Genomic DNA, 56,603 nt, shown 5'->3' with positions numbered 1-56,603 from the left:
ACAACATGGCCGGGTGGCGCATTGGCTTCATGGTCGGCAACCCGGAACTGGTCAATGCCCTGGGGCGAATCAAGAGTTACCACGACTACGGCACCTTCACTCCGCTGCAAGTGGCAGCGATTGCGGCGCTGGAAGGTGACCAGCAGTGCGTGAAGGATATTGCCGAGCAATATCGCCAACGGCGCAATGTGCTGGTAAAAGGCCTGCATGAGCTGGGCTGGATGGTGGAAAATCCCAAGGCGTCGATGTACGTCTGGGCGAAGATTCCCCAGGCTTATGCGGCGATGGGCTCGCTGGAGTTTGCCAAGAAGCTGTTGCTGGAGGCCAAGGTGTGTGTGTCACCCGGCATCGGCTTTGGCGAGTATGGCGATGATCATGTGCGTTTTGCGCTGATCGAAAACCAGGACCGGATTCGCCAGGCAGTGCGGGGGATTCGCGGGATGTTTCGGGCAGATGGGCTGGTCACTAAAGTCTGATCCAATCCACCAGCCGTAACACAATCAATGTAGGCGCTGGCTTGCCTGCGATAGCATCACCTCGGTATGTCTGAAACACCGAGGCGTCTGCATCGCAGGCTAGCCAGCGCCTACAGGTTTACACCACCAATGACAGCAACATGATGAAGCCCAGCGCCACGATGGACAGAATGGTTTCCATCGCCGTCCAGGTTTTGAAGGTTTCGGCGACGGTCATGTTGAAGTACTGCTTCACCAGCCAGAAGCCCGCATCGTTGACGTGAGACAGAATCAACGAGCCCGCCCCTGTCGCTAGCACCAGCAACTCCAGATTCACCCCCGGTACCATGCCGACCACAGGCACCACGATGCCTGCGCCGGTAATGGTCGCCACGGTCGCCGAACCGGTCGCCACACGAATCACCGCCGCCACCAGCCAGGCCAGCAGAATCGGATTGATCTGCGCGGTCACCGCCATATGGCCGATCACGTCACCCACGCCGCTGGTCACCAGCATCTGCTTGAAGCCACCGCCCGCGCCGATGATCAGAATGATTGCCGCCGTCGGCGCCAGGCTGGCATCGAGCAGTTTAAGGATCTGCTTGGAACCGATGCCCTGACGATGGCCAAAGGTGTACAGCGACAGCAGCAACGCCAGCAGCAAGGCGCTGATCGGGTGACCGATCATGTCCATCCAGTTACGCGCCATATGGCCTTCTGGCAGAGCAATGTCGGCGAAGGTTTTGAGCAACATCAGGAACACCGGCAACAGCACGGTGATCAAGGTGATGCTGAAGCTGGGCAACGTGCTTGAGTCCGACTCACGGGCCAGTTGGTCGACCAGTTCCTGGGAGGGATTGCCGGGAATGTACTTGGCGATGAACGTACCGAAGATCGGTCCGGCGATGATGGCAGTCGGCAAGGCGACGATCAGGCCGTAAAGAATGGTCTTGCCGATATCGGCACCAAACACCCCGATCGCCAACAGTGGACCCGGATGCGGCGGCACCAGGCCGTGGACCGCCGACAGACCGGCGAGCAGCGGGATGCCGATTTTAATCAGCGATACGCCAGTACGCCGCGCCACGATGAACACCAACGGGATCAGCAGCACAAAGCCGATCTCGAAGAACAGCGGAATGCCTACCAGGAACGCAGCGAACATCATCGCCCACTGCACCTTGTCCTTGCCGAAGGCACGGATCAGCGTCTGGGCGATCTGATCGGCCCCGCCGGATTCGGCCATCATTTTGCCAAGCATCGTCCCCAGCGCCAGGATAATCCCGACAAAACCGAGCACTCCGCCAAAGCCGTCCTGGAACGCCTTGATGATCTTATCTACGGGCATGCCCGAGGTCAGGCCGAGAAAGCCCGCCGCGATGATCAACGCAATGAACGGGTGGACCTTGAACCGGGTAATCAATACGATCAGCCCGATGATGGTGACCACTGCATCAAGCAGCAGGTAGGATTCGTGTGACATGCCAAACATGGGGGTCTCTCCTGTTTGTTGTTGTTATTAAAGCCAGTGTTGAAATTTATGCTTACAGACAGCGCTATCCTGTCCGGCAAAAAATTATTTGGTTGGTTCAAAACCTTGCTGACGCCACCAGGCATCGGTTTGCCGCGCCAGCTCCAGGACGCTGTCTTCACTGGCATTCAGCGCCAGGGTCAACGGCTCGCCTACCGGCGATTCAAGCGTGGCGAACTGGCTGTCGATCAGGCTGGCCGGCATGAAATGCCCGGGACGATGGGACACCCGATCAGCCGCCACCTCGCGCGTCAATTCCAAAAAGACAAAACCCAGGCCCGGCGCGGCTTCGCGCAGGTGGTCACGGTATTTTTTCTTCAGCGCCGAACAGGTGAGGACCGGATGCTCGCCAGCCTTGAGCGAGCGGCGCAGTTCATCGCACAGGACGTCGAGCCAACCGGCACGGTCGTCGTCGTTCAGGGGATGGCCCGCGCTCATCTTTTCGATATTGGCGGCTGGGTGAAAGCTATCGCCTTCAATGGCGGTGGCACCGTTCAGTTGGCACAGGGCCTCACTGACGCTGGTCTTGCCGCAGCCGGCAACACCCATGATGACCAGGGCGGTAACAGGTTGACTCATGAAACACCTCAGGACGCAGATAGCGCTACCTTTGCCAGCCTGGAGACTGGTGCAAAGACAGGCTTTTCCCGCGCCTTGTTGTCATTTTTATGGAGTGACGCGTGCATCCTTTTCCACCGTCCAAGCAAGGATCAGGCAACCCGTTGCTCAAGTATTTGCAGGCTTGTAGGGACAGCGCTACCTTAGTGCCTCGAATTTTGTTTGGCAAGCCGCCTGATGACCTCCAAGAACGATAAAAATACCCGCACGACGGGCCGCCCTACCCTCAATGAAGTCGCACGCCTAGCCGGCGTCAGCCCGATTACCGCGTCCAGGGCCTTGCGCGGCGTCAGTACCGTCGCCCCCGAACTGGTGGAAAAAGTCCAGAAGGCCGCCGCCGAGCTGAGCTATGTGGTCAACCCGGCGGCCCGTGCGCTGGCCTCGGCCCAGAGCCATTCGGTGGTGGTATTAGTGCCGTCGCTGTCCAACTTGTTGTTCATTGAAACCCTGGAAGCCATTCACCAGATTTTGCGGCCCAAGGGCTTCGAGGTGCTGATTGGCAACACTCACTACTCCCGGGAAGAAGAAGAAAACCTGCTGCGCAATTACATGGCTTATCAACCTCGAGGCTTGCTGCTGACCGGGTTTGATCGCACTGAAAGCGCACGCCGGATGCTCGAGTCCAGCAATGTGCCCTGCGTGTACATGATGGACCTGGACCCCGGCGCCGGTCTCAATTGCGTCGGCTTCTCACAAACCAGCGCAGGCGAAACCGCCGCCGCCCACTTGATCTCGCGGGGTCGCAAACGCCTGGCTTACATAGGTGCGCAACTGGACCAGCGCACGTTGTTGCGCGGCGAGGGCTTCCGCCGGGCCCTGCAGCGGGCGCAGTTGTATGACCCGGCCCTGGAACTGCTGACGCCCCGCCCCTCGTCGGTGGGTCTGGGCGGCGAGTTGTTTTTACAACTGCTGGCCAGCCACCCGGATGTGGACGCCATTTTCTTTGGCAACGATGACTTGGCCCATGGAGCTCTGCTCGAAGCCCTGCGCCACGGGATCAAGGTGCCGGAGCAAGTAGCTATTCTGGGCTTCAACGATTTACCCGCGTCATCGTTCATGGTGCCGCGCCTGAGCAGCATCAGCACCCCGCGCGAGGCCATTGGCCGGCGCGCCGCAGAACACCTGTTGACGTTGATGGCCGGCAACAAGATCGCCAAGCCGGTGGTGGATATGGGATTTGAGCTGAAAATCCGCGAAAGTAGCTAGGCCAGCAAGCCCCTGCTAAATTGCTGCCTGCCAACTCACCATCGCCAGGGAAGCACCATGGGACACTCGCTGAAGATCTTGGGTCGTACTTCGTCTATCAACGTACGAAAAGTCCTGTGGACCTGCCTGGAATTGGGCATCGACTACGAACGTGAAGATTGGGGGATCGGGTTTGCCCCGACCCAGTCCCCCGAGTTCCTGGCCCTCAACCCGAATGCCCAGGTGCCGGTGATCCTCGATGAGCACGGCGTGCTGTGGGAATCCAACACCATCTGCCGCTATCTGGTGGGTTTGCGCCAGCGCCATGACTTGCTGCCGGCCGAGCCTGCGGCGCGGGCCAGGGTCGAGCAATGGATGGACTGGCAAGCCACCGAACTCAACCGCTCCTGGGGCGACGCTTTCCACGCGCTGGTACGTAACAATACCGACCGCCTGGATCCCGAGCGCATTGCCGCCGGTGTGCGGGCCTGGAATGACAAAATGGGACTGTTGGATCAACAGCTGAGCAAAACCGGCGCGTATGTGACGGGTGACACCTTCACCCTCGCGGACATTCTGATCGGCCTGTCAGTGCACCGCTGGCGGGTGACACCCATGGAACACCCTGCCTACGCCGCAGTCGACGCCTACTACGCAAGGCTCGGACAACACCAAGGTTTTCAAACCTTCGCCCTCGACGGGCATAACTGAGTAAACGTTGCCTGGCACCGGCAACGTTTGACCGCCCCCCGGACAACCGTTGCCTCCCCGGCTAGCTCAGGCCCTGCAAACGTGGATGTTTGCCTCTCGGCACGCTAATTGCTGCCTCTGAATCATCGCCCACATTCACAGGTGCCCGAGCATGTTGGTCAATAGCCAAGTCTCCTCAGTGATCCAACAATCCAAGCGTTCCGACATGGACCCCGCCAATGCCGCAGCCAGCGCGCTGTACAGCGGTGTCATGCAAAACGTGCAGAACGCCGCGACCGCGACCCAGGCGCAAGCCACACAAAAAGCCACGGACGCTACCGCGAGCAATGTGGATGCGGCCTTCGCCAAGACCCGCATACAGTTGCAAGCCACACCGCCGACGACCGCCACGCCGAAAACCGAGGCCAACACCCAGGCTCGGGCAGAGTTCAATGAGTACATGAGCAAGACGCCGGCCGAGCATATGCGCGATCAGATCCTCAAGGAAAAGGGTCTGACCGAAGAGGATGTAAAGTCGATGCCACTCGTGCAACAGAACGCCATCGCCCAGGAAGTGGCGGACCGTTTGAAGGCACAAGCCGCTGAACAATACGCGCAGAAAACCGCCGACCCACAAATCAAGGCTGTGAAAGAAGCGCTGGCGGCCATCTGACCCCTTCCCGCTGTAGGAGCGCGTTTACTCGCGAAAAACTCAAGGTCACCGTGCACCATCCAGGATGCACGCATCATCGTTGACGATCTTCGCGAGCAAGCTCGCTCCTACAGATAATCGGGGTTTGCGGCGTCGAGTTGAACTGGCTGATGGTGGCCGCCTCATAGCACGACCTCATTGGCACCCGGCAAGGCGATCGCCGCCGGCGACGGAGACCTTACAGGTTAACCGGCCAAGGCAAACTCACGAGGGATCGGCACACTCAACGGCATGATACGCAAGCCCTGACGCGGGGCCGGCAGGGTCATCTCGGGCACCAGGCCCACCTACACCGTCACGCACCAGGTTGAAGGCGCGGGTGGGTGTGCGTCCGGCGGTAATGGCTGCGTTGGCGGCCGAGAGCGGATGATCAAAGAGCGTGATGGGCAGGGTTCATATCCGTTGCTGTGGTTTCGGCGGCAACGGATATGACGTCGTCTCAATGACCAAACAGACCCGTTTCGGATTTCTTGGCTTTTTTGTCCGCGCGTTTTTCATCGGCGGTCTTTGCCGGTTTCTTCTTCGCGGCTTTCTTTGAATCCATGCCTTTAGCCATGATGCGTGCTCCACTTAAGGGAAATGTAACAAGGGGTATAGCACCTATTCCCCAGCAGAAGTTGCTTTGCCCGATTTATAATCCTCGGCCCTGAATCACAGCCGTCGAACGACCATGACCGAGTTGCATATCGATCTGCTGGCAGAGCCCCTGTGGCCGCTGCTGAACAAGTTTTACCGCCGTCATGAGTCGCCCATGAAAGCTCTCAAGGGCGGTCAATTGTGGGTGGCTCGGCACAGCGAGATTGTCGCCGGCCTGTGTTTGAGCACGGTGGTGGGCGGGCAATGGCTGACCGGGGTATTTGTCGATCCGGCGTTTCGTGGCCATGGGCTGGCGGCGCGACTGATTCGTGAAGCGGTGGCACCAGTGGAAGGCACGGTGTGGCTGTTGTGCCACCCGGATCTGGAAAGGTTTTATGCAGGTATCGGGTTCAGCCAGCAGACTGTGTTACCCCAGTCGCTGGCCGAACGCCTGGTGCGCTACAAACGCAACAAGCCAATGATTGCCATGGGCTTGTGTCGCCAGGTTTAATCGCCAGCCGCAGGCTCCAAATCCGGGAACATCACCTCGATAAACCCGAATTTTCCGAAGTCGGTAATCCGCGACGGATACAGCCGCCCGATCAGGTGATCGCACTCATGCTGCACCACCCGCGCATGAAAGCCACCGGCAACGCGCACAATCGGTTCGCCCTTGGGATCGAAACCTTCGTAGCGAATCTGTTGATAGCGATCCACCGCCCCGCGCATGCCCGGTACTGACAGGCAGCCTTCATAGCCCTCTTCCACCAGCGGACTCAGCGGCGTGATCAACGGGTTGATAAGGATCGTCTGGGGCACGGCCGGGGCGTCCGGGTAGCGTTCACTGCTCTCGAAGCCGAAGATCACCAGTTGCAGGTCAACGCCAATCTGCGGTGCGGCCAGGCCGACACCACCCACGTGCTCCATGGTCTGAAACATGTCATCGACCAACTGCCACAACTCGGGTGTATCAAACATCTCCGGCGGCACTGGCTGAGCAATACGCAGCAGGCGCTCGTCGCCCATTTTCAGGATTTCACGGATCATCGGTCAGGTTTCGTCAGTAGTGGGCTTGGGAATCGAATGGTCCCGACCGAGGCCGGAGACCTGCGGTTTTTCGTCAGGCTCGCCAAAATCTTTTTCGCCGGGGTCCTTGCCCTCGGCGGACATATGCTCGATGACCGCATTCATCTCTGCCCCGAGCAACAACACGGCGGCCGAGATGTAGAAGTACAGGAGCAGGACAATGATCGCGCCGATACTGCCATACATGGCGTTGTAATCCGCGAATGTTTTCACGTAATAACCAAAGCCCAGCGAGGCCACGATCCACACCACCACTGCGAGCACCGAGCCCGGGGTGATAAAACGAAACTTCTGCTCCACGTCCGGCATCACGTAGTACATCAAAGCCACCGCAAACATCAGCAGGATCACGATCAACGGCCAACGCACGATGGTCCAGAGCGTGACCACGAACTCCTGCATGCCAATCTGCCCGGCTAGCCACTCCATCACTTGCGGTCCGAGGACCATCAGCGCGGCGGCGGCCAGCAACATGCCGGCGATGCCCACGGTGTAGAAAATCGACAGCGGGAAGCGCTTCCAGATCGGCCGCCCCTCGACCACGTCATAGGCCGCGTTCATTGCGCTCATCATCAGGCGCACGCCCGCCGAAGCAGTCCATAGCGCAATGACAATACCCACCGACACCAAACTGCCCTTGGATTGCTGCAACTGATCAATCACCGGGTTGACCTGCTCCAGCGCCTGGGGTGGCAATACCAATTCCGATTGCAGGCGCAACCAACTGAAGAAATCGGGCAAATGCAGGAAGCCGATCAGGGCAATCAAGAACAACAGAAAGGGGAACAGCGAGAACAGCATCTGATAAGCCAGCGCCGAGGCGTAGGTGGGCATCTCGTCATCCAGGAACTCGGTGACGGTGCGCATCAGCACCTTGTGTAGTTTGAGACCGTCAAGTACCGGAAAAATCATAGCGTCTCCTTTCGCCGCAAAGGTTGAGTTCGTAGGCGACTCAGGGGCCGTTTTTTACATCAAGGTAGCCTATTTGGCGACCTTGAAACAATTTCGAAACTTTAATCACAGGGTATGAGACAAAAACGGCCATCCGTGGATGGCCGTTGTACCGCGCGCTGAAACCAGACGACTCGGCCTTATTCAGTGGCTTTTTTCACCGCATCCTTGGTTTTGCCAACGGCTTGCTGTGCTTCACCTTTCTTTTCCTGAATCACACCTTCCGCGCGCAGCTTATCGTTGTCAGTGGCTTTGCCGACGCCCTGCTTGACGTTGCCAACCGCTTCGTTCGCCAAGCCTTTTGCCTTATCCGCTGTACTGCCCATGGTATTTCTCCGTAAGAACAATCAAGGGTTTTTGCGCATCACGTAGAATTGACCCTGGGCTTTAAAGCAGAGTTTCAATTATTTTTGACCAGGCTTTTCATCATCCGGTACAGGTTTGGCTTTATGTTTTGCCGCCAACCCACGAGAATGCCCGGCACATCCAGACGCAAGCGCTGGGTAACAGATCCCGTAGGAAGGTTATGAAACTCAACAAAGCACAGGCCATCGCCCGCAGAAACCAGGAACTGGGCGGTGCCGTACTCGGCGTCAACAACTGCCACTTCACCGACCTCGACCGCAAACGCAACATCTGGTGGTTCGACCTGCCGGTGGTGCGCATTGGCGTCGGTCAATACGAGTGGATTCACTTGTTGATGCACGATGCCGACACCGATCAATTGCTGCACTTGAAAGTACCAACGACGTTCCTGCGCGAAAAGCTGGAAGGGTTGGTGGTGCGCAATGCGGGCAAACGCAAGCCGGAAATCACCCTGGAACTGAGCGCGGACAAGGATTCGTTTCTCAGGGATGTGCGCCCGACCGGCGCAGGTGTGAGCTTCGCGCAGTTCGCCCTGTAGGCGCCTTGCCACCAACAGAAAAGCCGCGCATGACTTAAGGCGAGATAATCCCTTGTGGCAAGGAGCTTGTCCTGTGGCGAGGGGGCTTGTCCCCCGTTGGGCTGCGCAGCAGCCCCAAAAAGGCCTCTCCGCTCCTCCAGTCAAACCAAGGTGGCAGGTTTCAGGGCTGCTAGCGCAGCCCAACGGGGGACAAGCCCCCTCGCCACGGATTATTTAGCCTTGACTGAACAGTATTACCGGCGGTACGGGGCTTTTGTTAAGGGCTGGATTACTTTTTCAGCCCGAGCTTTTTCAGCTCTTCGTCCCGCAACTCACGGCGCAGGATCTTGCCGACGTTGGTGGTCGGCAACGCATCGCGGAACTCAACGGCCTTCGGCACCTTGTAGCCGGTGACGTTGGCGCGCATATGTTCCATCACTTGCTCCTTGGTCAGCGTCGCACCCGGTTTGACCACGATGAAGAGCTTGATGTGCTCACCCGACTTCTCGTCCGGCACACCAATGGCGGCGCATTGCAGTACGCCCGGAAGCCCCGCCAGCACATCTTCCAGCTCGTTGGGATAGACGTTGAAACCGGAGACCAGAATCATGTCTTTCTTGCGGTCGACAATGCGCATGTAGCCGTCAGGCTGGATGATCGCAATATCCCCGGTCTTCAACCAGCCTTCGCTGTCGAGGATTTCGGCGGTGGCATCTTCACGCTGCCAGTAGCCCTTCATCACCTGCGGGCCCTTGACGCACAGCTCGCCGATTTCGCCCAGCGGCAACTCGGCACCGTCATCCGAGATAACTTTGCACAGGGTCGACGGCACCGGAATACCGATGGTACCGATCTGGATATTCTGGATCGGGTTGACGGTGGCCACCGGGCTGGTTTCAGTCATGCCGTAACCTTCGCAAATGGAGCAGCCGGTGACCGCTTTCCAGCGCTCCGCCGCTGCCAATTGCAGGGCCATGCCGCCCGACAGGGTGACTTTCAGCGCGGAAAAATCCAGCTTGCGGAAGGCGTCGTTGTTGCACAGGGCCACGAACAAGGTGTTCAGTCCGACAAACCCGCTGAACTTCCACTTCGACAGTTCCTTGACCATCGCCGACAGGTCGCGCGGGTTGCTGATCAGGATGTTGTGGTTACCGATCAACATCATCGCCATGCAATGAAAGGTGAAGACATAAATGTGATACAGCGGCAACGGCGTGATCAGGATCTCGCACCCTTCGTGCAGGTTAGAGCCCATCAGCGCCTTGCACTGCAGCATGCTGGCCACCAGGTTGCGGTGAGTCAGCATCGCGCCCTTGGCCACGCCGGTGGTGCCGCCAGTGTATTGCAGCACTGCGACATCATCGCTGTCGGGATTGGCTTCGTTGACGGGCTTGCCATGCCCCTTGGCCAGGACATCATTGAACTTGAGGGCCTGGGGCAAATGATAGGCCGGGACCATTTTCTTCACGTACTTGATGACACTGTTGATCAACAACCGCTTGAGCGGCGGCAACAGGTCGGCCACTTCGGTGACGATCACATGCTTGACGGAGGTCTTGGGTACGACTTTCTCAGCCAGATGCGCCATGTTCGCCAGGCACACCAAAGCCTTGGCGCCGGAATCATTGAACTGGTGTTCCATTTCCCGCGCGGTGTACAGCGGGTTGGTGTTAACCACGATCAGGCCGGCACGGATAGCGCCGAATACCGCAACCGGGTATTGCAGGACGTTAGGCAATTGCACGGCGATTCGATCACCGGGCTGCAAGTCGGTATGCTGTTGCAGATACGCGGCAAAAGCGCCGGACAATTCAAACAACTCACCGTAGGTGATTGTCTTTCCCAGGTTGCTGAAAGCCGGTTTGTTGGCGAAGCGCTGGCAGGACTGTTTTAGTACCGCCTGAATATTTGGATACTCGTCTGGATTGATCTGTGCAGCAATCCCGGCGGGGTACTTATCCTTCCAAAAGTCTTCGATCATGGAAGCCCACTCCTCAGCGACGCGAATTCGTTCACCGCATTTGATGCGATTATTATTTGTTTGTCTTTTTCAGGGTGATTCCGGCTGTTTCAAGCAGGCCGAGAGGTCACAAAGCGGGCCGAGAGTAGCAGCTTTGCCAGGAGCCGCCTAGAGCCAAAAGAAGCCCCTACAGTCATAAACACGACTCAAGAACATCTATTGGTCATTTTTAGAGCAAAAATTCTACAGAGCAAAAAAAAGCTTGAAAGACTCGGAATAGAGGGGTCAAGCGGCAAGAAAGAGTGGCTGTTCCTTAACTTGCCGCCTGTAACTTGACGCGTTCTAAGCCATATCGCGCAGTTCTCTACGCAAAATCTTGCCCACCGGCGTCATCGGTAACGATTCTCTTAACACAATGTGTTTGGGCACTTTGTAACCCGTGAAGTTGGCCTTGCAGTAAGCCTTTAATTCTTCAAGGCTCACACCTTCGGCGCGAGGTACCACAAACAGCTTCACCGCTTCGCCGGTACGCTCGTCAGGCACGCCAATCACCGCGCAGTTGGCAACAGCCGGATGGCCCATCACCACGTCTTCGATCTCGTTGGGATAGACATTGAAGCCCGAGACAATGATCAAGTCCTTCTTGCGGTCGACAATGCGTACAAAGCCGTCCGGGTCGATCACCGCGATATCACCGGTCTTGAGCCAGCCTTCGGCGTCCAGGGCCTCGGCAGTGGCGTCCGGTTGCTGCCAGTAACCCTTCATCACCTGTGGCCCCTTGATGCACAATTCGCCGCGCTCACCCAAGGGTAACTCGATGCCGTCATCATCAATCACCTTCATTGCCGTGCCCGGCACCGGAATGCCAACCGTCCCCAGGCGTGACTGACTGCCGTAAGGATTGGTGCTGGCCACCGGCGATGTTTCGGTCAGCCCGTAGCCTTCACCGATGGAGCATCCGGTGATTTGCTCCCAGCGCTCGGCGGTGGCCTTGACCAGGGCGGTGCCACCGGAATTGGTAATCTTCAGGCTGGAGAAATCCAGGGTCTTGAAGTCGGGATGATCCATCAGCGCGACGAAAAGCGTGTTAAGCCCCAGCAGCGCGGAAAAACGCCACTTCTTCAGTTCCTTGATGAAGCCGCCAATGTCGCGGGGATTGGTGATCAGCACGTTGTGGTTGCCAGTCACCATCATGCACATGCAATTCGCGGTGAATGCATAGATGTGGTACAGCGGCAGCGGTGCGATCATCACCTCCTGCCCTTCCTTGATCAGTGGATGGCCGTTCTCGTCGACCTGCGACATGCAGGCTCGAACCTGCTGCATGTTGGCCACCAGGTTACCGTGGGTCAGCATTGCCCCCTTGGCCAGCCCGGTTGTACCGCCGGTGTACTGCAGCACAGCGATATCATCCAGGGTCACCGGATGCCGCGTGACGCTCAGGCCTGCGCCCATCCGCAACGCCCGCTTGAACGATACCGCCCGGGGCAGGTTGTAGGCCGGGACCATCTTCTTCACCTTGTCGACCACGGTGTTGATCAACCAGCCTTTGGCGGCGGGCATGAAATCCCCCATCCTGGCTTCGATCAAGTATTCGATCTCGGTGTCAGCCGCCACCTCCTCGACCCGCGAACCGAACAGGTTGAGGTAGACCAGCGCACGAATGCCCGCATCCCTGAACTGATGACGCATCTCCCGCGGGGTGTATAACGGATTGGTATTGACCACGGTCAGTCCGGCACGCAGAGCGCCAAACACAGCAATCGGATAGTGCAAAACGTTGGGCATCTGCACCGCAATGCGATCGCCCGGCTTGAGATCGGTCTGGTGTTGCAGGTAACCGGCGAACGCTGCACTTTGGCGTTCAAGGTCGGCATAAGTCAGGGTGATCCCCATGTTGCTGAATGCCGGACGGTCGGCAAAGGCTTTGCAGGAACGCTCGAAGACTTCGATCACTGACTTGTACGCCGTCAGGTCAAGCTCGCTGGAAACACCCTTCGCGCGTTTGTCATTCCAGAAATCAGGTTGCATTATTCTTGTCCTCTTACCTGAATGTGCCCGGCCGCGTCCTGCTACTTATAGGAAGCGGAGCTTCACGGACGTTAGCAGCTATGACTAAACAGGCAAATACACTGAACCGTGTCATTGATTGTATGAATCTTGCGCCTGAGGCCGGGGCTGATCGGACGGCTGCCCAAGGATGAGCTATACACTGCAACGACCCTGAGCAAAGGAAGCGCCATGAACCACACCACTTTCTGGCTGACCGCCAACGACCACAGTCGTCTCTACGTCAACCAATGGCTGCCGGATGCGCCGCCCAAGGCGTTGATCATGCTGGCCCACGGCATGGCCGAACACAGCGGTCGCTACGCACGCCTGGCGCAGGCTTTGTGCGACACGGGTTATGGTCTGTACGCCATGGACCAGCGCGGCCACGGACGTACCGCCGAGGCAGGCACCCTGGGATTGTTTGCCGAGAATGATGGCTGGAACAAAGTGGTCGGCGACCTGGCCAGCCTCAACCAACACATCGGCCAGCAAGCGCCTGGGGTGCCGATTATCTTGCTGGGCCACAGCATGGGCAGTTACATCGCACAGGCTTATCTGCTGCACCACAGCGCAAGCCTGCATGGAGTGATTCTCAGTGGTTCGAATTTCCAGCCAGTGGCGCTGTACCGCGTGGCGCGCCTGATCGCCCGTGCAGAGCGTCTGCGCCAAGGGCCCAGGGGCCGAAGCGCGCTGATCGAGTTTCTATCATTCGGCTCGTTCAACAAAGCCTTCAAGCCCAACCGCACTGCATTCGACTGGCTCAGCCGCGACCCTGACGAGGTCGACAAGTACATCAACGACCCGTTGTGCGGCTTCCGTTGCACCAACCAGCTGTGGATCGACCTGCTGGGCGGCTTGCAGCAAATCAGCAAAGCGTCCAATCTCGTCCAGATCGATCACGGCCTGCCGATCCTGGTGATGGGCGGCGAATGTGATCCGGTCAGTGAGGGCAAGCGTCTCAAGAGTCTCGTCGAGGCATTGCGTGATGCCGGTTGCCAGAATCTGCAACTGAACATTTACCTGCAGGCGCGCCACGAAGTGTTCAACGAGACCAACCGCGACGCGGTGACCGCCGATGTGCTGGCATGGCTGGCACAGGCCGTGACCCGTGGCAGGCCCGCGCGCTGCGAATGAACGTATGTTTTTTGTTTAGAATCAACAAATTAAGATTATCGATTAGCCACAGGATGTACCCATAGATGACCCGGGTTACCAACACTCCGTATGAAGCCCTCGAAGTTGGCCAAAAAGCCAGCTACAGCAAAACCGTTGAAGAGCGCGACATCCAACTGTTCGCCGCCATGTCCGGGGATCACAATCCGGTACACCTGGATGCCGAATTCGCCAAGGCCACCATGTTCAAGGAGCGTATTGCCCACGGCATGTTCAGCGGCGCCCTGATCAGTGCCGCCGTGGCGTGCGAGCTGCCTGGGCCCGGCACCATCTATATCGGCCAACAGATGAGCTTCCAGAAACCGGTAAAAATCGGCGACACCCTGACCGTGCGCCTGGAAATTCTCGAGAAGCTGCCAAAATTCCGCGTGCGGATTGCCACGCAAGTCTTCAACCAGCGCGATGAGTTGGTGGTGGACGGCGAGGCCGAGATCCTCGCGCCGCGCAAACAGCAGGTGGTGACCCTGACCGAACTGCCGAGCATCAGCATCGGCTGACCCGGCCCCGACGAAAAAGCCCCGCATCGGCGTAATGCTGTTCAGTTAAGCAAACAGCGGCCACTGTAGGAGCTAGCTTGCTCGCGAAAAACGTCAACAACAGCTCGTGCTTCCTGGAAAAACGCGGCGCCTATGAGTTCTTCGCGAGCAAGCTCGCTCCTACAAAAAAGCCTTAACTGGACAGCATTACCGCATCGGCGGTTTTTTTTCATAAGCAGCTACGACTCAAGACTGAGCGCGCGCCTGGTTACGCAGGGCCTTGACCTGATCATGGTTGCGTTGCGCCCCGTGGAACTGACGCTCGACCAGATCACGGATGCCGACCAGATTGTGCTTGTTGATCTTCTCGATCGCTTCCTTGTAGGCCTTCAGTGCGTGGTCTTCACCGCGCTCGGCTTCGTTCAACACCGCTTCTTCGTCTTTACCGGTCACCATCGACTTCACGTCGACCCAACCACGGTGCAGCGCACCCGCGACGCTGCCGGAATCTTCCGGATCGCCGCCCATGGCGCGCACAGCAGCCTGCAGTTCAGCAGCACCGGTAGCGCAGTCGGCGGCACGTTTTACGAAGAGCGCTTTGAGTTCCGGATGCTTGATGTCTTCAGCACATGTCTTGAAGCCTTCCTGACCGTCTTTGCTGGTCTGGATCAGGTGGTTCAGAACAGAGATCGATTCTTTGTTGATATCAGTCATTTTTCAATTCCTTATGCAGGTTGATGAAGGTTGCAATAGAGATTGCAGCACCCGTGCCAGGTTTTTTGAAAACAACTAACCAATAAAAATCAACAACTTAACAATAATCAAAAAAACTGTATGCGCGCTATTTGCATGATCTGTCATTTGGCCTTCATGCAGAATGCCTGTATTTTTGAAGTCCTCGACCCAAACGCCTGAAGCCCCATGAATCCCGAAAAGCTTGAACTGCTGATCACCCGCGAAATGCCGTTCGGCAAATACAAGGGTCGAATCATTGCCGACCTGCCCGGCCCGTACCTGAATTGGTTCGCTCGCGAAGGGTTTCCCCATGGCGAGTTGGGCGGCCTGCTGGCGCTGATGCAGGAAATCGATCACAACGGCCTGTCCGAGCTGCTAGAACCGTTGCGCGCCAAACACAGCAAGCCCGCCCCTCGTCACTAAGAGCGCACGTCATGCCATGCAATGCAGACAATGAGCGTCACTGGCAGGTCATCGCCCAGGGTTATGACCTTGAGCCCGGCCCGATCAACCTGGAGAACGGTTACTTCGGGCGCATGAGCCGTGAGGTGCTGGCGCACTATCAAGCACACGTTGCCTTTATCAACCGCAGTAACTCGGTGCATGTACGCCAACGTTTCGAGCAAGGGGAAAATGTCGCGATCCGCAAACTGCTGGCGCAATTGCTGGATGCCGAGCCGGACGCTGTCGCGTTCACCCGCTGCGCGTCCGATGCCTTGCAATCGCTGATTCGCAACTACAACCGCCTGCAACCCGGCGATCAGGTCCTGATCAGCGACCTCGAGTACGACACGGTCAAGGGCGCCATGCGCTGGCTCGCCCGTTATCGCGACGTGGAAGTCATCGAGCTTGCCCATGCCCATCCCGCCAGTTTCGAGAGCTTGCTGCAGACCTACCGTGACGCCTTCACCCGCTATCCGCGCCTCAAGCTCATGGCGCTGACTTACGTGACTCATCGCACCGGCTTGGTGATGCCGGTGGAAGCCATTGCCACCGCAGCCAGGGAACACGGCGTCGATATCATCCTGGATGGCGCCCACGCGCTGGGCCAGATCGAGTTTAACCTTGCGCGGCTGGGCATCGCGTTTGCCGGTTTCAACCTGCACAAATGGATTGGCGCGCCCCTGACCCTGGGCTTTATCTACATCGCACCTGAGCGGTTGGCGGACATCGATCCGGACATGGGAGAGTTCCATTACCCAGCCACCGATGTTCGCGCGCGCACGCCCTACAGCACGCCCAATATCCCTGCATTGATGACCTTGCCGCAGGTGTTCGAAGAGCACCGGGCCTTGGGTGGCGCGGCGGCCAAAGGTGCGCGGATGAACTACCTGCGCAATCTTTGGGTGAGCCAGGTGCGGGCATTGCCTGGGGTTGAGGTGCTGACCTCGGATGATCCAAGGCTGTATTGCGCGATTACGGCGTTCAAGTTTGTCGGGCGCGATCAACAGCTGATGGCCCAGCGCTTGCTCGAGGATTACAACCTGTTCACCACTACTCGCGTCGGCGCGGCGTTCGGCACCTGTATACGGGTGACACCGGGGTTGCTGACCTCTGCTGCGGACATCAATGTACTGGTTGAGGCCATTACCGAGTTGAACACAGGTTGAACATGTGGGAGCAGGCTTTCTATAGGCAAAAAAAACGGTACACCGACCAAGTGCACCGCAAAAAATGCCGTTAAGCACAGCACCAACGATTCGGTAAATCCAATCAGTCCAGCAGCGCCAGCGCCGCGGCGGTGACTTCCTGGATGCGAGCCCAGTCGCCGTTCTTGATCCATTCGGGATCCAGCATCCAGCTACCGCCCACGCACATCACGTTTTTCAACGCCATGTAGCTCTTGATGTTGGCCGGGCCGACGCCGCCAGTCGGGCAGAATTTCACTTCGCCAAACGGACCACCCAGGGCCTTGATCGCGGCCACGCCACCGCTGACTTCCGCCGGGAACAACTTGAAACGACGATAGCCCAGGCCATAGCCTTCCATGATGCCGGAGGCATTGCTGATGCCGGGCAACAGCGGGATCGGGCTGTACACCGAAGCTTCCAGCAGGTCACGGGTAATGCCTGGGGTAACGATAAATTGCGAACCGGCCACTTCCGCCGCTTCCAGCATATGACGATCCAGCACGGTACCGGCGCCGGTGCACAGCTCAGGGCGCTGCTCGCGCAGCACTTGGATGGCCTTGAGGCCGAACTCAGAGCGCAGGGTCACTTCCAACGCGGTCAAACCACCGGCTGCCAAGGCGTCGGCCAACGGCAGAATGTCCTGTTCACGGGCAATGGTGATCACCGGCAGAATTCGCGCCTTGGCGCAGAGACTGTCGATCAGGGCAACTTTGTCCGCCATGGAAACGGTCGATTGGGGGCTTTTCATAGCGGCTGATCCTTGGCTCATGGGCACCAGTAAATCTCTAAAGTAGGTTGCAAAAACGCGCGAATCGGCATGGCAGCAACATCATCACTGGCCAGCGCGGCGCTCAAGGTGGTCAATTTCGAACTGCCGGAGATCGACAGCACGGTGTAATTGGCGCTCGCCAGCAACGCACGACTCATGGTCAGGCGCTGGTGCGGCACGGTGGGTGCCAGCATTGGCCAGCAACGGCGGGTACCGTCGGCCTGCAAGGCTTCGCTCAGGTTCGGGCTATTCGGGAACAGCGATGCGGTGTGGCCGTCATCGCCCATGCCCAACACCAGCACATCAATCGCTGGCAGTTCGGCCAGCAGGCGATCGGCCTGCTCGGCGGCATCTTCCACAGTGGCGGTGGCACTGTACAAGCTCAGGAACCTGGCGTTGGCCGCCGGACCTTGCAGCAGATGCTTCTTCAGCAAGCCAGCGTTGCTGTCGGCGTGCTCTACCGGCACCCAGCGCTCGTCGGCCAGGGTGATCGTCACGTTGGACCAGTCCAGGCCTTGTCTGGCCAGATTCTGGAAGAACGCCACCGGACTGCGTCCGCCGGACACCACCAAGGTCGCTTCGCCACGCGCACTGATGGCCGCGCGCAGTTGTTCGGCCACGTCGTTGGCCAAGCCTTCAGCCAGCAGCACGGGAGAACGGTACTCATGGGCCGTTACGCCCCTGGGCAGTTTCAATTCAGATATCGCCATACCACGACCTCCCATCCCGCGTGATCAGTGCAATGGAACTCATTGGTCCCCAGGACCCCGCCGCATACGGCTTGGGCGCATCACCGGATTTCTTCCACCCGGCGATCAACTGGTCACACCACTTCCACGCGGCTTCGATTTCATCTTTGCGAACAAACAGGTTCTGATTGCCGCGCATCACTTCCAGCAACAGCCGCTCGTAGGCATCGGGAATCCGCGCGCTGCGATAGGTGTCGGAAAAATTCAGTTGCAGTGGGCCGCTGCGCAGTTGCATGCCCTTGTCCAGGCCCTGCTCCTTGGTCATCACCCGCAAGGAAATACCTTCGTCCGGTTGCAGACGGATGATCAGCTTGTTGCTGATCTGCAAGCGCTGCTCGGGGGCGAAGATGTAGTGGGACGGTTCCTTGAAGTGGATAACGATCTGCGACAGTTTCTGCGGCATGCGCTTACCGGTACGCAGGTAGAACGGCACCCCGGCCCAACGCCAGTTTCGGATATCGGCCCGTAGGGCAACGAACGTCTCGGTGTCGCTCTGGGTGTTGGAGTTCTCTTCGTCGAGATAACCCGGCACCGGTTTGCCGGCGCTGTAGCCGGCGATGTACTGGCCGCGTACGACTTGTGTGGTCAGGCCTTCCGGGCTGATGGGCGCCAGGGCCTTGAGCACTTTGACCTTTTCGTCGCGAATACTGTCGGCGGACAGATCGGCGGGCGGGTCCATGGCGATCAGGCACAGCAGCTGCAGCAGGTGATTCTGGATCATGTCCCGCAATTGCCCGGCCTTGTCGAAATAACCCCAGCGCCCTTCGATGCCGACCTGCTCGGCCACGGTGATTTCCACGTGGGAAATGTAGTTCTGGTTCCACTGGGTTTCGAACAGGCTATTGGCAAAGCGCAGGGCGATCAGGTTCTGAACGGTTTCCTTGCCCAGGTAGTGATCGATGCGGTAAGTGCGATTTTCCGGGAAAAACTGCGCCACGGCGTCGTTGACCTTGCGCGAGGACTCCAGGTCCGAGCCGATGGGTTTTTCCAGTACCACCCGGGTGTTTTCCGCCAGGCCGACCTTGGACAGGTTCTCGCAGATCGCGCCATATACCGCCGCAGGTGTGGCGAAGTAAGCAATCAAAGACTGTTCGACAGACACCTGTTCGGCCAGGGCAACATAGTCGTCAGTCTTCAAGAAGTCGACATGCAGGTACGTCAGGCGCGCCAGGAAGCGTTGGGCGACGGCTTCGTCCAGTTCTTGACCGACATACTTGCGCAGTTCTTTCTCGATGAAACTCAGGTGCTGTTGCTCGGAACCGGCTTCACGGGCCAGGGCCAGGATGCGCGTGTCGTCGTGCAGGAGCCCGGCGCCATCGAGTTGATAGAGGGCAGGAAATAACTTGCGCAGCGCCAGATCACCCAAGGCGCCGAACAGGGCAAAGGTGCAGGGTTCTACGGTTATCGAAGGCATGATGTTTGTTCTTTTATCAAGTTAAGCTACAAATACCTTTTTTCAAGGCATCACTCAAGGAAAAATGTAGTAATAACCACAACATTTTGCCGAAATTCGCATTCCGTGTGGTGGTGTTCAGCTACGCTCAGTAGGATAGGCCACCTTAAAGGGCCGCTCATCGATTGGTTACCGGCCTTATTTGCATCGTCGCCCGAAGGAAAGACTGAATGGACCGCGTGCGAAATCTTCTGGAACAGATCCGGAACCGCCTCGAAGAATTGAACAAGGCTGAGCGAAAAGTCGCCGAGGTCATCCTGCTCAACCCGCAGCAGGCCACCCGCTTCTCTATCGCCGCCCTGGCCCAGGCTGCCTCGGTCAGTGAACCAACGGTCAACCGTTTCTGCCGCTCGTTCGGTGTCAGTGGGTACCCGGAACTCAAATTGCAACTGGCGCAAAGCCTCGCCAGTGGCGCCGCGTATGTCAGCCGTGCGGTGGAGGCCGATGATAACCCGGAGGCCTACACCCAGAAGATCTTCGGCAGCGCCATCGCGTCGCTGGACAGCGCCTGCCAGGCCCTGGACCCGAACCTGATCAGCAAGGCGGTGGATCTGTTGATCCAGGCCCGGCAGATCCACTTCTTTGGCCTGGGCGCTTCAGCGCCGGTGGCCATGGACGCCTTGCACAAGTTTTTCCGCTTCAACCTGTCGGTGACTGCCCATGCCGATGTGCTGATGCAGCGGATGATTGCTTCGGTCGCGCATACGGGCGAGCTGTTCGTGATCATTTCCTACACCGGACGCACCCGCGAGCTGGTGGAGGTGGCGCGTATCGCCCGTGGAAACGGCGCATCGGTGCTGGGCGTGACCGCCGAGAATTCGCCATTGGCCAAGGCCAGCACCGTGAGCCTGAACATTCCGCTGCCCGAAGACACTGACATCTATATGCCGATGACCTCGCGGATCATTCAACTGACGGTGCTGGATGTGCTGGCAACGGGCATGACCTTGCGTCGTGGCGTGGATTTCCAGCCGCATTTGCGCAAAATCAAGGAGAGTTTGAATGACAGCCGGTATCCGGTGGGGGATGAGTTCAACTAAGTCTGGAATCTTTACCAGCAGTGCCGGCGCTTTCGCGAGCAAGCCCGCTCCCATCTGTCTTACCTTGAAAGGCGGTCAAATATGGGAGCGGGCTTGCTCGCGAAGAGGTCATCAGCAACACCGTTAAACCCCAGCCCGAGCCTGCAAACTCAAATGCGCCCTCTCCCCCGGCGCCAGACTGGCGCCCGCCATTGCCGACTCGACACACACGAACCCCGACGCCTCGTTAAAACTCACCCCCAGCAACGGCCGACTGCCCGGATGCCATACCACCGTGTCCGCGCTGTCACCCGTATCAATGCACAACTCACGCTGCCAGGCGTGATCCTTGAGCTGCAATTCGCCCTCGTGCTGGAACACCCGCTGGCAGCCACCATCGACCCGCAATTCACCCTCCTGCTGACAAGCCTGGCGACGCAACTGATCGTAGCCCTGCGCCCCGTCTAGTCCGGACAGCGCTATCTCACCGACGTGACCAATGCGCCAATAAGCGTGCAATGCATGGCTCAGTTGGCAAGGCAGTTCGTCTTGATGTTCGGTACACAGGCGCAACTCCAGGCTTTCACCCAAATATGCATGCAGGTCCACTTGCCAATCGCATAACTGCAATCGCCAGTGCAGACATACACCTTCGTCGTCGGCACTGCTGTCCAGCAGTTTCCAATCAATCAGCCGCGCCCAGCCATGGGACGGCCAGGCATTTTCGCTGGGATGTCGGCCGTACCACGGCCAACACACCGGCACACCACCACGAATCGCCCCCACCTGCGGCCATTTCGCCGCGCACCACAACCAGGGTTTTTGCCCCCTGGGCTGAAAGTGCAGCAGCTGCGCGCCCTGACGACTGAACACCGCTTGGCACAGCGGATGGTCAATCACCAACACGTCACGCATTTGAAAGCGCTCCCAGGCGAACACCGGACGCTCGCGCAGGGATTTGAAAAAGCGTTGCAGCGGATGCTCATGCATGTGCCACGGTCCTGTAAATCATGTCGCGCAAATGTGCATCTCACTGTAGGAGCGAGCTTGCTCGCGAAGGTCGTTAACAAAAACGCGGGAGGCCTGATTCAACGCGGCGCTTTTGAGTTCTTCGCGAGCAAGCTCGCTCCTACAGTGAGATACCCCACCCGAAAAAAAAAAGCGGATAGCCATGGCTATCCGCAAAATGCGCACAGAGAGAAGAGCTTATCGCAACCGCGTTAGAACACCGACTGAATTTTCAGGCCGGCGACCAAGGCGTTGTCGACTTGTTCCACGCCACCCGGATGGGTGATGTATTGCAGGTTGGGACGCACGGTGAGCCAGTTGGTCACGTGGAAGCCGTAGTTGATTTCGTAGTTGTACTCAGTGTCACGCAGCGGCGAGTACAGTACGTTGTCATAGTCGGAGACACCAATGGCGGCGTTGGCCAACTGGGCGTTTTTCTTCACGTCATCGTTGACATGGATACGCGAGAAACCAATACCGACATCATCCTTCGGACGTGCGTCGAATGGCCCCTTGTACACGAACATCAGCGACTGGTAGTTGTCGACGAGGTTGGTGTCCTTGTCGTGGAAGGTGGCGTTAGCCGCGATGTTCAGGCCGCGGGTAGCGTCGCCGTTATGCGTGGTGAGTTGTTGCTGAGCCACGAACCAGTAACCGCTCTTGCTATCGTGGGAACGATAAGCGGCGCCAGTGGTTGCCGCATCGCCACCATTGATGTCCTCACGGACGTCATCGGCGTTAGCGGTACTTTTGTAGTAACCCACGCGGTATTCGCCCGGCAGATTGTTGACCTTCGGCGACCAGACCAGCTCGACGGGCAGCACGGTGCCCTTGGTACCGCTGCCGCTGAGTTTGAAACCGTTACCGTGTTCGGTTTGCGACGGGTTCTGGTTGTAGGCACCGATCTGCGCATACAGCTCGGGATTGATGTGGTACTTCACGCGCAACGCGGCTTGGCTGACCGGCCAGTTGTACCAGATGTTGGTTGCCCAGTTACCCACTTGCGAACCGCAGAACGCCAGGTTCTGGAAGTCGCAGGGGAAGGTGTTGAAGTCTTCGCCTTCGCCGAAGTAACCGGCCTTGACGTCCAGCTTGCCGTCGAGGAACTGGTGCTGGATCCACAATTGAGTCAGACGCACCATGTGGCCACGGCCCCAGACTTCCTGGGAGGAACTCAAGGTGCCGGCACGCGGATCGCCAACGCGGTCGTTGGAGATGTTGTAGCCGTTACGATTGGTCAGCTGGATCTTCGCCTGGGTGTTATCCCAGCCCCAAAGCTTTTCCAGGTCCAGCGCCACGCCCAGACCAAACTGATCGGAGTAACGACCGGTCTTGTCGTCGTTGTAGCCGCCGTGCAGGTTGGCGCCCATTTCACCGACATAATCCGCCTTGATGTCGATACCCTGCTCGATCAGCTTGGTCCGCTCACCACCCCAATCGCCAGTCATCCACTTGGAATCGGCGCTGAATGCTTCGTCAGCCATCGCATTGGCGGACAAAACCAGGGCTGCTACTGCCGACAGTTGGCAGAGCAGCCGAGTGTTGTTGTGTTGCTTTTTCATCCCTACATCCTCGTCTTTATTGTTATTAAACTGTTTTTATCTAACGCGGTTTACTTTTTTTATCTAAAACAACAACTTAATTTACTTCACCGACTTGAGAACGGGCTTGCACACTTGCCGGCGATGAAGTCTGTGTGCCCAGTCGCTCACCGGTTTTGGCGTCGAACAGCAACACTTTGACCGGATCGAACTGCAGGGTCAGGGTCTCGCCCACTTGCGGTGCCACATCGGGCGCCAGGCGGCAGCAGACCTTGGTGTCATTGAGCTGGACGAACACCAAGGTGTCCGGCCCGGTAGGCTCGGTGACCTGAACTTCGGCACAAATGCTCGAAGAGCCATCGCCTTGACCCGCCGCCAGGGTGATTTGCTCCGGGCGCAGGCCAAGGATCACGTCACGCTCTTCAAGACCTGCGTCGTTCATGCTCAATGGCAATTCACAACGCCCCTGGCCGCTCTCGAGCAGCGCCAGCAAGCGACCTTCCTTGCGCTGCAACCGCAGCGGAATGAAGTTCATCGGCGGCGAACCGATGAAGCTGGCGACAAACTGGTTGGCCGGGTTGTTGTAGATCTCTTTCGGCGTACCGAACTGTTGGATGATGCCGTCCTTCATCACCGCCACTTTGTCGCCCAGGGTCATCGCTTCGATCTGGTCGTGAGTCACGTAGACCGTGGTGGTTTTCAGGCGCTGGTGCATCAGTTTCATTTCGGTGCGCATCTCGACCCGCAGCTTGGCGTCGAGGTTGGAGAGTGGCTCATCGAACAGATAGATCTTCGGGCGCCGCGCCAGGGCGCGGCCCATCGCCACGCGCTGTTGCTGACCACCCGAGAGTTGGCCCGGTTTGCGATTGAGCAGGTGTTCGATCTGCAACAATTTGGCGACCCGCGCCACTTCCTCGTCAATGGCCGACTGGCTCATCTTGCGGATCTTCAGACCGAACTCGATGTTCTCGCGCACGCTCATGGTCGGGTAGAGCGCATAGGACTGGAACACCATGGCGATGTCACGATCCTTGGGGCTCATGCCGCTGACGTCTTGATCACCGATCATGATCGCGCCGCCGGTGATGTTTTCCAGGCCGGCGATGCAATTCATCAAGGTCGACTTGCCACACCCTGAGGGGCCGACGAGGATCAGGAACTCACCTTCCTTGATCGACAATTCAATGTTCTTCAGGGTGTCCGGCAGGGCGGAACCGTAGGACTTGTTTACATTGCGAAGTTCGAGCGTTGCCATGATTACCCCTTGACCGCGCCGGCCGTCAGGCCGCGCACGAAATACTTGCCTGCGACCACATAGACCAGCAGGGTCGGCAGCCCAGCGATCATCGCCGCCGCCATATCCACGTTATATTCCTTGGCCCCGGTGCTGGTGTTGACCAGGTTATTCAGGGCCACGGTGATCGGCTGGGAGTCACCACTGGAGAACACCACACCGAACAGGAAGTCGTTCCAGATCTGAGTGAACTGCCAGATCAGGCAGACCATGATGATCGGGGTCGACATCGGCAGAATGATCCGACGGAAAATAGTGAAAAACCCGGCGCCATCGAGGCGCGCAGCCTTCACCAATGCATCCGGAATACTGACGTAGTAGTTACGGAAGAACAGCGTGGTAAACGCCAGGCCATAAACGACGTGTATGAACACCAGGCCGGTGGTGGTGCTCGCCAGGCCCATCTTGCCAAGGGTGAACGAAGCCGGCAGCAGCACCGTCTGGAACGGCAGGAAGCAGCCGAACAGCAGCAGGCCGAAGAACAACTGCGAACCGCGAAAGCGCCACATCGACAGCACATAGCCGTTCAGCGCGCCGATGGTGGTGGAGATCAGGACTGCCGGAACGGTGATCAGGATCGAGTTCCAGAAGTAACCGTTGACCGTGGCCCAGGCTTTGACCCAGCCAATACCACTGACCACCGTGGGCCAGCTCAGCAGGTTGCCGGAGCTGATGTCTTCCGGGGTCTTGAAGCTGGTGAGCAGCATGACCACCAGCGGCACCAGATACAGCAGCACAGCCACGAACAGCACGCCGTGGATCGCGAGGCGACTCAGGCTGATTGAGGGTTTGGCGAGACTAGTCATTACGCTTGGTCCTCAGCTCGGAATACAGGTAAGGCACAATGATCGCGAGGATCGCACCGAGCATCAGAATCGCACTGGCCGAACCTATGCCCATCTGGCCGCGGCTGAAGGTGAAGGAATACATGAACATCGCTGGCAAGTCAGACGAATACCCCGGCCCACCGGCCGTCATCGCCGCCACCAGGTCGAAACTCTTGATCGCGATGTGCGCGAGGATCATCACTGCGCTGAAGAACACCGGACGCAGGCTTGGCAGCACCACTTTCCAGTAAATGCGCGGCAGGCTCGCGCCGTCGATCTGCGCGGCGCGGATGATCGATTGATCGACACCCCGCAGGCCGGCCAGGAACATCGCCATGATAAAGCCGGAGGCTTGCCAGACGGCGGCGATCACCAGGCAATACACCACACGATCCGGATCGATCAGCCAGTCGAGGCGAAAGCCTTCCCAACCCCAATCGCGCATCAGTTTGTCCAGGCCCATGCCCGGGTTGAGCAGCCATTTCCAGGCGGTACCGGTGACGATCATCGAGAGCGCCATCGGATACAGGTAAATAGTACGGATAAAACCTTCGCGGCGAATGCGCTGGTCGAGGAACACGGCCAACAGCACGCCGATCACCAGGGTAATGCCGATAAACATGCCGCCGAACAGCGCCAGGTTTTTGCTCGCCACCCACCAGCGATCGTTGTTGAACAACCGCTCGTATTGCGCCAGACCGACCCATTTGTAGGTCGGCAGGAACGTCGAGTTGGTGAACGACAGAACGAACGTCCACAGGATGTAGCCGTAAAAGCCCACCAGAACGATGAACATGCTCGGTGCCAGTACCAGTTTAGGTAGCCAGCGCTGCAGTGCATCTAACGGCGAGGCCTTGCTGAACACAGCAACAGAACTCATGGGAAAATCCAATACAGGGAAAAAGGACTAGCGGTGAACTTCCTGGGAACTGCCGCCTTTCTGTAGGAGCGAGCTTGCTCGCGAAGGTCCTCAACAAATAACGCGAGCATCCAGGATGAACGCGCTGACCTTGAGTTTTTCGCGAGCGAGCTCGCTCCTACAGAAGACAGTCATCAGGGCACGCCCGCCCCCAGGTCCAGGTTACTGGGCAGACTTGACCGCCGCGCCGAGTTGCTTGGCGGTCTCGGCAGGATCGGCTTTCGGGTCGTTGATGTAGTTGGTCACAACGTCAAAAAACGCGCCCTGGACAGCCAGTGTGGTTGCCATGTTGTGCGCCATACTCGGCTGCAGGCCGCCCGTCTTGGAATCCGCGAGGAAGTCCTTGGCAGCGGTCTGGGCGCAGCTGTCGAAGCCGTATTTACCCATGTCGGCCAGCATGTCGTTGCGAACCGGGATCGAGCCTTTGTTGATGCTGAAGACTTTCTGGAAGTTCTCACCCAACACGACTTTGGCGATGTCCTGCTGACCCGCTGCGGTGCCTTCGTCTTTCTGCTTGAACACCGCCAGGGAGTCGATGTTATAGGTGAAGGCTTTAGCGGTGCCCGGGAAGGCTACACACTGGTAGTCCTTGCCCGCGATTTTCTTGGCCGCGGTCCACTCGCTCTTGGCCCAGTCACCCATGATTTGCATGCCGGCCTTGCCGTTGATGACCTTGGCCGCTTCCAGGTTCCAGTCCTGGCCCTTGCCGTCGGGGTCCATATAGGTCGCGACTTTCTTCAGTTCGGTCAGCGCCTTGACCATTTCCGGACCGGTCAGGGTGGCGTTGTCCAGGTCCACAAGGGCTTTCTTGTAGCCGTCCACGCCCATGACCGAGAGCACGACTGCTTCAAACACCGTGCTGTCCTGCCACGGCTGGCCACCGTGGGCCAACGGAATGAAACCCGCGGCCTTGAGCTTGTCGGCGGCAGCGTAGAATTCTTCGAGCGTGGTCGGGTTTTTCTCGATACCGGCTTTCTTGAAGACCTCAGGGTTGATCCACAGCCAGTTGACGCGGTGAATGTTCACCGGCACGGCAACGTAATCACCCTCGTACTTCACGGTATCGGAGACTTTCTTGTCGAGCAGGCTGTCCCACTTCTCGGCTTTGGCAACGTCCTTCAGCACCTCGCTATCGAGCAGTCCGGTGGACGCCCATTCCTGAATGTCGGGACCTTTGATCTGGGCAACACCGGGCGGGTTGCCGGCGACCGCGCGGCTTTTCAGCACGGTCATGGCGGTGGCGCCACCGCCACCTGCAACGGCACCGTCTTTCCAGGTGAAGCCGTCTTTCTCAACTTGGGCCTTCAGGACATCTACTGCCGCTTTCTCACCGCCCGAGGTCCACCAATGCACAACTTCAACCGTCCCTTTCGAGTCGGCGGCAACAGCACTGAGGGGAAACAACGAGGCAATGGAAATAGCAACGGCGAGGCGATTAATCGCGTTCATCTGAGTACCTTTTCTTGTTGTTATGCATGCAAGTCTAGAGCTTGCGCTGCACGGGATTTTAAACAGGGATCTTTGACTGACAGGTAACAAAGGGACGGGCAAATGTCACCAGACGGTGACATAAGCACCTGCAGCCAGGGCGCTGGTCATGCTCGGAGCCAAGGGCAGCCCCGGCAGGACCACCGCTTGCCAGGCGTGGTACAGGTCCGGCTTGCCACCCCAGATTTTGCTGCTGGGCTGGTTCTGCGCGCTGAGTTCGTGGTGCCAACTGCCGTGGATACGGTCGATAAAATGGGTCTCGCAAAACTCCCAGAAACGCCGGTACCAGGTTTCGTAATGCCGCTCGCCGGTGCGCTTGAGCAGGGCCTGGGCAGCCGCGCTGGCCTCCGCGTGAGTCCAGTGCAGACGCTCGCGTACCACCGGGCGCTGATTCCAATCCAGGGTGTAGACGATGCCGGGGGCGCCATCCACGGCCCAGGCGTATTCACAAGCACTGGCGAACAAGCCCTTGGCGTCACTCAGCAGCCATTGCGGTGTCGCCAGTCCGGCTTGCAGGCGCGCAGCTTCCAGGTGCAGCAACAGCCGCGCCCACTCGAAACCATGGCCGGGGGTGATGCCATAAGGACGAAAGCCATCGGCGCGATTGTCCTCGTTGTAACCCGGCAGCGGCTGCCATTGACGGTCGAAATGCTCGATCACCATGAACTGATTGTCTGCCGCATGGCTGTGGATCAGCCGCTCCACAATGCGCAGCGCACGCTCCAGCCAGCGGGTATCCCCCGTGACATCAGCCAGGGCGAGAAACGCTTCGGTGGCGTGCATGTTGCTGTTGGCCCCGCGATAAGCCTCTTCGCCAGTCCAGTCACGCGCGAAGGATTCGAGCATCACGCCCTCCTCCTCGCTCCAGAAAAACTGTTCGATGATGTGGATCGCATCATTCAGCAGGCTCTGCGCACCGGGCGCGCCGGCCACCACCGCCGAACTTGCGGCCAAGGCCACAAATGCGTGCAGGTAAGCCGCCTTACCACTGTTGCCGTCGCGGGCCTGGGCCGCGGCGAACCAACCGCCGTGCTCGCTATCACGCAACGGACCGCCGAGTGCCGCCACGCCATGCTCGACCAATTCGGCATAGCCCGGCAAACCCATGGCATGGGCCATGGCAAAGCTGTGGGTCATGCGGGCGGTGTTCATGGTTTCGGCGCAGGCACCGGCGGGCAGGCGGCCTTGATCATCCAGATTGCCGAAGCCGTCTGGCAGCCTGGCAGACTTGGCGAACATCAACAGGCGCTGCCCTTCGGCGGCAAGCCAGGTGTGATGGGCAGGTGCGTTCAGCCAACTGCTGGCAGGCAGTGGTTGCATGGTCATGGTTGGCCCTGTTTGTTTTTGTGGGATGGCGGGAGTCTAAACAAGGGCCAGGGCGGCACACGTAACGAAGGGCAAGAGAAATGTCACCGAACAGTGACATTTCCCACATTGCAGCGGCCCGATCATTGCCCGGGCGGCGTAGCTCCCACCTGTGCGCCAAGCTGACGCTGCAAGGTCTGCATCTGCGTCTGCAAAGTGGTGATGTTGCGCGTGGTCTGGATCCGGAACACATCAAATTCCTTATTGGTCGGCCCTTCGCTGGCGGCGCGATTATCCAGCTCACTCTTGACCACCAACAGATCCTGCTCCAGACGAGCGATGGCCGCCGCCGGGTTGCCCTGCTTCTTCAGGGTTGCCACCTCGCTCGCAAGGCCCTTGACCTCGGGGTCCAGCTTGGCCGCTTCGGCCTGTGCGGCCTTGAGCGTCGCCAATTCACTGGTGAGTGTCTGGACCTGCGCTTGCAACTGCGTATTGACGGTCGCCTGCTCCGTGGTGCTGGCATTCATTTGGGCCAGGCGTTTGTCCAGCTCCGAAGCCTGGCCAGCCACGCCTACCTGTTGTTTGCCTTGCTCAAGCAATTGGGCCTGCAACTGCTTGATCTGCATTTTCAACGCTTCACTGCCGGTATTGACGCTGGCCTCACTGGCCACCACCTTGCCGGAAATAGCCTGCAAACGCCCAGCGGCTTCCTCGCTGATACGCGCGAAGCTTTCCTGAGTCGCCACCAATTGCTGCCCCATCAGCGAAATCTGCTGGAAACTCCACCAGGCCAAACCGGCGAAAGCAAACAGCAGTGCGCCCACCAAGGCCCACAAAGGCCCGGTGCTGGCGCTCTTGACCTTGACCACCGGCGCCGGGCGCGAGCGCACGGAGGTGGCGGAGGTCGGCACAAAGTCATCGTCGCCAAGGTCGGCGCGAAGGCTCGGCACTGTGTCGAAGTCGTCGTTAGCATCGTTACGCATGAATCAACCTTAAATCCTGAGGTAACCACATGAAAAGCCAAGCGGCGCGAGTATAAACCCCTTGCCTGTCGCGGGGATTGATCCGAAAACGGAAAACCGGTTCCGCCCGCCCGTCGATTCTATCGATTGCCCGGCTCCTGGGCCTTCCACCAATGGCAAAATTCATCGAGAGCCGCCCACAGACTGACCGTGGGCTGATAGTCGAGATAATGCCGGGCACGGCTGATATCGAGGGTAAAGTCCTTGTTCATCACTTGCATCCCCAACCGTGACAGCGACGGCTCCGGGCGCCCCGGCCAGATGGCGCAGAAAGCTTCGTTGAGCGCCGCGACGCTGTAGGACAAACCGTAGGAGCGGTAACGCCTGACCTCAGGCATCTGCATTTGCCGCATGACGTAGTTGACTACATCCCACACCGGCACCGGCGTGCCGTTACTGATGTTGTAAGCCTTGCCCAACGCGGAACCGGTGGCCAGCAAACTGCTGAGCAATGCCTCGTTGAGGTTGTGGATACTGGTGAAATCGACCTTGTTCAAACCCTCTCCGACAATCGCCAGACGATTCTTGCGCTGCATATTCAACAAGCGCGGAAAGATGCTCATGTCACCGGCACCCGTGACAAAACGCGGGCGCAGGGCCAGCACCTCCAAACCAAACTCCTGGGCACCGAAGACCTTTTGCTCGGCCAGGTACTTAGTCGCGGCATAAGGATGCTTGAAGCGCTTGGGGACTTGCTCCTCGGTCAATCCAAGGTGATCACGCCCATCAAAATAGATCGATGGCGACGACAGATGCACCAGACGCCCGACACGTTGCTTGAGACAGGCTTCGACGACGTTCTCTGTCACCAGCACATTGCCTTGGTGAAAGTCCTGGTAACGCCCCCATAACCCCACGGCGCCGGCACAATGCACCACGGCGTCAACCTCGCGGCAGAGGTTGCGCACCAGGTCCGGATCATTCAGATCCCCCTGAATAAACTCGGCGCCACGCCGTACCAGGTGTTCGACCCCTTCTGCCCGACGCCCGTTGACCCGCACATCCAGGCCTTGCTCTAGGGCGAAACGCGCAAAGCGCCCGCCGATGAAGCCGCTTGCGCCGGTGACCAGAACTTTCATGCAGCCTCCTACGGGTGCAGCCTTGAGCGTCAAGCTTCAAGCTGCACGTTAAAAACAATCTGCCGGCTCTTTGCTTGCAGCCTGGAGCTTGACGCTCGAGGCTGCTAGAACGGCACCAACAACTGGCCGGTTGCCCGCGCCAGGTGTTCGGTCAACAAACCGAGCAATTGCCCGCCACTGCGCCAATGATGCCAGTACAACGGCACATCGATGGGTTTATCTGGCAACAACTCAACCAGAATGCCCGCCCGGAGCTGGTCGCGAACCTGTAGTTCCGGCACCAGCCCCCAGCCCAACCCGGCTTCCGTCAAACGGATAAAACCTTCGGACGACGGGCATAAATGGTGCTGGAAACCTCCATCGACGCCCAGCGATGCCAAATAGCGGTGTTGCAAAAAGTCATCGGGGCCAAACACCAGCGCGGGAGTACGTGCCACTTGATCCGCTTGCACCCCGTGCGGAAAGTGGCGGGCGATAAACGCGGGGCTGGCCAGCGCACGGTAGCGCATGGCACCGAGCAGCAAGCTCCGGGCACCGGCGACAGGCCGCTCGCTGGCGCACACGCAGGCGGCCACCTCACCAGCCCGCATGCGCTTGAGGCCAACAGTCTGGTCTTCCACCACCAGATCCAGCAACAAGTGCTGGTCAGCGCAAAAGTCACTCACCGCCTGCGCCCACCACGTCGCCAGACTGTCGGCGTTCAAGGCGATGCGCAGACGTTCGGGCATGCCCTCCTCATCCAGGGCCGGGACCTGGCTTTGCAGGTCGCGCTCGAGCAACCGCACCTGTTGCACATGGTTAAGCAGACGCCGGCCGATTTCCGTCGGCGTCGGCGGTGTCGCGCGCACCAGCACCGGCTGACCGATTCGTGCTTCAAGCAATTTGATACGTTGGGATATCGCCGATTGCGACACACCGAGCACTTGGGCGCCCCGTTCGAAGCCGGCCTGTTCCACCACCGCCGCCAAAGCGGAAAGCAACTTATAGTCAAACATCAGTTTTCCTAATGGGCGATCAGCAATATTTGTTTTTCTTATACAGCTTCAACCTCGACAATCGCCAGCATCGAGTGACAGGTAGAGTGAATTTCATGTGGCAGAGTTATGTAAACGGCTTGCTGGTAGCCCTTGGACTGATCATGGCTATCGGCACGCAAAACGCGTTTGTCCTGGCCCAAAGCCTGCGTCGTGAACACCACCTGTCAGTGGCGGCGTTGTGCGTGGTATGTGACGCATTGCTGGTGGCCGCCGGGGTGTTCGGCCTGGCAACCGTGCTGGCGCACAGCCCGCTGTTGTTGGCGATTGCGCGCTGGGGCGGCGCGGCCTTCCTGTTGTGGTATGGCGCCCTGGCGCTGCGCCGCGCCTGCTCGCGGCAAAGCCTGGGGCAAGGCGAGGGGCAAAAAATGCGGTCGCTACGCGCGGTGATGCTCAGCGCGCTGGCCGTCACCCTGCTCAATCCCCACGTGTACCTGGACACGGTGTTGCTGATCGGTTCCCTGGGCGCCCAGCAAACCGAGCCAGGCGCCTATGTCGCAGGCGCCGCCAGTGCTTCATTCCTGTGGTTCTCCACGCTGGCCCTCGGCGCCGCCTGGCTCGCACCGTGGCTGGCGCGCCCGGCGACCTGGCGCCTGCTGGATTTGCTGGTGGCGGTGATGATGTTCTCCGTGGCTTACCAATTAATACGCATCCCTGAACTTATTTGAAGAACCGGCAAAAGACGCTGGAACCTCTATCCCACACAGTTGTTGCGTGGTTTTGCCGCACCCCCGGTGCTATGATCCAGCCCCTGCGTCGCAAAGAGTACAAACTCCCCGGCGCATGTTTGGCCGCCCGTGATCGGCCTTGCGCTCACCGCAACTGACCTGATTAGGAGAATTATCATGGCTTTCGAATTGCCGCCGCTGCCGTACGCACACGATGCCCTGCAGCCGCACATCTCCAAGGAAACCTTGGAATATCACCACGACAAGCACCACAACACCTATGTCGTGAACCTGAACAACCTGGTGCCAGGCACCGAGTTCGAAGGCAAGTCCCTGGAAGAGATCGTCAAATCCTCTTCGGGCGGCATCTTCAACAACGCCGCTCAGGTCTGGAACCACACCTTCTACTGGAACTGCCTGGCGCCAAACGCCGGCGGTCAACCGACCGGCGCACTGGCGGAAGCCATCAACGCCGCGTTCGGTTCGTTCGACAAGTTCAAGGAAGAGTTCACCAAGACTTCGGTCGGGACCTTCGGTTCCGGTTGGGGCTGGCTGGTGAAAAAAGCTGACGGTTCCCTGGCCCTGGCCAGCACCATCGGTGCCGGCAACCCGCTGACCAGCGGCGACACCCCGCTGCTGACCTGCGACGTCTGGGAACACGCCTACTACATCGACTACCGCAACGTGCGTCCAAAGTATGTGGAAGCGTTCTGGAACCTGGTCAACTGGAAGTTCGTTGCCGAGCAGTTCGAAGGCAAGACCTTCACTGCTTAAGCACGCCTTGCAGTAGAAAAAGCCCGGCCATGGCCGGGCTTTTTCATGGGCGCAATTCGGTAAAAACACCACAACGCGGGAATCAAGCAGCGGCCACGCGCCTTATGGCACAAGCGGAACAACCCTGCGGATTGAACATTGGAGAGCGACTGAGTTCGCCGCCAGCGCGACTCAGCAGGCGAAAACACCAAATCGCCGCGCTTCCCGCCCCGCGCCACTATCGACTCGGCCACACCGAAGTGCATCCCTCCATGACAGCAAATTATCAACACCGATAATGTCCCTTTGACTGCCATCACGGGATTGCCAATACTCATGGCATCTTGAGGCTACCCGAATGGAACAAGGAATGACCCTTTGAAGCTGGAACTCAAAAACAGCTTGTCGGTGAAGTTGCTCCGGGTTGCGCTGCTTTCGGCACTCATCGTCGGGGTGGTACTGAGTGCTGCCCAGATTGTCTTTGACGCTTATAAAACCCGTCAGGCGGTGGCTGGAGATGCCCAGCGCATCCTCGATATGTTTCGCGACCCGTCCACCCAGGCCGTCTACAGCCTGGATCGCGAGATGGGCATGCAGGTTATTGAAGGCCTCTTCCAAGATGAATCCGTACGCATGGCTTCCATCGGTCATCCCAACGAACCGATGCTCGCCGAAAAGAGTCGCGCCCTGCAGCACTCTTCCAGCCGCTGGCTCACCGACCTGATCCTTGGCCAAGAACGCACCTTCACCACACCGCTGGTGGGGCGCGGGCCGTACAGCGAATATTACGGCGACCTGAGCATCACCCTCGACACCGCCGTTTACGGCAACAGCTTCATTGTCAGCTCGGTGATCATCTTCATCTCCGGCGTATTGCGCGCCCTGGCCATGGGCCTGGTGTTGTACCTGGTCTATCACTGGTTGCTGACCAAGCCGCTGTCGCGGATCATCGGGCACCTGAGTTCAATCAACCCCGACCGCCCGAGTGAACACAAGATTCCGCTGCTCAAGGGACACGAAAGCAACGAACTGGGACATTGGATCAACACCGCCAACCAGTTGCTGGCCTCCATCGAGCGCAACACCCACCTGCGTCATGAAGCCGAAAACAGCCTGCTGCGCATGGCCCAGCATGACTTTCTGACCGGGCTACCGAATCGCCAGAAACTCCAGGAACAGTTGGACAAAATCCTCATTGATGCCAGTCGCCGACAACGTAGGGTCGCGGTGCTATGCGTCGGCCTGGACGACTTCAAAAGCGTCAACGAGCAATTCACCTACCAGGCGGGCGATCAGTTATTGCTGGCCCTGGCCGATCGCCTGCGCGCTCACAGTGGCCGCCTCGGCGCCCTCGCCCGCCTGGGAGGCGACCAGTTCGCCCTGGTCCAGCCCGACATCGAACAACCCTACGAGGCGGCCGAACTGGCCCAGAGCATCCTTGATGACCTGGACGCCGAATTCGCCCTCGATCACCAGCAAATCCGCCTGCGGGCCACCATTGGCATTACTTTGTTCCCGGAAGACGGCGACAGCACCGAGAAGCTGCTGCAAAAAGCCGAGCAAACCATGACGCTGGCCAAGAGCCGCTCGCGCAGTCGCTACCAGTTCTATATCGCCAGCGTCGACAGTGAAATGCGCCGTCGCCGCGAACTGGAGAAAGACCTGCGCGACGCCTTGAACCGCGATCAATTGCACTTGGTGTATCAACCGCAGATCAGTTACCGCGACCACCACGTGGTCGGCGTCGAGGCGCTGCTGCGCTGGCAACATCCGGAACACGGCCTGGTGCCGCCTGACCTGTTCATTCCCCTGGCGGAACAGAACGGCACGATTATCAAGATTGGCGAATGGGTACTGGACCAAGCCTGCCGGCAACTGCGCGAATGGCATGACCTGGGGTTCCCCGCGCTGCGTATGGCCGTCAACTTGTCCACGGTGCAACTACACCACGCCGAGCTGCCACGGATGGTCAACAATCTGCTGCAAATTTATCGCCTGCCGCCCGGCAGCCTCGAGCTGGAGGTCACTGAAACCGGTCTGATGGAAGACATCAGTACCGCCGCCCAGCACCTGCTGAGCCTGCGGCGTTCCGGTGCACTGATCGCTATTGATGACTTCGGTACCGGGTATTCATCCCTCAGCTACCTGAAAAGCCTGCCCCTGGACAAGATCAAGATCGACAAGAGCTTCGTCCAGGACCTGCTGGACGACGACGACGATGCCAGCATCGTGCGTGCGATCATCCAATTGGGCAAAAGCCTGGGGATGCAGGTGATCGCCGAAGGCGTGGAAACCGTCGAGCAGGAAGCGTATGTCATCGCCGAAGGTTGCCATGAAGGCCAGGGTTATCACTACAGCAAACCGCTGCCGGCGCGCGAGTTGGCAGCGTATCTGAAGCAATCCGCACGCAATAACGCCGTGATTCTGTAGCACGATGATGGCCACCCGAGGCGCGGTCTTGGGCGGTCGGCATCCGAATGTTAAATTTTTACGGCGCCAACCCTTTACAGAAAATGCAAATCTTTCGCATTATGTTGCAGTTTTGCGCGCCACGGTGCGCCCCAGTCATCTACCGAAGCAGGATGTTCGCCATGATTCGTATGCCCCTGGCCACCGCCAGTCTGCTGGCCATCGCCATTTCTCTCGCCGGTTGCGGCGAGGGCAACGACAAGACCGCCGCTCCTCAGGCACCTACGCCCGCTGCCAGCACTCCAGCTGCTGCCGCTCCCGCTGGCCAGGTCGATGAGGCCGCCGCCAAGGCGGTCGTCGCGCATTACGCAGACATGGTGTTCGCTGTCTACAGCGATTCCCTGTCCACCGCGAAAACCCTGCAGACCGCTATCGACACGTTCCTCGCCAACCCCAACGACGAGACGCTGAAGGCCGCCCGTACCGCCTGGATCGCGTCCCGCGTGCCTTACCTGCAAAGCGAAGTGTTCCGCTTCGGCAACACCATCATCGATGACTGGGAAGGCCAAGTGAATGCCTGGCCACTGGACGAAGGCCTGATCGACTACGTCGACAAATCCTACGCCCATGCACTCGGCAACCCGGGCGCCACCGCCAACATCATCGCCAACACCGAGATTCAGGTCGGCGAAGACAAAATCGACGTCAAGGAAATCACCGCGGAAAAACTCGCCAGCCTCAATGAGTTGGGCGGTTCTGAAGCCAACGTCGCCACCGGCTACCATGCCATCGAATTCCTGCTCTGGGGCCAGGACCTGAACGGTACAGGCCCTGGCGCCGGTAACCGTCCGGCATCGGACTACCTGCAAGGTGAAGGCGCCACCGGTGGCCATAACGAGCGTCGCCGTGCCTACTTGAACGCCGTGACCCAACTGCTGGTCAGCGACCTGGAAGAGATGGTCGGCAACTGGAAACCCGACGTCGAAGACAACTACCGCGCCACGCTGGAAGCAGAACCTGCCACCGACGGCCTGCGCAAGATGCTGTTCGGCATGGGCAGCCTGTCCCTGGGCGAACTGGCGGGCGAGCGCATGAAAGTGTCCCTGGAAGCCAACTCGCCAGAAGACGAGCACGACTGTTTCAGCGATAACACGCATAACTCGCAGTTCTACGACGCCAAGGGCATCCGCAACGTGTACCTGGGCGAATACACCCGCGTTGATGGCACCCAGATGACCGGCGCCAGCCTGTCGTCCCTGGTGGCCAAGGTCGATCCGGCCGCCGACGCAGCCCTCAAGGCTGACCTGGCTGCCACCGAAGCCAAGATCCAGGTCATGGTTGACCACGCCGACAAGGGCGAGCACTACGATCAACTGATCGCCGCCGGCAACGAAGCGGGCAACCAGATCGTGCGCGACGCCATTGCTTCGCTGGTCAAGCAGACCGGCGCCATCGAGCAGGTGGCCGGTAAGCTGGGTATCGGCGACCTGAACCCGGACAACGCTGAACACGATTTCTGATCAGCGCGGTCTGAGTGAGTCAATGAGGCGACCTTCGGGTCGCCTTTTTTGTAGCTATCGTTTGCAGTCGCACAAAGACCGCAAGCTCGCTCCCACACAAGCCCGCTCCGCATTTCAACCGTAGAGCCTTTACAGCCCCCGGTTTACAAGCCCTACGCCGCAGGTAGAATGGCGCCTCTTCCTGTCACCCGAGCGGACTTCATGGCGCTGCCGACCTTACGGATCATTGGTTTCATCATCGGCATCTTCCTGATCACCCTCGCGATCGCCATGGTGGTACCGATGGCGACCCTGGTGTTTTTCGAACGCACCAGCGACCTGCCGTCCTTTCTCTGGGCAAGCATGATCACCTTTGTCGCCGGCGTGGCCCTGGTAATCCCCGGCCGCCCGGAACATGTGCACCTGCGCCCCAGGGACATGTACCTGCTGACGGTCAGCAGTTGGGTGGTGGTGTGCATCTTCGCCGCGCTGCCATTCCTGCTGACCCAGCACATCAGCTACACCGACTCGTTCTTCGAAAGCATGTCCGGCATCACGGCCACCGGCGCCACCGTGCTCAGCGGCCTGGACACCATGTCACCGGGTATTCTGATCTGGCGTTCACTGCTGCACTGGCTCGGCGGTATCGGCTTTATCGCCATGGCCGTGGCGATTCTGCCGCTGCTGCGGATCGGTGGCATGCGCCTGTTCCAGACCGAATCCTCGGACCGCTCGGAAAAAGTCATGCCCCGCTCCCACATGGTGGCGCGGCTGATCGTGGCGGCGTATGTCGGCATTACCCTGTTCGGCAGCCTGGCATTCTGGTGGGCCGGCATGGGCCTGTTCGATGCCATCAACCACGCCATGTCGGCGATTTCCACCGGCGGGTTCTCCACCTCGGATGAATCCCTGGCCCACTGGAAACAGCCTGCGGTGCATTGGGTGGCCGTGGTGGTGATGATTCTGGGCAGTTTGCCATTTGCCCTGTATGTGGCCACCTTGCGTGGCAACCGCAAGGTACTGATCAAGGACCAACAGGTACAAGGTCTGCTCGCCCTGCTGCTGCTCACCTGGCTGGTACTCGGCAGTTGGTATTGGTGGACCACCAACCTGCATTGGCTCGAAGCCTTGCGTCATGTCGCGCTGAACGTCACGTCCATTGTGACCACCACCGGCTTTGCGCTCGGGGACTACAGCCTGTGGGGCAACTTCTCACTGATGCTGTTTTTCTACCTGGGCTTTATCGGCGGTTGCTCGGGTTCTACCGCGGGCGGGATCAAGATCTTTCGCTTCCAGGTCGCCTATATCCTGCTCAAGGCTAACTTGAATCAACTGATTCACCCGCGGGCGGTGATCAAGCAGAAGTACAACGGTCATCGCCTGGATGAAGAAATCGTCCGCTCGATCCTGACCTTTTCGTTCTTCTTCGCCATCACCATCTGCGTGATTGCCCTGGCGCTGTCGCTGCTCGGCCTAGACTGGATGACCGCCTTGACCGGCGCCGCCAGTACCGTCTCCGGGGTCGGTCCCGGCCTGGGCGAAACCATTGGCCCGGCCGGCAACTTCGCCACATTGCCGGACGCAGCCAAGTGGATTCTGTCGCTTGGCATGCTGCTGGGTCGACTGGAGATCATTACGGTGTTTGTGTTGTGTATCCCGGCATTCTGGCGTCACTGAGAGCAGCGCCTTTTAGCATCCGCGCCCGGTACACGCCGGGCGTGGCATCGAACCAGCGACGGAACGCGCGGAAAAAATTGCTCGGGTCGGCGAACCCCAGCAAGTAGGCAATTTCCAGCAGCGTCATGCTCGGCTGCGCCAGGTACTGTTCGGCCAATTCGCGGCGCGTGTCGTCGAGCAAGGTCTGGAAGCTGGTGCCCTCCTCGTGCAAACGCCGCTGCAAAGTGCGCTGGGACAAGTGCAGCGTCTGCGCCACCACCTCGCGCTTGGGCTCGCCCTGAGGCAACAGTCGACACAGCACCTGACGCGTCTTGTGAGTGACCCGACTCTCAGAAAAGCGCGCCAGGTACTCTCCGGCAAAACGATCATGCAGCAACGCCATCGCCTCATTTGCCGTCGGCAGTGGTGCCTCCATATCCGCGAGCTCGAAAATCAGCGCGTCATAGGGCGCGTTGAACACCAACGGTGCGTGGAAGGCTTGCCTGTAGGGCTCCAGGTCCGCCGGCTGGTCGCCCTGCACCAGCACTTTGTGCGGTTGCAGGGTGCGACCGGTCAACCAGCCGCACAACGCCAACGCGCTGGCCAGAGAGGCCTCGGCGCTTTGCCGGGTGGGTGGCAGATGGTCGCCATGCACGGTCAGTATCAACGCATAGCCTTCGGTCAACAGGCGAAAACTCAATTCGGCGCTTTCGGCGATGATTCGCTGGTAACGGACCAGGCGCATAAACCCTTCGGCGAGCGTACGACTGGACATCAAGGCATAACCCACCACATGAAAGGACGCCGGGTGCACCACCTTACCCATGTTCAGGCCAATCGCCGGGTTGCCCGACAACTCCACCGCCCGCTGCCAGAGCCGGGTCATCGAATCCTGGGGGAAGCGCGCGTCCGGGTCATTCAGGGCCGCGTAATCCAGGCCGATCTGCTTGAACAAGGCACGGCAATCCAGGCCCTCCATCTCCAGCGCCTTGACTATCCCCATCGCCCAGCTTGCGGAAGTCGTTCGTTCACTCATGAGGTTTTCTTGGCTTGCTTGCTATAAAGGGAAGGCCGAAATCGCAGCCAGGCATCAAAGGATACTAAAGTGGCATCTATTGTCACTGGCCGTTAGCGCTGATGACTCTAGACTCAAATAAGCTCCCCACCGAACACCGATTCGATAGAACAACAACAGAGGGCCGGCCATTATGGAAAATATAAGAAAATTCAATAGTTTCGCTGAGTTCTATCCCTATTACCTGAGCGAACACGGCAACAGCACCTGCCGACGCCTGCACTTTATCGGCACCAGCCTGGTGATTTTCATTTTCGCCTTGGCCGTCGGCAAAGGTGCCTGGTGGCTATTGCTCGCACTGCCGCTGGCTGGCTACAGCTTTGCCTGGGCCGGCCATTTCTTTTTTGAAAAAAATCGACCGGCGACTTTTCAACATCCGTTCTACAGCCTGCTGGGAGATTTCGTCATGTATCGCGACATGATTCTTGGCAAAGTACCGTTTTAGGCCCCTCACGCCAAAACAATAAGAGACACACCGATGAGCAGAGCGCCGCAGTGTGACGTTATGTCCCTTGCTTCTCGGCCATCAAGGTTTATCCATTCGAGGAATAAAAGTCTTTTTGTCATTTACAGTGCTGTATGCTGCCCGGGCTTTGTTAAAAGCGTGGAATACCTGCAATTCATCAACAGACCTTGCGAGGAGCGACGACGATGCACGAGATCCCTAATCTCCCCTTCCCAAGCCTGCACGAGACCGAGCAGCCAACCCCGCAACAGGCCGGTAGCGACAAGGCCGAGCCCAAAGAAGCAGCACCTGTCGACAGCGAAAGCCAAGACTGACGCAATACCCAGACCGTGTGGAAAGCGTGACATTGCGCGCTTTCCACACTGCCTGAAATACCCGTAGCAGAGATTCGCAACATGACCGATCGCCCCCAGCCCGACCCTGACGACGCCTTGCTCGGCGCGGCCATGCAAATGGTCGACGTGTGGAGTCGCCTCAGCCCTGAAAAACAAGCGTTGCTGCTCAAGCGCTTCGGCACCCAGGAAAATGCCCTGGCCGCCCTGGTAACGACCCGCCTGCTCAACCCCGCCGATAGCTGATCGCCTTCCTGGCTCATGCGTGGCGTAGTGGCTCGATAAGCGCAGTGCCTCGTCCTTCCTCTGACACCATTGATCCAGAGTTTTGTGTTTTGCCGCCCTGCGTGGGCCAAAGCACCGGTATCATAAGCAGGCTATCTTTTTTCTGCCGCGACAGTGGATCTCTTCCCATGCCAGAAACCCAGCGCCCCATGGCGGTCACGCTGCAAGTCGTTTCCATCGTTTTGTTCACCTTTATCGGTTACTTGAATATCGGCATTCCCTTGGCCGTACTGCCGGGCTACGTCCACAGCGAGTTGGGATTTGGCGCGGTCGTGGCCGGGCTGGTGATCAGCGTGCAATACCTCGCCACCCTGCTGAGCCGGCCTTACGCCGGACGTATCATCGATAATCGTGGCAGCAAGCGCGCGGTAATGTACGGTTTGGCAGGCTGCGGCTTGAGCGGCGTATTCATGTTGCTCTCGGCCTGGCTGACACACCTGCCCGTCCTGAGCCTGACCAGCCTGTTGATCGGCCGCCTGGTGTTGGGCAGCGCCGAAAGCCTGGTGGGTTCAGGCTCGATCGGCTGGGGCATCGGTCGGGTCGGCGCGACGAACACCGCCAAAGTCATCTCCTGGAATGGCATCGCCAGCTACGGCGCCCTGGCCATTGGCGCGCCGTTGGGGGTGTGGCTGGTCAATCGACTGGGGCTGTGGAGCATGGGCCTGAGCATTATTTTGCTGGCGTTGCTGGGGTTGCTGCTGGCCTGGCCGAAACGCGCGGCGCCAGTGGTCGCAGGTGAACGCTTGCCGTTCATGCATGTGCTGGGCCGCGTTCTGCCCCACGGCTGCGGGTTAGCGCTGGGCTCCATTGGCTTTGGTACCATCGCGACCTTTATCACTCTGTATTACGCCACCCAGCATTGGGACAACGCCGTACTGTGCCTGAGCCTGTTCGGTGCGAGCTTTATCGGCGCACGCCTGTTGTTTGGCAACCTGATCAACCGGATGGGTGGCTTTCGCGTGGCGATCGCCTGCCTGGCGGTGGAAAGCCTGGGCCTGCTGTTGCTGTGGCTGGCGCCGAACGCCGAATTGGCACTGGCCGGCGCTGCCTTGAGCGGATTCGGTTTTTCCCTGGTGTTTCCCGCGCTTGGCGTGGAAGCGGTCAACCTGGTGCCAGCCTCCAGCCGGGGGGCGGCGGTAGGCGCATATTCGCTGTTTGTCGATCTGTCGCTGGGCATTACCGGGCCGCTGGCCGGAGCGATTGCAGCGGGTTTCGGCTTTGCCTCGATCTTTCTGTTCGCCGCGCTCGCCGCCTTCGCCGGACTGCTGCTCAGCCTGTATTTATATCGGCAGTCCCCCAAGTACCGTGAAGAACGCAACGCAGGCTAGAAATCCACCTTGCCACGCCCGGCCTTGATACTGCCGCGCTTGGTCTTCGATTCCAGGCGTCGCTTTTTCGAACCCAGGGTCGGTTTGGTGGGGCGGCGTTTTTTCTCCACCTTGGTCGCGCTGAGGATCAACTCCACCAAGCGCTCCAGGGCATCGGCGCGATTCTGCTCCTGGGTCCGGTATTGCTGGGCCTTGAGTACCAGCACCCCTTCGCTGGTGATGCGACTGTCGCGCAGCGCCAGCAATCGTTCCTTGTAGAACGGCGGCAGGGACGAGGCCGGAATGTCGAAACGCAGATGCACGGCACTGGAGACCTTGTTGACGTTCTGGCCGCCGGCGCCTTGGGCACGGATGGCAGTCAACTCGATCTCGGCGTCGGACAGATGCACGTTGTTGGAAATCACCAGCATGGAAAGCAAGGTCCGCGATTCGAGGGGGTCACTCAGGATACGCGAATGCATCACTGCCATGTACCGGCTTGCCGTGGGCGTTACTTATCCAGGACTGTCAGGCATCTCTGTCGGCAAAGGCCTTGTCCAGCAGCACTTTGGCAAGCTGTGTCGACCTGATCATCGCGTCACGTTCCGTTGGTTTTTCGTTGTTCAGGGTCATCTCCACACCTGTCACGACTTCAGGGAACGAGTGAGAGAAAATCAGCGTCGGCTCGACCTTCTTGGAAGGCAGGCCATGCAAATCACGTCTCATCTTGTCGTAAAACGCCTGGGCATTGTCTGTCACCTGATGGCGCATCAGGTGAAATACCAATCCCATCATGGCTTCCCGCCCCTGGTTCTCGCTCATCCCACTTGGCCACATTGGTTGCTGTTGCGACTCGGCGGCATGTCGCAGCGTGGAAGCCACATCCGAAGCACCACCCGATGTTCCCAGCATGACCGGCACGCCTGACTGGTCGCGAATTTGCGTGCCCAGGTCGTTACGCAGGTCCGTGCCATGGGGACTGGTGAAATGGTGGGTTTTCACCCCATCGACGACCCGATTGGAGCCGACTCGATGTTTAGCGGTGTAGGCATCGAGCCCCGCAAGCATCGAATCCTGGCTTCTCATCGCTTCGGCCATGGCTTTTATGCCAAATGCCATTTCGGCCCCCTGCTGCGCGTCTTCACGGGTCAACGGGCCTTGCTCGCCTTTGACCAACATGGCGTGCAGGTGCTTCATTCCCAGGTACAAGCCACCTTTGCCCTCACCCGCCAGTAAAACGCGATCCGGGTCGTTGCTTGGAGCCAACAGTTCTCTATGCAGTTGCTCGCGAAAAACCGGGTCACTCTGGGCATTCATCCACAAACCGCGAACCAGATGTGCCATATGCGAAGACAGTTGCGACACTGGGGAGTCATCACGTTGCAAGTCCTTTTCAACGCCAAGACAAATAGCCATTTCGGACTCGATGTGTTTAAAGAAATTCTTCGCCCGCCGCTCCAGGTTCTCTTTATTCTCATAGTTTGAATTTTGCAGGGTATCTTTAACGAACGCCCGAACCAGCGCACTCGCTTCGGCCGGAGAATAATTTTCCCCGGCAATGGACACGCCTGTATGCGGTATTTCTTGCGTCTCTGCGGCCTTATCGGTTTCGAGGTTTTTGCACTGGGCACGAGTGTGTGACAAGGAGTCAGCACCGTTTAACACACCAGACGGGTTCAACACGCCAACAGGAACACGCATAACTCAACTCCCGAGCTATCAGATAGGAAAAGTTCGGCTGACAACGCCAGTCATCCTATGTGGTTCACTTCGCTTCACGGTTCCTTGTCCCACGGTGCAAGCTGTAACAACCGACGCAGATCTGCATAGCCTCTTCGGGCAGGCCAAAAAAACCCGGAACATGTCCGGGTTTTTCTTCATCGACAGTGAATTACTTTACCGCCGGGCTTTGCACGCGGGTATAGGCTGGAGCCTTGCGCTTGCTCTTGAAGTAGTAGCACACCCCCATGAACACCAGCCACACCGGGATCGCATACACCGACACCTGAATGCCCGGAATCATCAGCATGACGCCCAGGATAAACACCACGAATGCCAGGCAAACATAGTTGCCATAGGGATACCACAACGCCTTGAACAACGACACCTGGCCGGTGCGGTTCATGTGCTGGCGGAACTTGAAATGGGAGAAACTGATCATCGCCCAGTTGATCACCAACGTGGCCACGACCAGGGACATCAGCAGTTCCAGCGCGTGCTGCGGAATCAGGTAGTTCATCAGCACCGCCACCACCGTGATCGCAGCCGATGCCAGGATCGACCGTACCGGCACGCCACGCTTATCGATCTTCGCCAACGCCGCCGGCGCATCGCCTTGTTCGGCCATGCCCAGCAACATGCGGCTGGTGCAATACGTCCCGCTGTTGTACACCGACAGGGCCGCCGTCAACACCACGAAGTTAAGGATGTGCGCGGCGGTGTTGCTGCCCAGCATCGAGAACACCTGGACAAACGGGCTGCCGCTGTAGGCATCACCGGAGGCGTTCAAGGTTACCAGCAGGCTGTCCCAAGGTATCAGCGACAGCAACACTACCAGGGCGCCGATGTAGAAGATCAGGATCCGGTAGATCACCTGATTGATGGCCTTGGGGATAACGGTACGTGGCTGGTCCGCTTCCGCGGCGGTAAAGCCAAGCATTTCCAGGCCACCGAACGAAAACATGATGAACGCCATGGCCATCACCAGACCGCCGACGCCGTGGGGGAAGAACCCGCCGTGCTCCCACAGGTTGTTCACCGAGGCTTGGGGCCCGCCGGTGCCGCTGACCAGCAGATAGCTGCCCAGGGCAATCATGCCGACGATGGCCACGACCTTGATGATCGCGAACCAGAACTCAGCCTCGCCGAACACTTTGACGTTGGTCAGGTTGATCACGTTGATCAGCACGAAAAACGCTGCGGCCGAGACCCAGATCGGAATCTCCGGCCACCAGTAATGCACGTACTTGCCGACGGCTGTCAGCTCCGACATGCCCACCAGAATGTACAGGATCCAGCAGTTCCAGCCCGACAGGAAGCCAGCGAAACCGCCCCAATACTTATGCGCAAAGTGGCTGAAGGAGCCAGCCACCGGCTCTTCTACGATCATTTCGCCCAATTGGCGCATGATCATGAAGGCAATGAAACCGCAAATGGCATACCCCAGGATCATTGACGGCCCCGCTGACTTCAGCACCCCCGCCGAGCCCAGGAACAAGCCGGTACCGATTGCGCCACCGAGGGCGATCAATTGAATATGACGATTTTTAAGGCCGCGCTTCAGTTCACCTGAATGCGAATGGGGTCCACTCATGAAAAGGGTCTCACGCAAGGTTTGATGATGTTCATTGCACGTTACTGCTTTGCCAGTCGACTCAAGCAGCGCCGATCAAACCCCAGCGCAGGCACCAGGAGTCCAGCGTTTTTCTAACGGTCATGCGTCACCTGCTTGTTTTTATCTGTGACGAAATCGAACCCGTCCGGCTTTTGGCCAGGCGGAGTTAACAAGGCGGATAGCCTTGAAGGTTGGCCTATTGCGTGGATACGCAAAGGGGTCACAGTAAAACGCGGCGCATTGTACACCGCTCGACCGGTTCGGGCCGAACGTGGACACACTCGCCCACCTGCTGTCAGGTAATTTTTACAATACACACGACAGCAGATTGGCCGAGTGATCCCAGGCAGTAATCGTCAGCTTTGCGTTACAGCCAGGCAAAAAAACCTGCCAACAGCAAGCAACCCGCACGGGTAGCGGACGAACGTACAGGTGCTGAAACATTGCTGCCCGCTGCAAAAAAAAACGCCGACCCATGAGAGTCGGCGCTTTTCTTGTGGCTCGCAGCTTAAAGCTTGCGGCTGCTCTTAAGGCTTCTTACGACCAAAGCCTGGACGCTGACCAGAACCGGCTGGCGCGCCTCGGCGCTTGCCCGATGGCTCGTCGTCCACCAATTTCAGGCCTGGGCGCTTTTTCGGCGCGGGCTTGGCTGGGCGCTTGGTATTGGCGCTGTCAGCCGGACGATCCGACGCCGGTGCACCACGGCCAGACTCGCCACGGTTGCCGCGACCCGCGCCTGGTGCCTCGCCACGATCCGCAGGGCGTGGCGTGCGTGGCGCACGTTCGCCGTCCTGACGCGCAGGCGCCGATGGACGACGCTCACCTTCCAGGTGCGGCTCGCGGGAGATGCGGCCACCGGACGCCGGTGCATTCAACGCCGGGCGCACGGTACGCGCCACGCGTTCAGTACGGGCCACCGGACGCGACGATTTGCGCTGCATACGCTCAAGCTTGTCTTTGCTCTTGGCATTCATCTGCGGCATGGCCACAGGCGTCAGGCCAACTTCAGCACTCAGAATGTCAACTTCGTACTGGCTCATTTCGCGCCAGCGGCCCATCGGCAGGTCGGAGTTAAGGAACACCGGACCAAAACGCACGCGCTTCAGACGGCTGACCACCAGGCCCTGGGACTCCCACAGGCGACGCACTTCACGGTTACGGCCTTCCATCACCACGCAATGGTACCAATGGTTGAAACCTTCGCCGCCTGGCGCCTGCTTGATGTCGGTGAAGCGCGCCGGACCATCTTCCAACACAACACCGGCCTTGAGACGCTCGATCATCTCGTCGTCGACTTCGCCACGCACACGCACCGCGTATTCGCGGTCCATTTCGTAGGACGGGTGCATCAAACGATTGGCCAGCTCACCGTCAGTGGTGAACATCAGCAAACCGGTGGTGTTGATATCGAGACGGCCGATGTTGATCCAACGCCCCTCTTTCGGGCGCGGCATCTTGTCGAATACGGTTGGACGGCCTTCCGGGTCGTCACGGGTGCAGATCTCGCCGTCCGGCTTGTTGTACATGATCACGCGGCGCACCGATTCGGCGGCCTCTTCACGCTTGATGACCTTGCCATCAATGGTGATCGCATCATGCAAGTCGACGCGCTGACCCAAGGTGGCTTCGACGCCGTTGACCTTGATGCGCTTCTGAGTAATCCAGGCTTCTACGTCACGGCGCGAGCCGACGCCGATACGGGCGAGGACTTTCTGCAGTTTTTCGCCTGCTGGGCCGATTTCCTGGATGTCGTTCTGGTCTTGCTCATTCATCTTAAGCACCTCCCGGTGTGTCGATTCAGGCGTGGCCTGAAGAGTGTTCAAATCTGAGTCTTGGGCGAACGTATCGCCAAAGGGTCGCGAATCATACGCTCATGGAGCGTGTTGCGCATCAGAGCGTAGTCGATAAGTGCCCGGTCATTTGCTTTTCCGCCGACCGGTGGCGCCCAGGGCGATCAATCGCAGATGGGCCTCGGCGAGAACGGCACGCTTGTCGGTCTTGTCGAGTTTCTTCCAGGCGCGGATTTCACGCTTGCTGCGACCGCAGCCGACACAAATGTCAGCGCTGAATTTGCAGATACTGATGCAGGGGTCTTTGGTGGAACTCATATGCATTCTCCCTGGCGACGATAATCAAATGTGCGAGCAAGCCCGCTTGTGTCTTGATCTAGGAATAAACTCTGGGGTGAGAGGGGTGGATGGCAAGCTGCAAGTCCGCGGTGCTCAAAGCACGTGTGGGAGCCGAGCTGCCATCCACCTTTCCACTCTGGCCTACAAGCCCGAACAGTTGGACGAGCAGCCACTCGAAATCACAAGCGTGGGCAAAGCCAGAGCACTCTCACATCTGAGTGTAAGAGGGTTTTGCCATGATTTCCTGGGTCGGTATCGACATCTCAAAATCAAACCTTGTCGTCTGGGTTAAACCACAGAGCGAAGGTTTCGATGTTTCAAACACTTCAGAAGGATTTCTTGAGCTGATTCGACGATTGAGTCAGTTTGAAGTCAGTCTGATTTTGCTGGAGGCCACCGGGGGCTATGAGCGTAATGCCATGGCGGCTCTGCAAGGCGCAAACTTCAAGGTGCTCAGGGTCAATCCTCGCCGAGCCAGATCCTTTGCCGTGGCGATGGGCAAGAATGCGAAGACTGACGCTATTGATGCGGCCGTTCTAGCAGACTTTGCTGAAGTGCTGAATGCCTCAAGCAGCAAGGTTATTTCGCCTGAGCGTGAAGCGCTCCGCGAGCTGGTTCAGCAGCGCGAGCATTTCGTTCAGCAACGAGACGACAATAAGCGCCGTCTTCAGCAAGCCCAGCTACCAGCCGTTATTGCGCTGATCAAAGGCCATATTCACTTCCTGCAAACGCAAATCAGGCAACTTGATAAGGCCATCAATCAGAGCATGCACGAACTGGACGCAGAAAAAGCCCAGCGGCTCATCTCTGTTAAAGGTATCGGTACGGTTGCCACCGCGAGTTTGCTGGTTTATCTGCCCGAACTAGGTGAGCTTGATCGCCGTGAGGTTGCGGCCTTGGCAGGTATCGCGCCCTTGAACGACGACAGCGGTAATCACAGCGGGAAGCGACATATCTATGGAGGCAGAGCCCGTGTCAGACGGGCTCTGTACATGTCCTGCTGGGTTGTAATCCGCCATCAGCCCGACTTCAAGGCACGCTACGAAGGCCTTCGAGAGCGAGGTAAGAGCGCGAAGGTCGCGCTCATCGCCTGCATGCGTGTACTGCTGATTAGGCTCAATGCCATGTTGCGAGATGGCACTGAGTGGCGGTGACGAATGGCATGGTGAAGACAGTTGCTCCCACATTTTGCTCTGTGTCAGTCGTCGAACTGCCGGCGTTCGTTTTCGATGGCTTCGGCCAGCGCCTGGGCTTCGGCTTCTTCGTCGCTCAACGTGGGTTGTTCCAGGGCAGCGACGGCGGCCAGGAGTTTTTCTCGGGCTTGGGCGACGCCGAGGATATCTTCCTCGGGTTCGGGCTCAGGTTCTGCGACCGTTGGCAGGGTTTCAACATTCATCTGCGCTTCAGGCTCAGCCGCCCCATCTCGCAACAGGTCATCAAAATCGGTCTTGAGCCCCTCCTCCATATCATCGAGCTCCAGCAATAACGTGTGGAAGCTGGTTTCGTCCTTGGGTTCCTCCGGTTCGGCGCTGGCGTCGGCCAACGCCTGAAGTCCCGGCGGTACCGGTGCCTCGTCGAAATTCAGGACCGGTTCGGCTTCGATCTCTCGCAGCTCGGCCAACGGCGGCAGATCGTCGAGGTTTTTCAGGTTGAAGTGATCGAGAAACACCTTGGTGGTGGCGAACATCGCCGGTTTGCCGGGCACATCGCGGTAGCCGACGATGCGGATCCACTCACGTTCAAGCAGCGTCTTGACGATATGACTGTTGACGGCCACGCCCCGCACGTCTTCGATTTCGCCGCGGGTGATGGGCTGGCGATAGGCGATCAATGCCATGGTTTCCAGCATCGCCCGTGAATAGCGTTGCGGACGTTCTTCCCACAAGCGCCCAACCCACGGTGAAAACTTCTCGCGAATTTGCAGACGATAACCCGAGGCGACTTCTCTCAACTCAAAGGCACGGCCTTCGCAGGATTTGCGCAGGATCTCCAGCGCCTTCTTGAACACCGGTGGCTCTGGGCGCTCGGCCTCTTCAAACAGTTCGAACAGGCGCTCCAACGATTGCGGTTTGCCCGAGGCCAAGAGGAAGGCCTCCAGCAGCGGAGCCAGTTCGCGGGGTTCAGTCAGATTCATCGATTCAGCTCTTTATTCGGCTCGCGCCCGCACGTGGATAGCCGCAAAAGGCTCATTCTGCACCAGCTCGACCAAGGATTCCTTGACCAGCTCAAGGATTGCCATAAACGTCACCACCACGCCAAGACGGCCTTCCTCTGCCGTAAACAGCTCGACAAACGGCACAAAACCGCCGCCTTTGAGACGTTCCAGCACATCGCTCATGCGCTCGCGAGTGGATAAGGCTTCGCGACTGACCTGGTGGCTTTCAAACATGTCGCCACGGCGCAGCACTTCGGCCATGGACATCAGCAATTCTTCCAGACTCACGTCCGGCAACAATTTACGCGCACGCGCTTCGGGCGCGTCGAGTTTGGGCACCACCACATCCCGACCGACCCGGCTCAAGCCGTCGATACCTTCGGCGGCGGCCTTGAACCGCTCGTATTCCTGCAGGCGGCGGATCAGTTCAGCACGGGGATCGTCTTCTTCGGCCTCGACGGTCTCGGAGCGCGGCAACAACATCCGCGATTTGATCTCCGCCAGCATGGCAGCCATTACCAGATATTCGGCGGCCAGTTCCAGACGCACCGATTGCATCAATTCGACATAGCCCATGTACTGGCGGGTGATTTCGGCCACCGGGATGTCGAGGATGTTGATGTTCTGCTTGCGGATCAGATACAGCAGCAAGTCCAGCGGACCTTCGAACGCTTCTAGAAAGACCTCCAGGGCATCCGGCGGAATGTACAGGTCCAACGGCATTTCCATGACCGCCTGGCCATAGACCATGGCGAATGGCAGCTCCTGCTGGGCGCCCGCCTGGCTGTCGACGGCTTCCACCACCGACATTCAGGCTTCAACCATGAACGGTGCCGGATCACCGCAACCGACACGCACCACTTCCGGCTCGCCATCGGCCAGGTTGATCACGGTGGACGCTTTGCCGCCGCCGAAACCGCCGTCGATGATCAGGTCCACCTGCTTTTCCAGCAACTGACGCATCTCGTAGGGATCCTCAAGTGGCTCGGCGTCACCGGGCATGATCAGCGACACGCTCATCAGCGGTTCACCCAGCTCCGCCAGCAACGCCAAGGCGATGGGATGCTCCGGCACGCGCAGACCAATGGTACGTTTCTTGGGGTGCAGCAGCAGGCGCGGCACTTCGCGGGTGGCGTTCAGGATAAACGTGTAAGGTCCCGGCGTGTGGGCCTTGAGCAGACGGAAAGTACCGGTATCGACCTTGGCGAACAGGCCCAACTGCGACAGATCGCTGCAGATCAACGCGAAGTTGTGGTTCTTGTCCAAAGCTCGCAGACGCCTTACACGCTCCACCGCATTTTTGTCGCCGATCTGACAACCGATAGCGTAGGAGGAGTCCGTGGGATAGATCACCACACCACCGGCGCGAATGATTTCCACCGCCTGTTTGATCAGGCGCGCCTGCGGGTTTTCCGGATGAATCTGGAAAAATTGACTCACGTTTTCTACCTGTTCAAACGCTGGGAGTAATGGGGTCATGCTTGAATCGCCCCGACAAGAGCGGCAGATCTTTCGGGACCGGGCGATACTCGCCAATCTCGGACCAGCCGCCCGGGCCATGAAAATCACTGCCGGCAGTCACCAGCAGACCAAATTCGCGGGCCAATATCGACAGGCTGCCGACCTGTTCGGCAGGTTGATGCCCGTTGACCACTTCAATCGCGTGGCCGCCCGCTTCAATATAGTCGCCAATCAGCTTGCGACGCTTGCTGCGGGTGAAATCGTAATGCCACGGATGCGCCAGGCTGACCCAGGCACCCGACGCTCGCAAGGTAGCGACGGTGTCCTCCAAGGTCGGCCAGTGCAACTTGACGTCCCCCAATTTGCCGGCACCCAGCCATTTACGAAACGCTTCGGCCCGATCCTTCACATGCCCTGCACGCACCATCCAGTCCGCGAAATGCGGGCGCGCCGGGGCGTTGCCGCTGTTCCCCAGTTCCTGCTGAACCGCCCGCGCGCCCTCGAGCGCGCCGGGCATGCCCTTGAGGGCCAGCTTGCGGCTTATTTCCTCGGACCGCAGCCAGCGGCCATCGTGCAATGTGGCAATGGCCTCCACCAGCGGCGGGGCCTGGACGTCGAAGCCGTAGCCGAGGACATGAATGGTTGCGCCGCCCCAGGTGCAGGACAACTCAACGCCATTGACCAGTTGCATGCCCAGTCCGGTGGCGGCAATGCGTGCCTCTTCCAGGCCTTCAAGGGTGTCGTGATCGGTCAACGACAAGACTCGCACGCCTTTTTCAAATGCACGCGCAACCAGAACCGCTGGCGCCAGGGCGCCGTCGGAGGCCGTGCTGTGGCAGTGCAGATCAACATTCACGGAAGTGTGTAACCTCAAGTCAGCTGGCGCTTTCGCTACCAAGGATGTTTGGTATTATGCCGCCACATCCAGCTTCTGGCTCTTACTGTGAAACAATTCATCGACTTCATCCCGCTGTTGCTGTTTTTCATCGTTTACAAACTCGACCCACGGACCATCGATATTGGCGGCCATGAGCTGGCGTTCGGCGGTATCTACAGTGCCACGGCGGTGCTGATCATCAGCTCCCTGGTGGTCTACGGTGCGATCTTCATCTCCCAGCGCAAGCTGGAAAAAAGCCAATGGTTGACTCTGATCGCCTGCCTGGTCTTTGGCAGCCTGACCTTGGCATTCCACAGCGAAACCTTCCTCAAATGGAAAGCGCCGGTGGTCAACTGGCTGTTCGCCCTGGCCTTCATCGGCAGCCACTTCATCGGTGATCGCCTGCTGATCAAGCGGATCATGGGCCATGCGCTGACACTGCCGGAGCCCGTCTGGACGCGCCTGAATATCGCCTGGATCGCGTTTTTCCTGTTCTGCGGCGCGGCCAATCTGTTCGTAGCCTTTACCTTTCAGGACTACTGGGTCGACTTCAAGGTCTTCGGCAGTCTGGGCATGACCGTGGTATTCCTGGTCGCCCAGGGCATCTACCTGTCGCGCCACCTGCATGACACCGACGCAACCACGCCAAAAACCGAGGACTGACATGCTCTACGCCATCATTGCCACCGACGTCGACAACTCGTTGGAAAAACGCCTCACCGCACGCCCGGCTCACGTGGAGCGGCTCAAGGCGCTGCAAACCGAAGGACGCGTGGTGCTTGCAGGACCGCATCCGGCCGTCGACAGCAATGAGCCGGGAGAAGCCGGCTTCACTGGCAGCCTGATCGTCGCCGAGTTTGCCTCCCTGGCGGATGCCCAGGCCTGGGCCAAGGCAGACCCGTATGTGGCGGCAGGTGTCTATGCCGATGTCGTGATCAAACCGTTCAAACAAGTCTTGCCCTGATCCGGTTGGCGCTGAACCTATCCGCTTCGGCGCACTCCTAATCGCTCAATATTCTCGGTAACCTGCCGACAACATTCTGAATATTCGTGTGGAATCAGGAGTTCCGATGCGCTTAAGTCAGTTGTGTCTGTTGGCAGTGTTAACAATCGGGGCTACGGCCCACGCTGAAGAACTCTCGAGCACCGGCAGTTCCACGCCCCTGTCCTTGAGTGCCGGTACCCAGATCACCGAGCTGCAGCAACGCTTGAAAGAAAGCGAACGGCTGCGTGCCGAATTGAGCAAACAGTTGCAAAGTGCCGATGCGACCCGCGAAAGTACTCAGGTAAGCAGGCTGCGTCAGGAAAACCAGCGTCTGGCCCTGCAGCTCAAGCAGACTCAGAACAGCGTCTTGCCGGGCTGGCTCACCGATCAGCAACAATGGTTCGTGATAGGCGCAGGTGTGGCGCTGATCGCCCTGCTGTGCGGTATCTTTGCCAGTGGCGGGCATCGGCGCCGTCGACAATGGCTAAATTGAGTAAGTCATGAGCGAGCTGTTACTGATAGATGATGACCAGGAGCTCTGTGAGCTGCTGACCAGTTGGTTGCACCAGGAAGGTTTCCAGGTGCGCGCCTGCCATGACGGCATAAGCGCCCGCAAGGCCCTGGCCGATGCCGCTCCGGCGGCCGTGGTACTGGACGTGATGCTGCCCGACGGCAGCGGCCTGGAATTGCTCAAGCAATTGCGTGGTGATCACCCCGAATTGCCGGTGCTGATGCTATCGGCCCGTGGCGAACCACTGGACCGGATTCTCGGCCTGGAACTGGGGGCCGACGATTACCTGGCCAAGCCGTGCGACCCTCGCGAACTGACTGCGCGTTTGCGGGCGGTATTGCGCCGTAGCCACCCGGCCGCCGTCTCGACCCAACTGGAGCTAGGCGACCTGTGCTTCAGCCCGGTGCGCGGTGTTGTCACTGTCGATACCCGGGAACTGACCCTCACGCTCTCCGAAAGCCGTCTGCTGGAAGCCTTGCTGCGCCAGCCGGGCGAGCCACTGGACAAACAGGAACTGGCGCAGATTGCCCTGGGCCGCAAGCTGACCCTGTACGACCGCAGCCTGGACATGCACGTCAGCAACCTGCGCAAAAAGATCGGCCCGCACCCCGACGGCCGCCCCCGCATCATGGCGCTGCGCAGCCGCGGTTATTACTACTGCCGTTGAAGCCGCTGCAAAGCTCAAGCTACAAGCGGCAAGTTGGAGCGACTCACTTCAAGCTTGAAGCGTGCAACGTGCCGCTGCTCCCCTCCCTTACCAAAACTTTACGCTGTGCTGACGGCGGCTGACCTTGATCTCCTTAATCTACTCACATCCGGACTCACCGGAATCGAGACAAGGAGAAACACCATGCGCAAGACCCTGATCACTCTGATGTTCGCTGCAGCCCTGCCGACTGTTGCCATGGCCATGCCGGAAGGCGCTGGTCCCATGGGCGGCCCTGAAGGCCACATGATGGGTGGCCCGGGCCACGCGGGTGAACACGGCATGCGCGGCAAAGGCGGCCGCTTCAGCCAACTGGACCTGAGCCGCGAACAGCGCCAGCAGATCGGCAAATTGATGGGCGAACAGCGTGAAGCTCGCCAGCAACTGGTCAAGAAGTACCTGGACAAACTGCCGGCCGCCGAGCAGAAGGCCATGAAAGACGAAATGGCCGCCGCCAAGCAGAAAACCCACACCGACATTCGCGCCCTGCTCAAACCCGATCAGCAGAAGAAATTCGACGAGATCGCCAAGAAACGCGCCGAGCGTCGGGCCGAATGGCAGGAATTCCAGGCCTGGAAGGCGCAAAAAGCGCAATAATGCATTAGCTATCTCCCAGCCCAGCGGCTCGAGCCGCCGGGCTTTTCCTGTTTGAGGGTTTTCCGTGCGTTCACTTTTCTGGCGCATCCTTGCCAGCTTCTGGCTGGCCATCGCCCTGGTTGCCGGGTTGTCGATCCTGTTGGGGCACATGCTCAATCAGGACACCTGGATCCTTAGCCGTCATCCTGGCCTGAAAAACCTGGCCGAAGAGTGGACGCAACTGTACGAAACCCAGGGTGAAGAGGCCGCGCAGAATTTGCTGCGCCAGCGCAAGCGCCAATACCATGTCGATGTGCAGGTGCTTAACGAAAACGGTGATCCGGTGGTGCGCGGCACCTTCCCGCGCCGGGCCGCTGCGCTCGAGGCACGGCGGGGCGACAGCCATGACCGGCGCCTGCCCTGGCGGCGCCTGACGGACGAGTACACCAGTGGGAAAACCGGAGAAACCTACCTGCTGATCTATCGCATCGCGCACCCGGAGCTGGATGCCTGGCACCGGAGCAGCCTGCTCTGGCCGCTGAGCGCCCTGGCCATCGCCTTGGTGGTGCTGACCTTGTTCAGCTTGTTGGTGACACTCTCCATCACCCGCCCTCTCAGCCGTTTGCGCGGCGCGGTCCACGACCTCGGCCAGGCCACTTATCAGCAAAACAGCTTGGCGCGCCTGGCTAACCGACGCGACGAGTTCGGTGTCCTGGCCACCGACTTCAACCGCATGGGCGCACGCCTGCAAAGCCTGATCGGCAGTCAGCGCCAGTTGCTGCGGGATGTCTCCCACGAACTGCGCTCGCCCCTGACGCGCTTGCGTATCGCCTTGGCCTTGGCGGAACGTGCCACGCCTGAGGCGCGCGAAAAGCTTTGGCCGCGCCTGACCCTTGAATGTGATCGCCTGGAAGCCTTGATCAGCGAAATTCTTGTGCTGGCGCGGGTCGACGCCGACAACGCCAGCGCCGAAGACATTGACCTGCACCTGCTGCTCAAGACCCTGCAAAAAGACGCGCAGCTCGGCGCTCCGGACCAGGTTGTGCAGCTTCACAGCGAGCCGACGCTGGCACTCAAGGGCTGGCCGCACATGATCGAACGGGCGCTGGACAACCTGTTGCGCAATGCCCAGCGCTTCAACCCACCTGACCAACCGATTGAACTCCACGCCCAACGCCAGGGCGAACGCATCGTGATC

The 56,603-nt window shown here is 59.0% G+C and carries 58 protein-coding genes and 1 pseudogene (2 of these 59 cut by a window edge); 27 read left to right on the top strand and 32 right to left on the bottom strand.

The features are described 5' to 3' along the window. Positions 1-476, top strand: partial view of an alanine transaminase gene (alaC, locus tag BLU75_RS02800; protein ID WP_084381048.1) — the 3' portion only. The gene continues 736 nt to the left of window position 1, outside the view; only the last 476 of its 1,212 coding nucleotides appear in the window; the start codon falls outside the window, past its left edge; the stop codon is at positions 474-476. Positions 477-594: 118 nt separating this feature from the next. On the opposite strand, the gene BLU75_RS02795 is transcribed toward alaC, so the two are convergent. Both BLU75_RS02795 and BLU75_RS02790 read right to left on the bottom strand, forming a co-directional pair. Next, positions 595-1,947 (bottom strand): GntP family permease, encoded by a 1,353-nt coding sequence (locus BLU75_RS02795; protein WP_084381049.1) that lies wholly within the window; start codon positions 1,945-1,947, stop codon positions 595-597. A gap of 84 nt (positions 1,948-2,031) precedes the next feature. Beyond that, positions 2,032-2,565 (bottom strand): gluconokinase, encoded by a 534-nt coding sequence (locus BLU75_RS02790; protein ID WP_084381050.1) that lies wholly within the window; start codon positions 2,563-2,565, stop codon positions 2,032-2,034. A gap of 213 nt (positions 2,566-2,778) precedes the next feature. Between BLU75_RS02790 and gntR the strand changes: the two genes are divergently transcribed. The 3 genes from gntR to BLU75_RS02775 all read left to right on the top strand — a co-directional run bounded on the left by gntR (position 2,779) and on the right by BLU75_RS02775 (position 5,152). Further along, positions 2,779-3,810: an HTH-type transcriptional regulator GntR gene (gntR, locus tag BLU75_RS02785; protein WP_165447506.1), complete on the top strand. Its 1,032-nt coding sequence runs from the start codon at positions 2,779-2,781 to the stop codon at positions 3,808-3,810. 57 nt (positions 3,811-3,867) lie between these two features. Further along, positions 3,868-4,500, top strand: coding sequence for a glutathione S-transferase family protein (locus tag BLU75_RS02780; protein ID WP_084381052.1), 633 nt, complete (start codon positions 3,868-3,870; stop codon positions 4,498-4,500). Positions 4,501-4,651: 151 nt separating this feature from the next. After that, positions 4,652-5,152 (top strand): hypothetical protein, encoded by a 501-nt coding sequence (locus BLU75_RS02775; RefSeq protein ID WP_084381053.1) that lies wholly within the window; start codon positions 4,652-4,654, stop codon positions 5,150-5,152. A 224-nt stretch (positions 5,153-5,376) separates the two neighbouring features. Here the strand turns inward: BLU75_RS02775 and BLU75_RS27130 are convergent. Beyond that, positions 5,377-5,506 (bottom strand): annotated as a pseudogene (locus tag BLU75_RS27130) (LysR family transcriptional regulator); the annotation flags it as partial. 355 nt (positions 5,507-5,861) lie between these two features. Between BLU75_RS27130 and BLU75_RS02770 the strand changes: the two are divergent. Further along, positions 5,862-6,278 (top strand): GNAT family N-acetyltransferase, encoded by a 417-nt coding sequence (locus BLU75_RS02770; protein WP_084381054.1) that lies wholly within the window; start codon positions 5,862-5,864, stop codon positions 6,276-6,278. On the opposite strand, the gene def is transcribed toward BLU75_RS02770, so the two are convergent. From def to BLU75_RS02755, 3 genes are all read right to left on the bottom strand, one after another. Then, positions 6,275-6,814, bottom strand: a complete 540-nt coding sequence (gene def / locus BLU75_RS02765; protein WP_084381055.1) for a peptide deformylase — start codon at positions 6,812-6,814, stop codon at positions 6,275-6,277. The two genes, BLU75_RS02770 and def, sit on opposite strands and share 4 nt — an antisense overlap. Positions 6,815-6,817: 3 nt before the next feature. After that, positions 6,818-7,765 carry a YihY/virulence factor BrkB family protein gene (locus BLU75_RS02760; protein ID WP_084381056.1) on the bottom strand — a complete coding sequence of 316 codons (948 nt, stop codon included), beginning with the start codon at positions 7,763-7,765 and terminating at the stop codon, positions 6,818-6,820. 179 nt (positions 7,766-7,944) lie between these two features. Then, positions 7,945-8,130: a CsbD family protein gene (locus tag BLU75_RS02755; RefSeq protein WP_084381057.1), complete on the bottom strand. Its 186-nt coding sequence runs from the start codon at positions 8,128-8,130 to the stop codon at positions 7,945-7,947. Positions 8,131-8,330: 200 nt separating this feature from the next. Between BLU75_RS02755 and BLU75_RS02750 the strand changes: the two genes are divergently transcribed. Beyond that, a complete protein-coding gene (locus BLU75_RS02750) occupies positions 8,331-8,708 on the top strand; it encodes a hypothetical protein (protein WP_084381058.1) in 378 nt (125 codons plus the stop codon). Between the two features lie 268 nt (positions 8,709-8,976). On the opposite strand, the gene fadD1 is transcribed toward BLU75_RS02750, so the two are convergent. Next, positions 8,977-10,668, bottom strand: coding sequence for a long-chain-fatty-acid--CoA ligase FadD1 (fadD1, locus tag BLU75_RS02745; protein WP_090221366.1), 1,692 nt, complete (start codon positions 10,666-10,668; stop codon positions 8,977-8,979). A gap of 321 nt (positions 10,669-10,989) precedes the next feature. Then, the gene (gene fadD2 / locus BLU75_RS02740) at positions 10,990-12,678 is read right to left on the bottom strand and encodes a long-chain-fatty-acid--CoA ligase FadD2 (RefSeq protein WP_084381060.1); all 1,689 of its coding nucleotides are present in this window, start codon (positions 12,676-12,678) and stop codon (positions 10,990-10,992) included. Positions 12,679-12,888: 210 nt separating this feature from the next. Between fadD2 and BLU75_RS02735 the strand changes: the two genes are divergently transcribed. Together BLU75_RS02735 and BLU75_RS02730 are read left to right on the top strand one after the other, a co-directional pair. Continuing rightward, positions 12,889-13,833 (top strand): alpha/beta hydrolase, encoded by a 945-nt coding sequence (locus tag BLU75_RS02735; protein ID WP_084381061.1) that lies wholly within the window; start codon positions 12,889-12,891, stop codon positions 13,831-13,833. Between the two features lie 65 nt (positions 13,834-13,898). Then, on the top strand, positions 13,899-14,369 hold the full coding sequence (locus tag BLU75_RS02730; protein ID WP_090221365.1) for a MaoC family dehydratase: 471 nt from the start codon (positions 13,899-13,901) through the stop codon (positions 14,367-14,369). A 225-nt stretch (positions 14,370-14,594) separates the two neighbouring features. Here BLU75_RS02730 and BLU75_RS02725 read toward each other — a convergent pair whose 3' ends face one another. After that, entirely contained in the window at positions 14,595-15,062 is a 468-nt protein-coding gene (locus BLU75_RS02725; protein WP_084381063.1) for a ferritin-like domain-containing protein, read from the bottom strand. A gap of 207 nt (positions 15,063-15,269) precedes the next feature. Between BLU75_RS02725 and BLU75_RS02720 the strand changes: the two genes are divergently transcribed. Next, on the top strand, positions 15,270-15,506 hold the full coding sequence (locus tag BLU75_RS02720) for a DUF3820 family protein (RefSeq protein ID WP_084381064.1): 237 nt from the start codon (positions 15,270-15,272) through the stop codon (positions 15,504-15,506). Positions 15,507-15,517: 11 nt separating this feature from the next. Beyond that, entirely contained in the window at positions 15,518-16,693 is a 1,176-nt protein-coding gene (locus BLU75_RS02715; protein ID WP_084381065.1) for an aminotransferase class V-fold PLP-dependent enzyme, read from the top strand. 103 nt (positions 16,694-16,796) lie between these two features. Here BLU75_RS02715 and BLU75_RS02710 read toward each other — a convergent pair whose 3' ends face one another. Genes BLU75_RS02710 through zwf form a run of 3 tightly spaced genes read right to left on the bottom strand, consistent with a single transcriptional unit; the run spans position 16,797 to position 19,646 of the window. Next, on the bottom strand, positions 16,797-17,462 hold the full coding sequence (locus BLU75_RS02710) for a bifunctional 4-hydroxy-2-oxoglutarate aldolase/2-dehydro-3-deoxy-phosphogluconate aldolase (protein WP_090221364.1): 666 nt from the start codon (positions 17,460-17,462) through the stop codon (positions 16,797-16,799). A gap of 17 nt (positions 17,463-17,479) precedes the next feature. Next, positions 17,480-18,193, bottom strand: a complete 714-nt coding sequence (gene pgl / locus BLU75_RS02705; RefSeq protein ID WP_084381067.1) for a 6-phosphogluconolactonase — start codon at positions 18,191-18,193, stop codon at positions 17,480-17,482. Beyond that, the gene (gene zwf / locus BLU75_RS02700) at positions 18,180-19,646 is read right to left on the bottom strand and encodes a glucose-6-phosphate dehydrogenase (RefSeq protein WP_084381068.1); all 1,467 of its coding nucleotides are present in this window, start codon (positions 19,644-19,646) and stop codon (positions 18,180-18,182) included. Before zwf ends, pgl begins: the two co-directional genes overlap by 14 nt. A 218-nt stretch (positions 19,647-19,864) precedes the next feature. Between zwf and BLU75_RS02695 the strand changes: the two genes are divergently transcribed. Further along, positions 19,865-20,725, top strand: a complete 861-nt coding sequence (locus BLU75_RS02695; RefSeq protein ID WP_172832093.1) for a MurR/RpiR family transcriptional regulator — start codon at positions 19,865-19,867, stop codon at positions 20,723-20,725. Positions 20,726-20,848: 123 nt separating this feature from the next. Here BLU75_RS02695 and BLU75_RS02690 read toward each other — a convergent pair whose 3' ends face one another. The 10 genes from BLU75_RS02690 to BLU75_RS02645 form a co-directional block, all read right to left on the bottom strand. Further along, on the bottom strand, positions 20,849-21,694 hold the full coding sequence (locus tag BLU75_RS02690; protein WP_084381070.1) for a D-hexose-6-phosphate mutarotase: 846 nt from the start codon (positions 21,692-21,694) through the stop codon (positions 20,849-20,851). Positions 21,695-21,924: 230 nt separating this feature from the next. Continuing rightward, complete coding sequence (locus BLU75_RS02685) at positions 21,925-23,274, bottom strand: carbohydrate porin (RefSeq protein WP_084381072.1); 1,350 nt, start codon at positions 23,272-23,274, stop codon at positions 21,925-21,927. 76 nt (positions 23,275-23,350) lie between these two features. Next, entirely contained in the window at positions 23,351-24,508 is a 1,158-nt protein-coding gene (locus BLU75_RS02680) for an ABC transporter ATP-binding protein (RefSeq protein ID WP_084381073.1), read from the bottom strand. Positions 24,509-24,510: 2 nt separating this feature from the next. Then, a complete protein-coding gene (locus tag BLU75_RS02675) occupies positions 24,511-25,353 on the bottom strand; it encodes a carbohydrate ABC transporter permease (protein ID WP_084381074.1) in 843 nt (280 codons plus the stop codon). After that, on the bottom strand, positions 25,346-26,254 hold the full coding sequence (locus BLU75_RS02670) for a carbohydrate ABC transporter permease (RefSeq protein ID WP_084381075.1): 909 nt from the start codon (positions 26,252-26,254) through the stop codon (positions 25,346-25,348). The genes BLU75_RS02675 and BLU75_RS02670 overlap by 8 nt, the downstream gene beginning before the upstream one ends. 201 nt (positions 26,255-26,455) lie before the next feature. Continuing rightward, positions 26,456-27,742, bottom strand: a complete 1,287-nt coding sequence (locus tag BLU75_RS02665; RefSeq protein ID WP_084381076.1) for an ABC transporter substrate-binding protein — start codon at positions 27,740-27,742, stop codon at positions 26,456-26,458. Positions 27,743-27,847: 105 nt separating this feature from the next. Continuing rightward, positions 27,848-29,107 carry a D-mannose isomerase gene (locus BLU75_RS02660; protein WP_084381077.1) on the bottom strand — a complete coding sequence of 420 codons (1,260 nt, stop codon included), beginning with the start codon at positions 29,105-29,107 and terminating at the stop codon, positions 27,848-27,850. Positions 29,108-29,229: 122 nt separating this feature from the next. Continuing rightward, a complete protein-coding gene (locus BLU75_RS02655; RefSeq protein WP_084381078.1) occupies positions 29,230-30,069 on the bottom strand; it encodes an ATPase in 840 nt (279 codons plus the stop codon). Between the two features lie 119 nt (positions 30,070-30,188). Further along, positions 30,189-31,187 carry an NAD-dependent epimerase/dehydratase family protein gene (locus BLU75_RS02650; protein WP_084381079.1) on the bottom strand — a complete coding sequence of 333 codons (999 nt, stop codon included), beginning with the start codon at positions 31,185-31,187 and terminating at the stop codon, positions 30,189-30,191. 104 nt (positions 31,188-31,291) lie between these two features. Further along, complete coding sequence (locus BLU75_RS02645) at positions 31,292-32,182, bottom strand: LysR family transcriptional regulator ArgP (protein WP_090221363.1); 891 nt, start codon at positions 32,180-32,182, stop codon at positions 31,292-31,294. 95 nt (positions 32,183-32,277) lie between these two features. On the opposite strand from BLU75_RS02645, the gene BLU75_RS02640 reads away from it, so the two are divergent. From BLU75_RS02640 to BLU75_RS02620, 5 genes are all read left to right on the top strand, one after another. Continuing rightward, positions 32,278-32,889 (top strand): LysE/ArgO family amino acid transporter, encoded by a 612-nt coding sequence (locus tag BLU75_RS02640; RefSeq protein WP_084381093.1) that lies wholly within the window; start codon positions 32,278-32,280, stop codon positions 32,887-32,889. A 177-nt stretch (positions 32,890-33,066) separates the two neighbouring features. Then, complete coding sequence (locus BLU75_RS02635; protein WP_084381081.1) at positions 33,067-33,663, top strand: superoxide dismutase; 597 nt, start codon at positions 33,067-33,069, stop codon at positions 33,661-33,663. 357 nt (positions 33,664-34,020) lie between these two features. Next, positions 34,021-36,072, top strand: coding sequence for a putative bifunctional diguanylate cyclase/phosphodiesterase (locus tag BLU75_RS02630; RefSeq protein ID WP_084381082.1), 2,052 nt, complete (start codon positions 34,021-34,023; stop codon positions 36,070-36,072). A 161-nt stretch (positions 36,073-36,233) separates the two neighbouring features. Beyond that, positions 36,234-37,571 carry an imelysin family protein gene (locus BLU75_RS02625; protein WP_084381083.1) on the top strand — a complete coding sequence of 446 codons (1,338 nt, stop codon included), beginning with the start codon at positions 36,234-36,236 and terminating at the stop codon, positions 37,569-37,571. Between the two features lie 201 nt (positions 37,572-37,772). Beyond that, on the top strand, positions 37,773-39,227 hold the full coding sequence (locus tag BLU75_RS02620; RefSeq protein WP_090221362.1) for a TrkH family potassium uptake protein: 1,455 nt from the start codon (positions 37,773-37,775) through the stop codon (positions 39,225-39,227). On the opposite strand, the gene BLU75_RS02615 is transcribed toward BLU75_RS02620, so the two are convergent. Then, positions 39,184-40,242, bottom strand: coding sequence for an AraC family transcriptional regulator (locus BLU75_RS02615; RefSeq protein ID WP_084381085.1), 1,059 nt, complete (start codon positions 40,240-40,242; stop codon positions 39,184-39,186). The genes BLU75_RS02620 and BLU75_RS02615 overlap by 44 nt on opposite strands. Positions 40,243-40,414: 172 nt before the next feature. On the opposite strand from BLU75_RS02615, the gene BLU75_RS02610 reads away from it, so the two are divergent. From BLU75_RS02610 to BLU75_RS02600, 4 genes are all read left to right on the top strand, one after another. Beyond that, positions 40,415-40,726, top strand: a complete 312-nt coding sequence (locus BLU75_RS02610; RefSeq protein ID WP_084381086.1) for an Mpo1-like protein — start codon at positions 40,415-40,417, stop codon at positions 40,724-40,726. Between the two features lie 206 nt (positions 40,727-40,932). Beyond that, positions 40,933-41,061: a hypothetical protein gene (locus BLU75_RS28080; protein ID WP_255313284.1), complete on the top strand. Its 129-nt coding sequence runs from the start codon at positions 40,933-40,935 to the stop codon at positions 41,059-41,061. An 81-nt stretch (positions 41,062-41,142) separates the two neighbouring features. Then, a complete protein-coding gene (locus tag BLU75_RS02605) occupies positions 41,143-41,325 on the top strand; it encodes a hypothetical protein (RefSeq protein ID WP_084381087.1) in 183 nt (60 codons plus the stop codon). 167 nt (positions 41,326-41,492) lie between these two features. Further along, entirely contained in the window at positions 41,493-42,692 is a 1,200-nt protein-coding gene (locus BLU75_RS02600) for an MFS transporter (RefSeq protein WP_084381088.1), read from the top strand. On the opposite strand, the gene arfB is transcribed toward BLU75_RS02600, so the two are convergent. The 5 genes from arfB to BLU75_RS02575 form a co-directional block, all read right to left on the bottom strand. Beyond that, on the bottom strand, positions 42,689-43,102 hold the full coding sequence (arfB, locus tag BLU75_RS02595) for an alternative ribosome rescue aminoacyl-tRNA hydrolase ArfB (RefSeq protein ID WP_084381094.1): 414 nt from the start codon (positions 43,100-43,102) through the stop codon (positions 42,689-42,691). The two genes, BLU75_RS02600 and arfB, sit on opposite strands and share 4 nt — an antisense overlap. Positions 43,103-43,199: 97 nt before the next feature. Continuing rightward, entirely contained in the window at positions 43,200-44,372 is a 1,173-nt protein-coding gene (locus tag BLU75_RS02590) for a hypothetical protein (protein WP_084381089.1), read from the bottom strand. A gap of 190 nt (positions 44,373-44,562) precedes the next feature. After that, positions 44,563-45,984: an amino acid permease gene (locus tag BLU75_RS02585; protein WP_084381090.1), complete on the bottom strand. Its 1,422-nt coding sequence runs from the start codon at positions 45,982-45,984 to the stop codon at positions 44,563-44,565. A 548-nt stretch (positions 45,985-46,532) separates the two neighbouring features. Beyond that, complete coding sequence (gene rluB / locus BLU75_RS02580) at positions 46,533-47,777, bottom strand: 23S rRNA pseudouridine(2605) synthase RluB (RefSeq protein WP_084381091.1); 1,245 nt, start codon at positions 47,775-47,777, stop codon at positions 46,533-46,535. A 144-nt stretch (positions 47,778-47,921) separates the two neighbouring features. Next, positions 47,922-48,113 carry a DUF1289 domain-containing protein gene (locus BLU75_RS02575; RefSeq protein WP_084381092.1) on the bottom strand — a complete coding sequence of 64 codons (192 nt, stop codon included), beginning with the start codon at positions 48,111-48,113 and terminating at the stop codon, positions 47,922-47,924. Positions 48,114-48,370: 257 nt separating this feature from the next. Here BLU75_RS02575 and BLU75_RS02570 point away from each other — a divergent pair, with 257 nt between their 5' ends. Further along, the gene (locus BLU75_RS02570; protein WP_084381955.1) at positions 48,371-49,288 is read left to right on the top strand and encodes an IS110 family transposase; all 918 of its coding nucleotides are present in this window, start codon (positions 48,371-48,373) and stop codon (positions 49,286-49,288) included. A gap of 44 nt (positions 49,289-49,332) precedes the next feature. Here BLU75_RS02570 and scpB read toward each other — a convergent pair whose 3' ends face one another. The 4 genes from scpB to BLU75_RS02550 form a co-directional block, all read right to left on the bottom strand. Continuing rightward, the gene (gene scpB / locus BLU75_RS02565) at positions 49,333-50,268 is read right to left on the bottom strand and encodes an SMC-Scp complex subunit ScpB (RefSeq protein ID WP_084380325.1); all 936 of its coding nucleotides are present in this window, start codon (positions 50,266-50,268) and stop codon (positions 49,333-49,335) included. Positions 50,269-50,280: 12 nt separating this feature from the next. Then, positions 50,281-50,979 carry a segregation and condensation protein A gene (locus BLU75_RS02560; protein ID WP_164365898.1) on the bottom strand — a complete coding sequence of 233 codons (699 nt, stop codon included), beginning with the start codon at positions 50,977-50,979 and terminating at the stop codon, positions 50,281-50,283. A gap of 120 nt (positions 50,980-51,099) precedes the next feature. Continuing rightward, positions 51,100-51,729, bottom strand: a complete 630-nt coding sequence (locus BLU75_RS02555; RefSeq protein ID WP_090221361.1) for an L-threonylcarbamoyladenylate synthase — start codon at positions 51,727-51,729, stop codon at positions 51,100-51,102. Between the two features lie 13 nt (positions 51,730-51,742). Continuing rightward, positions 51,743-52,606, bottom strand: a complete 864-nt coding sequence (locus BLU75_RS02550; RefSeq protein ID WP_084380331.1) for a PHP domain-containing protein — start codon at positions 52,604-52,606, stop codon at positions 51,743-51,745. 87 nt (positions 52,607-52,693) lie between these two features. On the opposite strand from BLU75_RS02550, the gene BLU75_RS02545 reads away from it, so the two are divergent. From BLU75_RS02545 to BLU75_RS02520, 6 genes are all read left to right on the top strand, one after another. After that, a complete protein-coding gene (locus tag BLU75_RS02545; RefSeq protein WP_084380333.1) occupies positions 52,694-53,290 on the top strand; it encodes a septation protein A in 597 nt (198 codons plus the stop codon). Between the two features lies 1 nt (position 53,291). After that, positions 53,292-53,591 carry a YciI family protein gene (locus BLU75_RS02540; protein ID WP_084380335.1) on the top strand — a complete coding sequence of 100 codons (300 nt, stop codon included), beginning with the start codon at positions 53,292-53,294 and terminating at the stop codon, positions 53,589-53,591. A gap of 106 nt (positions 53,592-53,697) precedes the next feature. Further along, positions 53,698-54,105 (top strand): translation initiation factor 2, encoded by a 408-nt coding sequence (locus BLU75_RS02535; RefSeq protein WP_084380337.1) that lies wholly within the window; start codon positions 53,698-53,700, stop codon positions 54,103-54,105. 7 nt (positions 54,106-54,112) lie between these two features. Further along, on the top strand, positions 54,113-54,790 hold the full coding sequence (locus tag BLU75_RS02530; RefSeq protein WP_084380339.1) for a response regulator transcription factor: 678 nt from the start codon (positions 54,113-54,115) through the stop codon (positions 54,788-54,790). Between the two features lie 183 nt (positions 54,791-54,973). Next, complete coding sequence (locus BLU75_RS02525) at positions 54,974-55,426, top strand: Spy/CpxP family protein refolding chaperone (protein ID WP_084380341.1); 453 nt, start codon at positions 54,974-54,976, stop codon at positions 55,424-55,426. A 64-nt stretch (positions 55,427-55,490) separates the two neighbouring features. Further along, positions 55,491-56,603, top strand: the 5' portion of a protein-coding gene (locus tag BLU75_RS02520; RefSeq protein WP_084380343.1) for a sensor histidine kinase. The gene runs 231 nt beyond the window's last position; only the first 1,113 of its 1,344 coding nucleotides appear in the window; the start codon lies at positions 55,491-55,493; its stop codon lies beyond the right edge, outside the window.

Source organism: Pseudomonas mucidolens, from assembly GCF_900106045.1.
GTDB classification, from domain to species: domain Bacteria; phylum Pseudomonadota; class Gammaproteobacteria; order Pseudomonadales; family Pseudomonadaceae; genus Aquipseudomonas; species Aquipseudomonas mucidolens.
Note: the sequence above shows the minus strand (reverse complement) of the source record. Positions and strands in the feature narration are given on the sequence as shown.

Coding starts and splice junctions, on each gene's coding strand:
- BLU75_RS02795 (WP_084381049.1), bottom strand. CDS start 1,947: ATGTTTGGCATGTCACACGAATCCTACCTGCTGCTTGATGCAGTGGTC.
- BLU75_RS02790 (WP_084381050.1), bottom strand. CDS start 2,565: ATGAGTCAACCTGTTACCGCCCTGGTCATCATGGGTGTTGCCGGCTGC.
- BLU75_RS02780 (WP_084381052.1), top strand. CDS start 3,868: ATGGGACACTCGCTGAAGATCTTGGGTCGTACTTCGTCTATCAACGTA.
- BLU75_RS02775 (WP_084381053.1), top strand. CDS start 4,652: ATGTTGGTCAATAGCCAAGTCTCCTCAGTGATCCAACAATCCAAGCGT.
- BLU75_RS02770 (WP_084381054.1), top strand. CDS start 5,862: ATGACCGAGTTGCATATCGATCTGCTGGCAGAGCCCCTGTGGCCGCTG.
- def (WP_084381055.1), bottom strand. CDS start 6,814: ATGATCCGTGAAATCCTGAAAATGGGCGACGAGCGCCTGCTGCGTATT.
- BLU75_RS02760 (WP_084381056.1), bottom strand. CDS start 7,765: ATGATTTTTCCGGTACTTGACGGTCTCAAACTACACAAGGTGCTGATG.
- BLU75_RS02755 (WP_084381057.1), bottom strand. CDS start 8,130: ATGGGCAGTACAGCGGATAAGGCAAAAGGCTTGGCGAACGAAGCGGTT.
- BLU75_RS02750 (WP_084381058.1), top strand. CDS start 8,331: ATGAAACTCAACAAAGCACAGGCCATCGCCCGCAGAAACCAGGAACTG.
- fadD1 (WP_090221366.1), bottom strand. CDS start 10,668: ATGATCGAAGACTTTTGGAAGGATAAGTACCCCGCCGGGATTGCTGCA.
- fadD2 (WP_084381060.1), bottom strand. CDS start 12,678: ATGCAACCTGATTTCTGGAATGACAAACGCGCGAAGGGTGTTTCCAGC.
- BLU75_RS02735 (WP_084381061.1), top strand. CDS start 12,889: ATGAACCACACCACTTTCTGGCTGACCGCCAACGACCACAGTCGTCTC.
- BLU75_RS02730 (WP_090221365.1), top strand. CDS start 13,899: ATGACCCGGGTTACCAACACTCCGTATGAAGCCCTCGAAGTTGGCCAA.
- BLU75_RS02725 (WP_084381063.1), bottom strand. CDS start 15,062: ATGACTGATATCAACAAAGAATCGATCTCTGTTCTGAACCACCTGATC.
- BLU75_RS02720 (WP_084381064.1), top strand. CDS start 15,270: ATGAATCCCGAAAAGCTTGAACTGCTGATCACCCGCGAAATGCCGTTC.
- BLU75_RS02715 (WP_084381065.1), top strand. CDS start 15,518: ATGCCATGCAATGCAGACAATGAGCGTCACTGGCAGGTCATCGCCCAG.
- BLU75_RS02710 (WP_090221364.1), bottom strand. CDS start 17,462: ATGAAAAGCCCCCAATCGACCGTTTCCATGGCGGACAAAGTTGCCCTG.
- pgl (WP_084381067.1), bottom strand. CDS start 18,193: ATGGCGATATCTGAATTGAAACTGCCCAGGGGCGTAACGGCCCATGAG.
- zwf (WP_084381068.1), bottom strand. CDS start 19,646: ATGCCTTCGATAACCGTAGAACCCTGCACCTTTGCCCTGTTCGGCGCC.
- BLU75_RS02690 (WP_084381070.1), bottom strand. CDS start 21,694: ATGCATGAGCATCCGCTGCAACGCTTTTTCAAATCCCTGCGCGAGCGT.
- BLU75_RS02685 (WP_084381072.1), bottom strand. CDS start 23,274: ATGAAAAAGCAACACAACAACACTCGGCTGCTCTGCCAACTGTCGGCA.
- BLU75_RS02680 (WP_084381073.1), bottom strand. CDS start 24,508: ATGGCAACGCTCGAACTTCGCAATGTAAACAAGTCCTACGGTTCCGCC.
- BLU75_RS02675 (WP_084381074.1), bottom strand. CDS start 25,353: ATGACTAGTCTCGCCAAACCCTCAATCAGCCTGAGTCGCCTCGCGATC.
- BLU75_RS02670 (WP_084381075.1), bottom strand. CDS start 26,254: ATGAGTTCTGTTGCTGTGTTCAGCAAGGCCTCGCCGTTAGATGCACTG.
- BLU75_RS02665 (WP_084381076.1), bottom strand. CDS start 27,742: ATGAACGCGATTAATCGCCTCGCCGTTGCTATTTCCATTGCCTCGTTG.
- BLU75_RS02660 (WP_084381077.1), bottom strand. CDS start 29,107: ATGACCATGCAACCACTGCCTGCCAGCAGTTGGCTGAACGCACCTGCC.
- BLU75_RS02655 (WP_084381078.1), bottom strand. CDS start 30,069: ATGCGTAACGATGCTAACGACGACTTCGACACAGTGCCGAGCCTTCGC.
- BLU75_RS02650 (WP_084381079.1), bottom strand. CDS start 31,187: ATGAAAGTTCTGGTCACCGGCGCAAGCGGCTTCATCGGCGGGCGCTTT.
- BLU75_RS02645 (WP_090221363.1), bottom strand. CDS start 32,182: ATGTTTGACTATAAGTTGCTTTCCGCTTTGGCGGCGGTGGTGGAACAG.
- BLU75_RS02640 (WP_084381093.1), top strand. CDS start 32,278: ATGTGGCAGAGTTATGTAAACGGCTTGCTGGTAGCCCTTGGACTGATC.
- BLU75_RS02635 (WP_084381081.1), top strand. CDS start 33,067: ATGGCTTTCGAATTGCCGCCGCTGCCGTACGCACACGATGCCCTGCAG.
- BLU75_RS02625 (WP_084381083.1), top strand. CDS start 36,234: ATGATTCGTATGCCCCTGGCCACCGCCAGTCTGCTGGCCATCGCCATT.
- BLU75_RS02620 (WP_090221362.1), top strand. CDS start 37,773: ATGGCGCTGCCGACCTTACGGATCATTGGTTTCATCATCGGCATCTTC.
- BLU75_RS02615 (WP_084381085.1), bottom strand. CDS start 40,242: ATGAGTGAACGAACGACTTCCGCAAGCTGGGCGATGGGGATAGTCAAG.
- BLU75_RS02610 (WP_084381086.1), top strand. CDS start 40,415: ATGGAAAATATAAGAAAATTCAATAGTTTCGCTGAGTTCTATCCCTAT.
- BLU75_RS28080 (WP_255313284.1), top strand. CDS start 40,933: ATGCACGAGATCCCTAATCTCCCCTTCCCAAGCCTGCACGAGACCGAG.
- BLU75_RS02605 (WP_084381087.1), top strand. CDS start 41,143: ATGACCGATCGCCCCCAGCCCGACCCTGACGACGCCTTGCTCGGCGCG.
- BLU75_RS02600 (WP_084381088.1), top strand. CDS start 41,493: ATGCCAGAAACCCAGCGCCCCATGGCGGTCACGCTGCAAGTCGTTTCC.
- arfB (WP_084381094.1), bottom strand. CDS start 43,102: ATGCTGGTGATTTCCAACAACGTGCATCTGTCCGACGCCGAGATCGAG.
- BLU75_RS02590 (WP_084381089.1), bottom strand. CDS start 44,372: ATGCGTGTTCCTGTTGGCGTGTTGAACCCGTCTGGTGTGTTAAACGGT.
- BLU75_RS02585 (WP_084381090.1), bottom strand. CDS start 45,984: ATGAGTGGACCCCATTCGCATTCAGGTGAACTGAAGCGCGGCCTTAAA.
- rluB (WP_084381091.1), bottom strand. CDS start 47,777: ATGAATGAGCAAGACCAGAACGACATCCAGGAAATCGGCCCAGCAGGC.
- BLU75_RS02575 (WP_084381092.1), bottom strand. CDS start 48,113: ATGAGTTCCACCAAAGACCCCTGCATCAGTATCTGCAAATTCAGCGCT.
- BLU75_RS02570 (WP_084381955.1), top strand. CDS start 48,371: ATGATTTCCTGGGTCGGTATCGACATCTCAAAATCAAACCTTGTCGTC.
- scpB (WP_084380325.1), bottom strand. CDS start 50,268: ATGAATCTGACTGAACCCCGCGAACTGGCTCCGCTGCTGGAGGCCTTC.
- BLU75_RS02540 (WP_084380335.1), top strand. CDS start 53,292: ATGCTCTACGCCATCATTGCCACCGACGTCGACAACTCGTTGGAAAAA.
- BLU75_RS02535 (WP_084380337.1), top strand. CDS start 53,698: ATGCGCTTAAGTCAGTTGTGTCTGTTGGCAGTGTTAACAATCGGGGCT.
- BLU75_RS02530 (WP_084380339.1), top strand. CDS start 54,113: ATGAGCGAGCTGTTACTGATAGATGATGACCAGGAGCTCTGTGAGCTG.
- BLU75_RS02525 (WP_084380341.1), top strand. CDS start 54,974: ATGCGCAAGACCCTGATCACTCTGATGTTCGCTGCAGCCCTGCCGACT.